This is a genomic window from Halosimplex rarum (assembly GCF_047715405.1).
In the GTDB taxonomy this organism is placed as follows: domain Archaea; phylum Halobacteriota; class Halobacteria; order Halobacteriales; family Haloarculaceae; genus Halosimplex; species Halosimplex rarum.
Window position 1 is genome coordinate 2,452,662 of sequence record NZ_CP180412.1, and the last position, 54,721, is coordinate 2,507,382.

At 68.7% G+C, this 54,721-nt stretch carries 54 protein-coding genes, 1 other RNA gene and 1 pseudogene (2 of these 56 only partly in view); 25 read left to right on the top strand and 31 right to left on the bottom strand.

Annotated elements, in window-relative coordinates; translation table 11 throughout:
* From ACMGFH_RS11800 to ACMGFH_RS11815, 4 genes are all read right to left on the bottom strand, one after another.
* A protein-coding gene (locus ACMGFH_RS11800) for a hypothetical protein (protein ID WP_415378642.1) crosses the window boundary here: on the bottom strand, positions 1 to 94 show its beginning. It extends 554 nt beyond the left edge of the window; only the first 94 of its 648 coding nucleotides appear in the window; it begins with the start codon at positions 92 to 94; the stop codon falls past the left edge of the window.
* A 154-nt stretch (positions 95 to 248) separates the two neighbouring features.
* On the bottom strand, positions 249 to 2,039 hold the full coding sequence (locus ACMGFH_RS11805) for a bacterio-opsin activator domain-containing protein (RefSeq protein ID WP_415378643.1): 1,791 nt from the start codon (positions 2,037 to 2,039) through the stop codon (positions 249 to 251).
* On the bottom strand, positions 2,039 to 2,491 hold the full coding sequence (locus tag ACMGFH_RS11810; RefSeq protein ID WP_415378644.1) for a response regulator: 453 nt from the start codon (positions 2,489 to 2,491) through the stop codon (positions 2,039 to 2,041). The genes ACMGFH_RS11805 and ACMGFH_RS11810 overlap by 1 nt, the downstream gene beginning before the upstream one ends.
* A complete protein-coding gene (locus ACMGFH_RS11815) occupies positions 2,484 to 5,528 on the bottom strand; it encodes a PAS domain S-box protein (RefSeq protein ID WP_415378645.1) in 3,045 nt (1,014 codons plus the stop codon). Before ACMGFH_RS11815 ends, ACMGFH_RS11810 begins: the two co-directional genes overlap by 8 nt.
* Before the next feature lie 275 nt (positions 5,529 to 5,803).
* Here ACMGFH_RS11815 and ACMGFH_RS11820 point away from each other — a divergent pair, with 275 nt between their 5' ends.
* Positions 5,804 to 6,139 (top strand): hypothetical protein, encoded by a 336-nt coding sequence (locus ACMGFH_RS11820; protein ID WP_415378646.1) that lies wholly within the window; start codon positions 5,804 to 5,806, stop codon positions 6,137 to 6,139.
* Positions 6,140 to 6,271: 132 nt separating this feature from the next.
* Here the strand turns inward: ACMGFH_RS11820 and ACMGFH_RS11825 are convergent.
* Together ACMGFH_RS11825 and azf are read right to left on the bottom strand one after the other, a co-directional pair.
* A pseudogene (locus ACMGFH_RS11825) lies at positions 6,272 to 6,394 on the bottom strand (NAD(P)-dependent oxidoreductase); the annotation flags it as partial.
* Between the two features lie 125 nt (positions 6,395 to 6,519).
* Positions 6,520 to 7,290: an NAD-dependent glucose-6-phosphate dehydrogenase Azf gene (gene azf / locus ACMGFH_RS11830; RefSeq protein ID WP_415378647.1), complete on the bottom strand. Its 771-nt coding sequence runs from the start codon at positions 7,288 to 7,290 to the stop codon at positions 6,520 to 6,522.
* A 155-nt stretch (positions 7,291 to 7,445) separates the two neighbouring features.
* Between azf and ACMGFH_RS11835 the strand changes: the two genes are divergently transcribed.
* The 3 genes from ACMGFH_RS11835 to ACMGFH_RS11845 all read left to right on the top strand — a co-directional run bounded on the left by ACMGFH_RS11835 (position 7,446) and on the right by ACMGFH_RS11845 (position 9,765).
* Positions 7,446 to 7,799: a dihydroneopterin aldolase family protein gene (locus tag ACMGFH_RS11835; RefSeq protein ID WP_415378648.1), complete on the top strand. Its 354-nt coding sequence runs from the start codon at positions 7,446 to 7,448 to the stop codon at positions 7,797 to 7,799.
* 86 nt (positions 7,800 to 7,885) lie between these two features.
* Positions 7,886 to 9,139: a hypothetical protein gene (locus ACMGFH_RS11840; RefSeq protein WP_415378649.1), complete on the top strand. Its 1,254-nt coding sequence runs from the start codon at positions 7,886 to 7,888 to the stop codon at positions 9,137 to 9,139.
* Positions 9,140 to 9,282: 143 nt separating this feature from the next.
* A complete protein-coding gene (locus ACMGFH_RS11845; RefSeq protein WP_415378650.1) occupies positions 9,283 to 9,765 on the top strand; it encodes a DUF5790 family protein in 483 nt (160 codons plus the stop codon).
* 52 nt (positions 9,766 to 9,817) lie between these two features.
* Here ACMGFH_RS11845 and ACMGFH_RS11850 read toward each other — a convergent pair whose 3' ends face one another.
* The 3 genes from ACMGFH_RS11850 to ACMGFH_RS11860 all read right to left on the bottom strand — a co-directional run bounded on the left by ACMGFH_RS11850 (position 9,818) and on the right by ACMGFH_RS11860 (position 11,523).
* The gene (locus ACMGFH_RS11850; protein ID WP_415378651.1) at positions 9,818 to 10,600 is read right to left on the bottom strand and encodes a creatininase family protein; all 783 of its coding nucleotides are present in this window, start codon (positions 10,598 to 10,600) and stop codon (positions 9,818 to 9,820) included.
* A gap of 79 nt (positions 10,601 to 10,679) precedes the next feature.
* Entirely contained in the window at positions 10,680 to 10,883 is a 204-nt protein-coding gene (locus tag ACMGFH_RS11855) for a hypothetical protein (RefSeq protein WP_415378652.1), read from the bottom strand.
* Positions 10,884 to 10,989: 106 nt separating this feature from the next.
* Positions 10,990 to 11,523, bottom strand: coding sequence for a DUF6789 family protein (locus ACMGFH_RS11860; protein WP_415378653.1), 534 nt, complete (start codon positions 11,521 to 11,523; stop codon positions 10,990 to 10,992).
* A 135-nt stretch (positions 11,524 to 11,658) separates the two neighbouring features.
* On the opposite strand from ACMGFH_RS11860, the gene coxB reads away from it, so the two are divergent.
* The 4 genes from coxB (at position 11,659) to ACMGFH_RS11880 (ending at position 16,680) form a co-directional block, all read left to right on the top strand.
* On the top strand, positions 11,659 to 12,513 hold the full coding sequence (gene coxB / locus ACMGFH_RS11865) for a cytochrome c oxidase subunit II (protein WP_415378654.1): 855 nt from the start codon (positions 11,659 to 11,661) through the stop codon (positions 12,511 to 12,513).
* A 35-nt stretch (positions 12,514 to 12,548) separates the two neighbouring features.
* Positions 12,549 to 15,101 (top strand): cbb3-type cytochrome c oxidase subunit I, encoded by a 2,553-nt coding sequence (locus tag ACMGFH_RS11870; RefSeq protein WP_415383241.1) that lies wholly within the window; start codon positions 12,549 to 12,551, stop codon positions 15,099 to 15,101.
* Between the two features lie 4 nt (positions 15,102 to 15,105).
* Positions 15,106 to 15,387 (top strand): cytochrome C oxidase subunit IV family protein, encoded by a 282-nt coding sequence (locus ACMGFH_RS11875; RefSeq protein WP_415378655.1) that lies wholly within the window; start codon positions 15,106 to 15,108, stop codon positions 15,385 to 15,387.
* Between the two features lie 108 nt (positions 15,388 to 15,495).
* Positions 15,496 to 16,680 (top strand): LEA type 2 family protein, encoded by a 1,185-nt coding sequence (locus ACMGFH_RS11880; protein ID WP_415378656.1) that lies wholly within the window; start codon positions 15,496 to 15,498, stop codon positions 16,678 to 16,680.
* Positions 16,681 to 16,695: 15 nt separating this feature from the next.
* Here the strand turns inward: ACMGFH_RS11880 and ACMGFH_RS11885 are convergent, their stop codons facing one another.
* A complete protein-coding gene (locus ACMGFH_RS11885; protein WP_415378657.1) occupies positions 16,696 to 17,400 on the bottom strand; it encodes a hypothetical protein in 705 nt (234 codons plus the stop codon).
* A gap of 3 nt (positions 17,401 to 17,403) precedes the next feature.
* A complete protein-coding gene (locus ACMGFH_RS11890; RefSeq protein WP_415378658.1) occupies positions 17,404 to 17,853 on the bottom strand; it encodes a hypothetical protein in 450 nt (149 codons plus the stop codon).
* 119 nt (positions 17,854 to 17,972) lie between these two features.
* Between ACMGFH_RS11890 and ACMGFH_RS11895 the strand changes: the two genes are divergently transcribed.
* The 3 genes from ACMGFH_RS11895 (at position 17,973) to ACMGFH_RS11905 (ending at position 19,756) form a co-directional block, all read left to right on the top strand.
* Entirely contained in the window at positions 17,973 to 18,842 is an 870-nt protein-coding gene (locus tag ACMGFH_RS11895; RefSeq protein ID WP_415378659.1) for a DUF5806 family protein, read from the top strand.
* Between the two features lie 64 nt (positions 18,843 to 18,906).
* Positions 18,907 to 19,299, top strand: coding sequence for a hypothetical protein (locus ACMGFH_RS11900; RefSeq protein WP_415378660.1), 393 nt, complete (start codon positions 18,907 to 18,909; stop codon positions 19,297 to 19,299).
* A gap of 61 nt (positions 19,300 to 19,360) precedes the next feature.
* Entirely contained in the window at positions 19,361 to 19,756 is a 396-nt protein-coding gene (locus tag ACMGFH_RS11905; protein WP_415378661.1) for a hypothetical protein, read from the top strand.
* A 30-nt stretch (positions 19,757 to 19,786) separates the two neighbouring features.
* Here ACMGFH_RS11905 and ACMGFH_RS11910 read toward each other — a convergent pair whose 3' ends face one another.
* From ACMGFH_RS11910 to ACMGFH_RS11920, 3 genes are all read right to left on the bottom strand, one after another.
* On the bottom strand, positions 19,787 to 21,202 hold the full coding sequence (locus tag ACMGFH_RS11910) for a dihydroorotase (RefSeq protein ID WP_415378662.1): 1,416 nt from the start codon (positions 21,200 to 21,202) through the stop codon (positions 19,787 to 19,789).
* Between the two features lie 74 nt (positions 21,203 to 21,276).
* The gene (locus tag ACMGFH_RS11915) at positions 21,277 to 21,849 is read right to left on the bottom strand and encodes an RDD family protein (RefSeq protein ID WP_415378663.1); all 573 of its coding nucleotides are present in this window, start codon (positions 21,847 to 21,849) and stop codon (positions 21,277 to 21,279) included.
* A 78-nt stretch (positions 21,850 to 21,927) separates the two neighbouring features.
* On the bottom strand, positions 21,928 to 22,626 hold the full coding sequence (locus ACMGFH_RS11920) for a biotin/lipoate A/B protein ligase family protein (RefSeq protein ID WP_415378664.1): 699 nt from the start codon (positions 22,624 to 22,626) through the stop codon (positions 21,928 to 21,930).
* 120 nt (positions 22,627 to 22,746) lie between these two features.
* Here ACMGFH_RS11920 and ACMGFH_RS11925 point away from each other — a divergent pair, with 120 nt between their 5' ends.
* Positions 22,747 to 23,649 (top strand): hypothetical protein, encoded by a 903-nt coding sequence (locus ACMGFH_RS11925; protein ID WP_415378665.1) that lies wholly within the window; start codon positions 22,747 to 22,749, stop codon positions 23,647 to 23,649.
* 15 nt (positions 23,650 to 23,664) lie between these two features.
* On the opposite strand, the gene ACMGFH_RS11930 is transcribed toward ACMGFH_RS11925, so the two are convergent.
* The 4 genes from ACMGFH_RS11930 to ACMGFH_RS11945 are packed head-to-tail and all read right to left on the bottom strand — an operon-like array spanning position 23,665 to position 26,641.
* Entirely contained in the window at positions 23,665 to 24,201 is a 537-nt protein-coding gene (locus tag ACMGFH_RS11930) for a DUF4385 family protein (protein ID WP_415378666.1), read from the bottom strand.
* Positions 24,198 to 24,740: a GNAT family N-acetyltransferase gene (locus ACMGFH_RS11935; RefSeq protein ID WP_415378667.1), complete on the bottom strand. Its 543-nt coding sequence runs from the start codon at positions 24,738 to 24,740 to the stop codon at positions 24,198 to 24,200. Before ACMGFH_RS11935 ends, ACMGFH_RS11930 begins: the two co-directional genes overlap by 4 nt.
* The gene (locus ACMGFH_RS11940; RefSeq protein ID WP_415378668.1) at positions 24,741 to 25,313 is read right to left on the bottom strand and encodes a cysteine hydrolase family protein; all 573 of its coding nucleotides are present in this window, start codon (positions 25,311 to 25,313) and stop codon (positions 24,741 to 24,743) included. It abuts the gene before it with no gap.
* Between the two features lie 47 nt (positions 25,314 to 25,360).
* Positions 25,361 to 26,641 carry a hypothetical protein gene (locus tag ACMGFH_RS11945; RefSeq protein ID WP_415378669.1) on the bottom strand — a complete coding sequence of 427 codons (1,281 nt, stop codon included), beginning with the start codon at positions 26,639 to 26,641 and terminating at the stop codon, positions 25,361 to 25,363.
* 167 nt (positions 26,642 to 26,808) lie between these two features.
* Here ACMGFH_RS11945 and ACMGFH_RS11950 point away from each other — a divergent pair, with 167 nt between their 5' ends.
* The gene (locus ACMGFH_RS11950) at positions 26,809 to 27,810 is read left to right on the top strand and encodes an arsenic resistance protein (protein WP_415378670.1); all 1,002 of its coding nucleotides are present in this window, start codon (positions 26,809 to 26,811) and stop codon (positions 27,808 to 27,810) included.
* A 42-nt stretch (positions 27,811 to 27,852) separates the two neighbouring features.
* Here ACMGFH_RS11950 and ACMGFH_RS11955 read toward each other — a convergent pair whose 3' ends face one another.
* From ACMGFH_RS11955 to ACMGFH_RS11970, 4 genes are all read right to left on the bottom strand, one after another.
* Positions 27,853 to 28,095, bottom strand: coding sequence for a SelT/SelW/SelH family protein (locus ACMGFH_RS11955; protein WP_415378671.1), 243 nt, complete (start codon positions 28,093 to 28,095; stop codon positions 27,853 to 27,855).
* Positions 28,096 to 28,167: 72 nt separating this feature from the next.
* Positions 28,168 to 29,361, bottom strand: a complete 1,194-nt coding sequence (locus ACMGFH_RS11960; protein WP_415378672.1) for a nicotinate phosphoribosyltransferase — start codon at positions 29,359 to 29,361, stop codon at positions 28,168 to 28,170.
* 486 nt (positions 29,362 to 29,847) lie between these two features.
* Complete coding sequence (locus ACMGFH_RS11965) at positions 29,848 to 31,206, bottom strand: Hvo_1808 family surface protein (RefSeq protein ID WP_415378673.1); 1,359 nt, start codon at positions 31,204 to 31,206, stop codon at positions 29,848 to 29,850.
* 9 nt (positions 31,207 to 31,215) lie between these two features.
* Positions 31,216 to 33,045: an Hvo_1808 family surface protein gene (locus ACMGFH_RS11970; RefSeq protein WP_415378674.1), complete on the bottom strand. Its 1,830-nt coding sequence runs from the start codon at positions 33,043 to 33,045 to the stop codon at positions 31,216 to 31,218.
* 107 nt (positions 33,046 to 33,152) lie between these two features.
* Between ACMGFH_RS11970 and rnpB the strand changes: the two genes are divergently transcribed.
* Positions 33,153 to 33,500, top strand: an RNA gene (rnpB, locus tag ACMGFH_RS11975) — RNase P RNA component.
* Positions 33,501 to 33,928: 428 nt separating this feature from the next.
* Here the strand turns inward: rnpB and ACMGFH_RS11980 are convergent.
* Positions 33,929 to 34,291, bottom strand: a complete 363-nt coding sequence (locus tag ACMGFH_RS11980; protein WP_415378675.1) for a winged helix-turn-helix transcriptional regulator — start codon at positions 34,289 to 34,291, stop codon at positions 33,929 to 33,931.
* A gap of 58 nt (positions 34,292 to 34,349) precedes the next feature.
* On the opposite strand from ACMGFH_RS11980, the gene merB reads away from it, so the two are divergent.
* On the top strand, positions 34,350 to 35,021 hold the full coding sequence (gene merB, locus ACMGFH_RS11985; RefSeq protein WP_415378676.1) for an organomercurial lyase: 672 nt from the start codon (positions 34,350 to 34,352) through the stop codon (positions 35,019 to 35,021).
* 50 nt (positions 35,022 to 35,071) lie between these two features.
* Here merB and ACMGFH_RS11990 read toward each other — a convergent pair whose 3' ends face one another.
* On the bottom strand, positions 35,072 to 36,049 hold the full coding sequence (locus ACMGFH_RS11990) for a sugar phosphate nucleotidyltransferase (protein WP_415378677.1): 978 nt from the start codon (positions 36,047 to 36,049) through the stop codon (positions 35,072 to 35,074).
* A 137-nt stretch (positions 36,050 to 36,186) separates the two neighbouring features.
* Here ACMGFH_RS11990 and ACMGFH_RS11995 point away from each other — a divergent pair, with 137 nt between their 5' ends.
* A complete protein-coding gene (locus ACMGFH_RS11995; RefSeq protein ID WP_415378678.1) occupies positions 36,187 to 36,477 on the top strand; it encodes a transcriptional regulator in 291 nt (96 codons plus the stop codon).
* Between the two features lie 33 nt (positions 36,478 to 36,510).
* Here the strand turns inward: ACMGFH_RS11995 and ACMGFH_RS12000 are convergent, their stop codons facing one another.
* Positions 36,511 to 37,068 (bottom strand): Rieske (2Fe-2S) protein, encoded by a 558-nt coding sequence (locus ACMGFH_RS12000; protein ID WP_415378679.1) that lies wholly within the window; start codon positions 37,066 to 37,068, stop codon positions 36,511 to 36,513.
* A gap of 158 nt (positions 37,069 to 37,226) precedes the next feature.
* On the opposite strand from ACMGFH_RS12000, the gene ACMGFH_RS12005 reads away from it, so the two are divergent.
* The gene (locus ACMGFH_RS12005; RefSeq protein ID WP_415378680.1) at positions 37,227 to 38,303 is read left to right on the top strand and encodes a saccharopine dehydrogenase family protein; all 1,077 of its coding nucleotides are present in this window, start codon (positions 37,227 to 37,229) and stop codon (positions 38,301 to 38,303) included.
* 9 nt (positions 38,304 to 38,312) lie between these two features.
* Here ACMGFH_RS12005 and ACMGFH_RS12010 read toward each other — a convergent pair whose 3' ends face one another.
* The 5 genes from ACMGFH_RS12010 to ACMGFH_RS12030 form a co-directional block, all read right to left on the bottom strand.
* The gene (locus ACMGFH_RS12010) at positions 38,313 to 39,248 is read right to left on the bottom strand and encodes an aminotransferase class IV (RefSeq protein WP_415378681.1); all 936 of its coding nucleotides are present in this window, start codon (positions 39,246 to 39,248) and stop codon (positions 38,313 to 38,315) included.
* A complete protein-coding gene (locus ACMGFH_RS12015; protein WP_415378682.1) occupies positions 39,245 to 39,970 on the bottom strand; it encodes an anthranilate synthase component II in 726 nt (241 codons plus the stop codon). Before ACMGFH_RS12015 ends, ACMGFH_RS12010 begins: the two co-directional genes overlap by 4 nt.
* Positions 39,963 to 41,474, bottom strand: coding sequence for an aminodeoxychorismate synthase, component I (gene pabB, locus ACMGFH_RS12020; RefSeq protein ID WP_415378683.1), 1,512 nt, complete (start codon positions 41,472 to 41,474; stop codon positions 39,963 to 39,965). The genes ACMGFH_RS12015 and pabB overlap by 8 nt, the downstream gene beginning before the upstream one ends.
* 69 nt (positions 41,475 to 41,543) lie before the next feature.
* Positions 41,544 to 42,038: a helix-hairpin-helix domain-containing protein gene (locus tag ACMGFH_RS12025; protein WP_415378684.1), complete on the bottom strand. Its 495-nt coding sequence runs from the start codon at positions 42,036 to 42,038 to the stop codon at positions 41,544 to 41,546.
* A 208-nt stretch (positions 42,039 to 42,246) separates the two neighbouring features.
* Positions 42,247 to 43,044, bottom strand: a complete 798-nt coding sequence (locus ACMGFH_RS12030) for a shikimate dehydrogenase (protein WP_415378685.1) — start codon at positions 43,042 to 43,044, stop codon at positions 42,247 to 42,249.
* 141 nt (positions 43,045 to 43,185) lie between these two features.
* On the opposite strand from ACMGFH_RS12030, the gene ACMGFH_RS12035 reads away from it, so the two are divergent.
* From ACMGFH_RS12035 to ACMGFH_RS12060, 6 genes are all read left to right on the top strand, one after another.
* On the top strand, positions 43,186 to 44,598 hold the full coding sequence (locus tag ACMGFH_RS12035; protein ID WP_415378686.1) for a sodium:calcium antiporter: 1,413 nt from the start codon (positions 43,186 to 43,188) through the stop codon (positions 44,596 to 44,598).
* Position 44,599: 1 nt separating this feature from the next.
* Positions 44,600 to 46,015 (top strand): D-aminoacyl-tRNA deacylase, encoded by a 1,416-nt coding sequence (locus ACMGFH_RS12040; protein WP_415378687.1) that lies wholly within the window; start codon positions 44,600 to 44,602, stop codon positions 46,013 to 46,015.
* Positions 46,016 to 46,357: 342 nt separating this feature from the next.
* On the top strand, positions 46,358 to 47,530 hold the full coding sequence (ftsZ, locus tag ACMGFH_RS12045; protein WP_415378688.1) for a cell division protein FtsZ: 1,173 nt from the start codon (positions 46,358 to 46,360) through the stop codon (positions 47,528 to 47,530).
* A gap of 151 nt (positions 47,531 to 47,681) precedes the next feature.
* On the top strand, positions 47,682 to 50,159 hold the full coding sequence (locus tag ACMGFH_RS12050) for a BGTF surface domain-containing protein (RefSeq protein WP_415378689.1): 2,478 nt from the start codon (positions 47,682 to 47,684) through the stop codon (positions 50,157 to 50,159).
* Between the two features lie 50 nt (positions 50,160 to 50,209).
* Positions 50,210 to 51,739 carry a BGTF surface domain-containing protein gene (locus ACMGFH_RS12055; RefSeq protein ID WP_415378690.1) on the top strand — a complete coding sequence of 510 codons (1,530 nt, stop codon included), beginning with the start codon at positions 50,210 to 50,212 and terminating at the stop codon, positions 51,737 to 51,739.
* A 114-nt stretch (positions 51,740 to 51,853) separates the two neighbouring features.
* Positions 51,854 to 52,708 (top strand): MBL fold metallo-hydrolase, encoded by an 855-nt coding sequence (locus ACMGFH_RS12060; protein WP_415378691.1) that lies wholly within the window; start codon positions 51,854 to 51,856, stop codon positions 52,706 to 52,708.
* Positions 52,709 to 52,774: 66 nt separating this feature from the next.
* Here the strand turns inward: ACMGFH_RS12060 and ACMGFH_RS12065 are convergent, their stop codons facing one another.
* Positions 52,775 to 54,409 (bottom strand): potassium channel family protein, encoded by a 1,635-nt coding sequence (locus ACMGFH_RS12065; protein ID WP_415378692.1) that lies wholly within the window; start codon positions 54,407 to 54,409, stop codon positions 52,775 to 52,777.
* Positions 54,410 to 54,538: 129 nt separating this feature from the next.
* Between ACMGFH_RS12065 and ACMGFH_RS12070 the strand changes: the two genes are divergently transcribed.
* The gene (locus ACMGFH_RS12070) at positions 54,539 to 54,721 is read left to right on the top strand and encodes a protein translocase SEC61 complex subunit gamma (protein ID WP_415378693.1); all 183 of its coding nucleotides are present in this window, start codon (positions 54,539 to 54,541) and stop codon (positions 54,719 to 54,721) included.
* Position 54,721, top strand: a 1-nt sliver of a protein-coding gene (locus tag ACMGFH_RS12075) for a transcription elongation factor Spt5 (protein ID WP_274325850.1). 437 nt of this gene lie beyond the right edge of the window; a 1-nt sliver of its 438-nt coding sequence is all that appears in the window; only part of the start codon is in view: it crosses the right edge, with 1 base visible at position 54,721; its stop codon lies off the right edge, out of view. The genes ACMGFH_RS12070 and ACMGFH_RS12075 overlap by 1 nt, the downstream gene beginning before the upstream one ends.

The following is a 54,721-nucleotide window of genomic DNA, read 5'->3' on the forward strand; positions in this document are numbered from 1 at the left end:
GCGCGACCAGCACCCGCCGTTGGGTGTCGTTCGCGATGGCGTCCAGCGACTCGGTACCGAGGCGTCGTGTGCGAGTATTCTCCAGGGTGCTCATCGTAAGTCTCCCTTATCCTGCGCGGGGCAAGTACGGTCCGCCTAAGTGTTTTGGAGCAGCCCGATATCCCGTGATTTCCGAAGCACGTGGCCAGAGAACGCGCATTTCTGGTACGTAACTGGGGCGGATTCCGCCCGGTTCGCGGCCGCCGGGGTCACTCCGAGCCCGACTCCGTCTCGAAGTCGGCGTCCGTCGCTGACTCGGAGCCGGGCTCGGACTCCGCGTTCGCCTCCGGTCGGGAGTCGGCCTCCGAATCGGCGTCGAGGGGGGTCCACGGAGCGGACTCCTCGTCGGCCGATTCGTCGCGGAACAGGGCCTCGAAGAGCTTTCGTTCGGCCGCCCGCAGGTGCTGGGTGAACGTCGCCGGCGAGACGCCGAGGCGGTCCGCGACGTCCTCGCCGGTGCTCGTCCGGGGCCAGTCGAAGAAGCCGGCGAAGACGGCCGTCTCGACGGCCGAGCGCTGCTTGTCGGTCAGGCGGTCGTCGATGACCGAGGTCGCGGTGTCGACGTCGGCGTCGTCTCGCTCGACCGTCCGCTGGGCGCGGGGGGAGGCTCCCGGGCAGTGATCCTCGACGAGTTCGACGAGCTGGCGCTTGTCGCGCCCGCGCGGGAAGCCGACGACGAAACGCAGCTCCCCGTCCGCGACCGTCCCCGACGAGATCTGGCCGCCGTGGGTCGCGACCGCCGTGACCAGCGACGTGGCGGCGTCGGTGACAAGTTCGAACCCGAGCTCGTCGCCGTCCGAGGAGAGGAACCGGAACTCGTCGATCGCGTCCGTTCGGTCCACCGCCCCCTCGAACTCCTCGCGCGAGACGCCGTCCGCGCGTCCGTAGGCGACGACGCCGTCGTCGCTGCGGACGACCGTCTCGACGTCGACGACGGCGTCGTCGCTCGTCGTGAGCCCGGTCAGCGGCTCGGCGAACCCCGTCACTGCGAACTCGAGTTCGAGGGCGGCGTCGCTGGCGAGGGCGTCCCTGCGCTCGACGGCGGTGATGGCGTGGCCGATGACGTCCCCGAGCCGTTCCAGGACCTCGACCTCCGGTTCGGAGAAGGCGTTCGGTGACTCGGCGTACACCGCCAGGATCCCGTAGAAGAGGTCCTCGTGGGCGATAGGGATCGCGGCCGCCGACCCGTAGTCGCGTGCACTCGCTCGCTCGCGCCACGGTTCGAACTCCGGATCCGCCCGGACGTTCTGGACGACCTGCACCGACCGGGTCCGGACCGCCTTCGCGCCCGGCCCCTCGGGCTCGGCGCCGTCGGACAGATCGACCGTGACCTCGTCGAGGTACCCCTCTTCGACGCCGGCCGACACGCGCGGCGTCACTTCGTCCGTCGACCGGTTCACCTCGCCGATCCAGGCGAAGCGGTAGGCGTCAGAGGCGACGAGGCGCTCGCAGACCGTCCGTTCGAGGTCCTCGCGCGTGTCCGTCGTGATGACGGCGTGCGTGATGTCCTGGCTGACCCGATTGAGCCTGTTGAGCGCCTCCAGCTGTTCGACCCGTCGGGCCCGCTCGCGCTCCTGGCGGTTGCGCTCGATCGCGTGGTGGATCGATCGCACCAGGAGGTCGCTCGTGACCTCGTCTTTCACGAGGTAGTCCTGGGCGCCGCGCTCGACCGCCTCGATGCCGACGCCCTCGTCACGCAGCCCCGTCAGGACGACGATGGGGACGAATTCGGTCGCGTCCAGCACCCGTTCGAGCGTCTCCAGCCCGGTGCTCTCGGGGAGCCCGAGGTCGAGCAGCAACACGTCGGCGCCGGTCTCGGACAGGCGGTCGAGGCCGTCCGTGAGGCTCGTCTCGTGGTGGATCCGCGAGCCGTCGTCGGTGGCCGCATCGCCCTCGACGCGTCGGCGGAGGTCGCCCGCGTCGCGGAGCATCTCCTCGATGAGGCGCGCGTCGCCGGGGTTGTCCTCGACGAGGAGGACTTCGAGTTCGTCGCCGGACATCACTCCACCTCGTCCGGCGGGAGCCTGACGACTTCCAGCCAGAACATCTGGAAGCGCCGGACCGTCTCGATGAACTCGCTCGGGTCGACCGGCTTCGTCAGGTACGCGTTCGCCTGGAGTTCGTACGACTGCACGACGTCCTCCTCGGCCTCCGAACTCGTCAGGACGATGACCGGGAGACACGAGAGGTCGTCGTCGTCCCGCATCTCCGTGAGGACCTCCTCACCGCTCTTCCGCGGCAGGTTGAGGTCCAGCAAGACGATGTCCGGCCGCGGAGCGTCGGCGTAGTCGCCGCGCTGATTGAGGTAGTCGAGGGCCTCGACGCCGTCGGTCACGACGTGGAGCGTGTTGGAGATGTTCCCCTCCTCGAAGGCTTCCCGCGTGAGTCTGACGTCACCGGGATTGTCCTCGACGAGCAGAATGTCGGCCGAGGCGCCGGGTCGCTCACTCATTGTCGTCCTCCGGTGCCGCGAGCGTGAACGAAAAGGTTGCGCCTTCGTCCGGTTCCGACTCCACCCAGATCTCGCCCTCGTGGCGCTCGACGACCCGCTCCGCCAGGGCGAGCCCGATCCCCGTCCCGTCGTAGTCGGCCCTGTCGTGGAGGCGCTGGAACACCTCGAAGGCCCGGTCGGCGTCGCCGGGGTCGATCCCGATCCCCTCGTCGCTGACCGAGATCGTCCACCGGTCGCCGTCCCGCTCGGCGGCGACGTGGACCCGCGGCGGTTCGTCGCCGCTGTACTCGATCGCGTTGTCCAGCAGGTTCTGGACCACCTGCCGTAGCTGTCCCGGGTCGCCCCGAACGCGCGGCAGCGATTCCGCCGTGATCTCCGCGTCGGTCTCGTCGATCTTCATCCGAAGGTCCTCGCGGACGTCCGCGAGGACGTCTCCCAGGTCGACCGTCTCGAACGGGTCGCCCCGGGTCTCGACGCGAGAGTACGCGAGCAGCCCGTCGATCATGTTCCGCATGCGGTCGGCGCCGTCGACGGCGTACTCGATGAACTCCCGACCGTCGGCGTCGAGTTCGTCCTCGTAGCGCCGCTCGATCAGCTGGAGATAGCTGGAGACCATCCGCAGCGGTTCCTGCAGGTCGTGCGAGGCGGCGTAGGCGAACTGTTCGAGGCGCTCGTTGGACTCCTCGAGCGCTCGCTCGCGCTCTTTGCGCTCGGTGATGTCCTGGGCCATCGTCATGCCCGCGAACACGTCGCCGCGCTCGTCCGTGATCGGGACGCCGTGGACGATCCAGTCCCGGCCCGCGTACTCGACTTCCACCGCCTGCTCCCGGCCGTCGAGCGCCGCCTCGAAGACCGGTTCGAGCGCGTCCGCGGTGTCGTCGGGCCAGGCGTCGGAGAACTGCTCGCCCTCCAGGTCCCCCGGATCGACCGGGATGTCCTCGAAGCTCTGCCCCGCCGCGAGGGTGTACTGCAGGTCGTGGTCGAACAGCGTCACGATGCCGTTGGGGAAGTACTCGGCGAGCGCCCGATAGCGCTGTTCGGACTCCGCGAGGCGCCGCTCGTACTCGCGGCGTTCGGAGACGTCGCGGTCGGAGACGATGATCGACACGACCTCGCCGTCGTCGTCCGTGACGGGCCTGAAGAAGCCTTCGAGCGTGTACCGCTCGCCGTCGGGGCGGGTGAGGTCGGCCTGGAAGTCGACGTACTCGCCGGCCGCGGCGCGCTCGGTCCACTCGCGCACCTCGTCCCCGACGTCGTCGCCCTCCCCCCACCACGGCGTCTCCCAGAACGGTTGGCCCTGCACGTCGGCGAGGTCCGCGTCGATGTACTCCATCGCCGTCTCGTTGATGTCCAGCACCGTCCCGTCCGGTTCGAGCAGCCCTACCAGGATGTTCGGGTCCTCGAACACCGCCTCGAAGCGCCGCTCGGTCTCCCGCAGCTCGCGCTCGCGGTCCTTGCGGTCGCTGACGTCCTGCACGATGCCGTCGAAGTAGACGTCGCCGTCCTCCTCGGTCCGGATCCCGGTCACCGAGACCCAGATGGTCCTGCCGTCGAGCGTCTCCTGTTTCAGCTCCTCGTTCCTGACGACGCCCTCGCGCTCCAGCCGCTCGCTGAACGCCTCGCGGGCCTCGGGATCCGGATACAGGTCGCTGACCGACACCTCCATCAGCTCGGCCGGCGAGTCGGCGTCGAATATCCGGGCCAGCGCCTCGTTCATCTCGACGAACTCGCCGTCCGGTCCGGGCGTGTTGCGATACACGCCGACGGGGAGGTTCTCGACGAGGCGCTCGTACCGGCGGAGTTCGCGCTCGCGCTCTTTCCGGTCGGAGACGTCGCGGACGACCCCGACGCGACGCTGGCCGTCCTCCCCCGTCGGCAGCATCGCGAACGTCGCCTCGGCGGGGATCCGACCGCCGTCAGCCGCCTTCATCTCCGCCTCGATCGCGGCGGCCTCCCCGGTCCCGGCCCGTAACGCCGCCTCCTCGTCTCTGGCCCGTTCACGGACCGCCTCGTCGACGACCAACGAGACGTGTTCGCCGATCAGGTCCTCGCGGTCGTAGCCCAGCATCTCCGCGTACGCCTCGTTGACCATCGTGAACCGCCCCGCCCCGTCGACCACGTAGAGCCCGTCGTTGGCGGCCTCGAAGATGGCCTCGTAGCGCCGCAGCTCTCGCTCGCGCTCCCTGCGTTCGGTGACCTCCCGGAAGTACACCGACAGCCCGCTCTCCGAGGGGTACGCCCGGATCTCGAACCACGCGTCGAGCGGGTCCGGGTAGTACTCCTCGAACGTGACCGTCTCCTGCTCGTACATCGCCCGCTCGTACTTCGGTTTGAACGCCCGACTGACCGCCTCGGGAAACGCGTCCCAGACGTTCTCGCCGACCAGATCCCGCCCATCCGGGTTGATGAGATCGTCCGCGTGCTCGTTGACGTAGGTGAACTGCCACTCCTCGTCCAGCGCGAAGAACCCGTCCGAGATGCGACCGTACACCTCGTCGAGTCGGTTCCGCGTCTCCGCGCGCTCGACCGCCGACGCGACGACGTTCGCGACGTTCTTGACGAACGTGGCGTCGTCGTCGGTGAACCCGCGCCGCTCGGTCGCGTGCGTCCCGAGCACGCCCCACGGGTCCGCCGCCGGCCCGACCAGCACCGTGATCCCGCCGACGACGCCGCTCTCGACGAGGCGGCCCTCGCCGTCGAAGCGCTCGTCGGCCGCCAGATCGTCGGCGACGACGGGTTCCCCCGACCGGAACGTGTACCCCACCTGCGAGTCCGATTCCGCCGGGACCGTCGTCGAACGGAGGGTCGCATCAGACCACCCGACGGCCTCCCTGAGTTCGAACCGCTCGCCGTCCGGGCCGAGTTCGAACACCTCGCAGTACTCGGTGTCGAGCGTCTCCGTGACCTCCGTCACCGCGTCCCGCATCACCCCGTCGAGTTCGTCCGCCTCCAGCGCCCGCTGACCCAGGTCCGCCACGGCCTCCTGCTGGCGGACTCGGCGCTGGAGTTCGGCGTCACTCCGAGAAGAGGGACTCATGTAGCGGATACAGACGTGCGGGCCCCGTAAGAATTCCGCCGCTGTCACTATCCGGCAGGTTCCCGGTAACTACAGTTAGACGTGGTCTGTCGCCGATTTCGACCGACGGCCGAGCCCGGTCCGACCCCCACCTCTCGGCCGCCGCCCCGCCACCCGCTCCCCCGCTTTCCGACCGATCGTCGCGTTTCCCGGTAGTGACCGTCTTCGACCGCTTCGGTGCAGATTTCGTGCGTTAATCGGCGGCTATTCTTTTCCGTGCCGGGAGAACTCCGGCTATGCCTCCCGCTGAATGTGATTCGGAGACGGCGAAGGCGGCTACCGAGGTACTGGACGCGCTGGGTCATCACCTCCGGAGGGTGATAATCGACTACTTCGAGAACGCTATCGACGGGGACACCGCGACCGTCGACGAGATAGCGGCCCACGCCGGCGCGCGGGCGCCGGACAGCGACCCCGACGGCCTCTCGACGGCGCTCGTTCACAAGCACCTCCCGAAACTGGAGTCGGACGGGTGGCTCGAATTCGACCACCGCAGCGCGGAGGTGCGCTACCACGGTCACGAGTCGGCGCCACAGCGGTTGCACGAGGTGCTAGCTATCTTCGCGGCGTAGACGTTCGTGGTCACGAGGGCCCAACGAGACACCGGTCGCGCTCCGGGCGAACCACCGGGGCGCGACTCCCCGGTCGACTGCGCCAACCCGACTGCGAGTGCGGCGCGAGAGGCGGAGTCCGTCGGCAGAGAACTAGCTGCCTTCGGCGACTTTCTCGTCGGCGTCCCATTCGGCGGAGTTGTCCTGCGGGTCGTACATCAGGACTTCCCTGGCGCGCTCCAGCGAGTAGTACTTGCGGTCGTTGTCGGAGACACCGACAGACTCGCTGCGCGGCCTCCCGCTGGTCGGCCGCGCAGCGCTCGTCTGTCGAGCCCTCGCTCGCTACGCTCGCGAGGATGCCGTAGACGACCTCGAAGCGACCGCCCCAAGAACGTTCGAAACTACTCCGCGTCTGCGACCTTCTCGTCGGCGTCCCATTCGGCGGAGTTGTCCTGCGGATCGTAGCCCAGGACCTCACGGGCGCGCTCCAGCGAGTAGTACTTGCGATCGTTGTCGGAGATGCCGTAGACGATCTCGAAGCCGTAGTCGGCCTCCAGGGCGCAGCGGTGGATGCGGGCGCAGTCGGGGTAGGAGAGCCACATGGCCTGTCCGCGCTCGTAGTCGATCGGCGGGTGGCCCTTGGTGAGGTTGCCGATGCGGATGTTGCAGACGGTGATGCCGTGCTCGTCGTGGTAGTACCGCCCGAGGATCTCGCCGGTGGCCTTCGAGACGCCGTAGTGGTTGCCCGGCCGGGGGAACTCGGTCCCGTCGAGGCGGAAGTCGTCGTCGCGGCGGTACATGTCGGGCGTCCGCTCGTCGGTCTCGTAGGCGCCGACGGCGTGGTTCGAGGAGGCGAAGACGAACTTCTCGATCCCCTCGTCGACGGCCGCCTCGTACATCTTCTGGGTGCCGTCGATGTTGTTCGAGAGGACCGAAGGCCACGGCGCGCTCGGCCGCGGATCGCCCGCGAGGTGGATGACCGCGCCCACGCCGTCCATCGCCTCCGCGACGGTCGCTTCGTCGGTCACGTCGCCGATGAGGAACTCGTGGTCGGGCTCCTCGTCCGGGGGACTGTGGAGGAGAAGCTTCCACTCGTACTCGTCTTCGAGCCCCTGTAGCACGGCCCGCCCGACGCGCCCGCCCGCACCAGTGAGTAAGACCGGCTCGTCCATTCAGGTGAACCCTTGCGACCGGCCAGTAAGTAACGTACGATCCCGCGCGGTGGATGTCACACCGTCGACAGTCACCGGGGAATCTGCCTTCGTACCCGACCCACCGGCGCGCCGGGAGGCGACACTGATTACAGCGACGCGCCCCAGCGGCCGGTATGGACCCCACCGACGCCGAGACGGCCTGCTTCGAGGCGGGCATCAAGTTCGGGTCGCTCTACCACCAGTTCGCGGGCACCCCGGTTAGCCCCGAGAGCGCCGACAGCCTCGCCCGCGCCATGGAGGAAGCAATCGAGAACCAGCCCCACTGCGAGTCGGTCTCGGTCGACGTGCTCACCGACGAACTCGACGCCGAACTCGCCGAGTCGGCGGCCGATTACACCGAACTGACCGGCCGCTTCCTCGACGTCGAGATGGTTATCGAGTACGAGGGCGAGGAGGTCCGCACGCGCATGGACATGCAGGACGGCTACCCGCTCATGCGCGTCGAGGACGTGCGCTCGGACGACTGACTGCCGGGGAACTCCCGCGGTTCGGACAGGTCCGGTAGCTGAACAGACCACGAGAGATATGTGTGCGGACGGAGTACGTGGCCGCTATGTCCCTCGCCGCCCTGAGCGACCTCGACGACGCCATCGATGCGACGAAGCGGTTCCTCACCCCGTTCGACCGCGTGCGGTGGTTCCGCCTCGCCGTCGTGATGTTCTTCGTCGGCGGCGCCGGCTTCTCGTTCCCCGGATTTCCCGGATTCGGTGGTGGGTCAGATCCCGGCCAGCCGATGCCGGGCGAGCCCGGACCCGACATCACGCCCCAGGTGACCACCGAACTGCTCGTCCTGATAGCGGGGATCATCCTCGTCGGCCTCCTCGCGTTCCTCCTCTACTCCGTGGCGGCCGCGACGATGGAGTTCGTCTTCGTCGCCTCGCTCCGCGACGAGGAGGTGCGGTTGCGGCGGTACTTCAAGCGGTACTGGCGCAAGGGGCTCCGCCTGTTCGTGTTCCGGTTTCTCGTCTGGACGGTGAGCGGCGGCGGCGCGGTGGCGGCCCTGCTCGGCGTCGGGACCGCGATGAGCGGGTGGCCCCCGACGGCCTGGAGCGACGGGGCCATACTGGCGGTGATCCTGCTCGCGATCCCGGTCTTCCTGCTGATCGCGCTCGTCGTCGGGACGCTGCTCGGCTTCACGACGATGTTCGTGGTCCCGGTGATGCTCCGGGAGGACCGCGGGGTGATCGGCGGATGGCGCCGGTTCTGGTCCACGCTCGTCGGCAACTTGGTCGAATTCGTCGCGTACCTGTTCGTGAGTTTCCTGCTGAGCATCGCCGTCGGGATGGCAGTGGGCTTCCTGCTCGTGCTGGGGGCGATCGCGCTCGCGGTCCCGTTCCTCGTCGTCGGCGTTCCCCTGCTGCTCGTCCTCGGGTTCAGCGGCGCCGGCGGACTGGTCGCCATCGTTCTCGTCCTCGCCTACCTGCTCCTGCTGTTCGTCGTCGCGCTGCTCGTCCAGGTGCCATTCCAGACGTTCCTGCGGTACTACGCGCTGCTGGTCCTCGGAGACGTCGACGACGAACTCGACGTGATCCCCGACGCCCGTGCGGCCGTGCGGGCCGACGGCGGCGAGGGAACCGGCGAAACCGGCGACGACGCGGGCGAAGGTGACGGCGCCGACGCCGGACACGGCGGCGGTCCCGAGGACCCCGGTGTCGGCGGAACGAGCGCCGGTAGAACGAGTGGCGGCGAAACTGACACCGGAGGAACGAGCGTCGGTGACCCGTTCGAACCAACTGACGGCGCGGACGACGACGGGTGGAACGTCGACCCCGACGACGACCGGAACGACCGGAGCGACCGGTCGTGACGACGGGCCCGCCGAGATCGATACTACCGGATCGTAACTGATCGGCCCCCACCACAGCATCGGCTCGTTCAGCCACTCTGCAACCACTTTTCACTTTCAGTTTCAGGCGTGTTTTTAAACCGACAGGGGCCGAAGGGAAACCCATGAGTCAAGCGACGCTCGACGACGACGAGCTCTTCGAGGACGCGGCGAGCGAGATGCGCGAGGACGTGGAGGAGAGCCTCGGGAAGGCCCGCGCGGCGCTCCCGGAGGCCGACGACATCTGGGAGGTCGACGCCGACAACACGCTGGGCGTGCTCAACGCGCTCCGCTCGGCGCTCGATATCGAGGACGCCGAGGACCACCTCGTCGACGCCAAGAAGTGGTACACGATGGGCGAGCGCGCCGACGCCTTCGAGGACGCCGACGACCTCGCCGAGGAGATCGAGACCGTCGAGGAGGTGCTCGACGACGTGAGCGACGCTCACGAGCAGGTCAGCGATCTCGCGAGCACTGTCCCGCAGCTCCGCAGCGCGCTGGAGGAGTTCGCCGACGCGGCCGACGAAGCGGACACCGACGCCGAAGACGAGAGCGAGGCCGAAGCCGACGCCGACGCTGACGCTGACGCGGACGAAGCAGAGGCCTGAGACCGACGCAGACGCGGTCGCCGTTCAATCCCGTTTCGAGTCCGCGAGCGGGTCAGTCATCGTCCGAACGCGACCGATCGCGCGCCGCGACGCTGTCCAGTAGCGTCGCCACCTTCTCCGCCGACCGCTCGCGGAGCCACGCGCCGAGTTCGGCGGACCCGCCCCGCGGGTCGCCCACTGCACCGTTCTCCGAGAACTCGGCCGAGTCGTAGGCGAGGTTCGTGCCCGCGACCCACTCGCCCCAGCCGTCGGCGGCGCCCGCCGCGGCGTCGTCGAGGCGGTCGTCGCGGATGAGGTCTGGCGCCACCGCGCGCACGAGCGCCGTCTCGACGGGACCGCCGTGGCCCATGGCGATCTCCGCGAGGTCGACGGGTGGCGCGTCGGGGTCGCCCGTCCAGTCCCGGTCGAGCGAGACGGCGTCGAACCAGGTGAACGGGACGGCGTAGGCGTCGTCGTGGCGGGTGACGCGGCCGCACACTTCGCGGAGCGGCGCGACGTTGCCGCCGTGGCCGTTGACGACGACGACGCGGTCCCAGCCGTGGTGGGCGAGGCTGTCGACGGTCTCGCGGACGTAGTCGCGGAAGGTGTCCTCACTGACCCAGAGCGTCCCCGCGAAGTGGCGGTGTTCCTCCGCGACGCCCACGGGGATGGCAGGGGCGACGACGACCTCGCCGTCGTAGGCGTCGGCGCCGGCCTCGGCGACGGCTTCGGCGGTGAGCGCGTCCGTCCCGAGCGGCGCGTGGGGGCCGTGCTGCTCCGTGCTCCCGACGGGCAGGAGCGCGAGGTCCGTCTCGACGGCGTCGGCGTCGGTCCACGTCGACTCCGAGAGGTGCATATCGGCCACTCGCGCGGCCGGAGGTTAAGCGGTGCGGCCCGACGGCGACGCGGACGAGCGGTCCGCGACCGGTTCGCTGTCACTCGCTGTGCCACGCGCTGGGCTCCATCCCCAGCGCCTTGACGGCCGGACGGTACACCGCGACGATGACGACGATGACGGCGAGTTCGGCCCAGAATCCGAGGTCGACGACGCTCTGGATGGCGGCCAGCGCGATCGTGACGATGACCAGGATGACGACGTAGTGCGCGGCGAGTTCGAGGAGCTCTCCCTTGTCTACCATGGGGACGCTAGGACCTATCCCCACAAAAACGGTCGTATCGGCCCTGACGGGTGCCGCGAACGGGGCGACCCCGTAGACGCGTCCGGACGGCGTCGCCGGATCGGGGTCAGACGAGCGTGTCGGGGCGCGTCGAGAGGTACTCGAAGACGGCACCGAGGCCGATCCCGTACACCCAGTGTGCGACGAGAGTCACCGCGAGGTAGCCGACGAGGGCGAGACCGGTATAGCCGTCGTAGAACGCGAAGACGAAGCCGGTCCACAGCGCGGTCCCGAAGAAGATCCCGTGGACCGGGTCCTCGGCGCCCGGGAGGTACTCCTTGAGCGAGGCGAACAGCAGCGGCCAGGGGAACATCCCGGCGAGGACGAAGATGACGTAGCCCGCGGTCACTTCGGGGAACACGCCGTCGAGGCCGACCATGCTGGTCACCGTCGCGAACGACGACCGCGAGAACACGCCGAAGGACTCGCCGATGAGCAACACGACCGTCATCAGCGTCGTCCCGACGAGCCCCCCGGCCGCCCCGACGACGCCGTCCGCGATGATCCCGAACAGCCGGTCGAAGTCGTCGTTCCTGACCGCCGGGTCGTCGAACTCCTCCTCGTCGACGGTCCGGTCGTCGATCTCGCGCGTGTCTGGCATGTAATCACGTACCACGGCAGCGGGCAAAAAACCCTCGGCGGATAGGGCGACCGACGAACGTGTTCGATCGCCTGAAAAAGACACGTGCCAACGTCCCCCAAACGATAAGAGCGATTGGATCGTTGGTGATCGAATATGGTAGAATCCGGTGGACCGGTGGTCGGCGACACCGTGCTCGCTGGCACCAGCGGGATCAGGGCGCCGGCGGAGGTGTTCAACAGCATCTTCGTCGTGTTCCTGGGCCTGGGGACCCTGGTCGGAGTCGTCGTCATCTCCTACACGCTGTACAACGCGTACAAGTACCGGTATCGCGAGGACGAGGACCCCGCGCCGGACGTCGAACGGCCGGAACTGGGGGAGCTCCCCGAAGGGGGCGGCAAGGGCAAGAAACTGTTCCTCTCGTTCGGTATCAGCGCGCTCATCGTCCTCTCGCTGGTTATCTGGACGTACGCGTCGCTGCTGTACGTCGAGGGGAAGCCGACGGAGGTCCAGCAGAACGGCGGCGAGGTGATGAACGTCGAGGTCGACGGCTTCCGCTTCGGTTGGCAGTTCACCTACTCGAACGGCGCGCAGACGAGCACGCTCCACGTGCCGACGGACACGGTGATCAACCTCTCTGTGACGTCGCAGGACGTGTTCCATAACTTCGGGATACCAGAGCTCCGGACGAAGGCCGACGCGATCCCGGGCCAGACCACGAACGCCTGGTTCGTCGCCAACGAGACCGGCACGTACCAGGCCAACTGCTACGAGATCTGTGGCGAGGGCCACTCCGGCATGACCGCCGAAGTCGTCGCGATGGAACCCGACGCCTTCGAGGAGTGGTACGCGAACGCCGAGCCGAGCGGGAACGAGACGGCCGGAACGGGCGCGGCGGGCAACGAGACCGCCGGGAACGAGTCGGCGCAGGCCGTGACCGGTCCGGCTTCGCCGGGTGCGCTCGCTGATCCCGGTGCAGTAGTCGCGTCAGTACGGGGTGGTGCGCCGTGAGTCACGGGGAGGCCGGCGGGCACGACTTCCCGCCGATGAGCTCGGTCAGGCGCTGGTTCGTCACGACCAACCACAAGGACATCGGCATCCTCTACACCATCACGGCGCTGTTCTTCCTCGTCCTCGGGGGCGTTCTCGCGATGCTGATGCGCGTCCAGCTGTGGGGGCCCGGCGAGACCATCCTCAGCGCGGGGGCGTACAACCAGGCCGTCTCCGCGCACGGCCTGCTGATGGTCTTCTGGTTCATCTCGCCGTTCGCCTTCGGCTTCGCGAACTACCTCGTCCCCCTGCAGATCGGGGCCGACGACCTCGCGTTCCCGCGACTGAACGCGATGAGCTACTGGGCGTACCTGTTTTCCGGGCTCCTCTTTATCGCCTCGTTCTTCCAGGGCGGCACCTTCGACGGCGGCTGGACGATGTACGCGCCGCTGAACGTGCCTACCTACATGCCGAACATCGGCGGGACCACCGTGGTCCTCGCGCTCATCATGTTCATCGCGGCGGTGACGATGGGGTCGGTCAACTTCCTGACGACCATGTACCGCATGCGCGCCGAGGGACTGCGGATGCGCGACCTGCCGATGTTCTCGATGTCCATCCTGCTGACGGTGTGGATGATGCTGTTCGCCTTCGCCGCGCTGCTGGCGGCGCTGATGATCCTCGGCGCCGAGCACCTGCTGGGCGTGACCTACTTCACCGCCGACGGCGGGACGCTGCTGTGGACGCACCTGTTCTGGTTCTTCGGCCACCCGGAGGTGTACATCGTCTTCTTCCCGGCACTGGGCATCATGGCCGAGTGCTTCCAGACGTTCACCGGCCAACGGCTCGTCGGTCGCAAGTGGTTCGTCCTCGCGATGGTGCTGGTCGCGCTCCAGAGCTTCGTCGTCTGGATGCACCACATGTTCCTCACCGGGATCAACCTGGAGATCAAGACGCTGTTCATGGTCACGACCATCGGCATCTCGCTACCGTTCGACCTGATGGTCTTCTCGCTGATCTACACGATGATCAAGGGTCGCATCAGATTCACGACGCCGTTCCTCTTCTCGCTCGGCGCGCTGATCCTGTTCATCATCGGCGGGATCACCGGCGTCTTCCTCGGCGCGGTCGTCCTCGACTACGAGTTCCGCGGCACGTACTGGGTGGTCGCGCACTTCCACTACGTGATGGTCGGCGGCGCGACCGGGCTGTTCGCGGGCATCTACTACTGGTTCCCGAAGATGACCGGCCGGATGTACGACGAGTTCCTCGGGAAACTCCACTTCGGGCTGTACTTCGTCGGGTTCAACCTGCTGTACTTCCCGATGTTCGGCGCCTGGGAGACCCCGCGGCGCGTGTTCGACTACGCGCCTGGCCTCTCCGGCTGGCACCAGGTCGCCACGATCGGCGGGTTCCTGCTCGGGGCCTCGTTCCTCGTCATGTTCTACAACCTGTTCAAGAGCGTGGCGACCGGCGAGGAGGTCGGCGACAACCCCTGGGAGTACGCCACCACGGCCGAGTGGGCCGTCTCCTCGCCGCCGCCCCTGGAGAACTTCCCCGGCAAACCGAGCTACGCCGGCGGCAAGCTCTCCTTCCGCGAGGAGCCGGAACTGACCGCCGACGGCAGCGGCGACGGGGTCAGTTCGACCCGGTCCGACAGCGGTCTCGCGAGCGACGCGAGCGAGACCTCGTCAGGCCATCGGCCCGACGGCGGCGTCCGCGCGGAGGGCGCGACCGCCGGCAGCGGCGGGGCGCTGGTCACCGGCCCCGACGCCGTCGCCCCGAGCGCGACGAGCGGGGCGACGGCCCACGCCGGGGAGGAACACGCCGACCACGCGAGCATCTGGCCGTTTATCATCGGCCTGGCAGGCTTCCTCACGTTCCTCGGCGTCTCGGGCATCCAGGAAGGTGGCGCCTACTACTGGCTGACCGGGACCGGCGGCGTCCTGAGCGCCGTCGGGTTCGTCGGCATGGCTCAGGAGTCGTTCCACGTGCCCGAGCCCACGGTCGCCGAGCAGTGGCCCTTCGGGGGAGTGGAGAACATGAAGCTGGGGATGTGGACGTTCCTGGCCTCCGACGTGGTGCTGTTCGGCGGCTTCATCGGCTCGTACCTGTTCCTGCGGGTCGCCAACGGCTGGATGCACTGGCACCACGCGTTCGTCCCCGAAGCCCACGTCACGTTCCCCGGGCTGGTCAACACGTACCTGCTGCTGGCGAGCAGTTTCGCGGTCGTGCTCGCGCTGGTCGCGGCGCACAAGAACAGCAGCCGGGGCGTCGTGGCCGCCCTCTCGATGACGTGGCTGCTCGGCGTCGGCTTCCTGATCAACAAGGGCCTGGAGTGGCAGCACCTGTTCCACATCTCGACGGAGGCGTTCCCCGACGGCTGGAACGTGGGGACGAACGTCGCCTCGTCGACGTTCTACCTGACCACCGGGCTCCACGGCGCCCACGTCATCGTCGGCCTGATCATGCTCATGTACATGATCCCGCGGGCGATGAAGGGCGCGTACCTCGGCGACGACGAGACCTCCATCGAGTACTTCGGGCTGTACTGGCACTTCGTGGACATCGTCTGGTTGTTCCTGTTCCCGCTGTTCTACATCCTCTAGAACCATGACACGATTCAAACTCTACACCGGGATATTCGTGGTACTGATGGCGCTGTCGACGACCCAGGCGCTCGTCGAACAGACGGGCCTGGTCGACTTCGACGCGCCGGGGACCTACTGGACGGCCTTCGGGATCATCCTCGTGCTGTCGTTCGTCAAGGCGACGGTCGTCGCGACGTACTACATGCACCTCCGGTGGGAACCCCGGTCGGTCACCTACCTGATGCTCGGCGGCCTGTTCGTCGCGCTCGCACTCACGACCGCCGCGGCCTACTCGATCCTGTAGGCCGCGGGCGATTCTGCCGCTGCCGGCCGCCGTTCCTGTCACCCAGCCGAACCAGTTCGGCCGTGATCGCCAGGGTTTATCCCGTTCACGGTTACTGTGCCGACAGCCATGTCAGAGGCCGGTTCAGCGGATTCGGGATCGAGCGGCACGAACGGGGGGAGCGGCGGGTCGCGCCTGGGGGCACTGGTCGCCACCTGGCCCAGGCGGATCGGCGTCGCGCTGGCGGGACTCGTTGGACTGGTGCTCGTCCTCTACCTGCTGGGGATCGTCGGCGCGCCGTCGGCCGGGCTGGCCGACCGCGGCGACTGGGGGGAGGTCACCGACGAGCGCACGGAGATCGTGACGACCGTCTGGGTCGACAACCCCAACCCCATCGGCGTCTCGCTGGGCAACGCCGTCACGGCCGAGTACGACATCGTCCTCAACGACGTGTTGCTCGCGGAGGGAACGAAGTCGGACATCCAAGTGCCGAAGGGCAACAGCACGACCGAGCTGCGGACCGACCTCATCAACGAGCGGCTGTCCGACTGGTGGGTCGCGTACGTCCGCGCCGACGAGACCGTCGCTCTCGACGTGAACGCGACGGTGAACGTGAACACGCCGGTCGGCACGGTACCCCACGAGGTGCGGCGCCAGCGGACGATGCTCAACGAGTCGACGCCCGTCATCGACGCGCTCTCGGCCTCCGTCAACGAGACCAGCGGCACCTACACGGAGTCGGTGAGCGCGAGCGAAGTGGACGACTCCCTGCTCGGGGACACGCTGGGCGACAGCGACACCGTGACCGTCGGCTACGAGGTCGAACGCGGCTGGGCGACCTGGGGCGAGGTCAGCGAGAACGAGACGACCGTCCGGTTCCACATGCTCGTCCACAACCCCGGCGACGTACCGGTCGCGGCCGCGCCCGACGGGATCGGCGTCAGCGTCGACATGAACGACGTGCGGACCTTCGAGGCCGAGAGCGGCGCGCTCTCGGCGGGGAGCGCGGGCGAGGACGACGTCATCGCGCCCGGCGAGACCGAGGAGGTCACCTACACCGTGACGATGGACAACGACAGAGTCGACGACTGGTTCACCAGCCACGTCCGCGAGGACGCCGGCCCAGGCGCCGAGGCGACCGCGGTGAGCGCCCAGTTCCAGGTCGTCTTCGCGAACCCGGTGACGGGCGGCGAGTTCCGCTTCCCGCGCGACTCGCCGATCACCTACGACTGCGCCTTCCAGACCGCGATCCTCGTCGACGGTCAAAATAGCACGTCGACCTGCGAACCGCCGGCCGTCCCGACCGGGAACTGACCGCCCTCCGTCTTTTCACTCCGCCGCGTCCCCCGTGTCTCGCCGGAACGACGGGAACCCGGGACGCCAGTACAGCAGGGCGACCGACGCCAGGAAGGCCAGCGTCGAGATGTCGACCGAGTAGGCGACGGCCGTCGACATGAGGGTCACCCACCCGCCGAGCAGGCCGGTGACGGCCGAGGCGACGATGGGGAACGAACAGCTGAGACAGGAGACGAAGCCGAGCGCGCCGGAGGCGACGACGCCGCTGGCGTCCACGATAGCCGCGTACACGAGGTACGTCAGGCCGAGGTACCCGATCACGCGGTAGGGGACGAACGAGACGTAGAAGACGCGCGTGATGAGTCGGACGCGTCCCCAACCTGGGGACCCGGCGCCGACACTGAGGCCCAGCACGCCCTCGGGGATCGGGTGGTGCCCGCCGACGGTCAGCCCGACAAGTCCCGCCCAGTTGGCGAGCAGCAGGAAGTAGGCGGCGGCGAGGCCGCCGGCGAGGAGGTGTCGACGGGGCGGGGCCCGCGGGATCGGCGTCCGGTAGGCCGCGACGAGGACGGCGTTGATCCAGACGAACGGGTAGATGACGTAGCGCGGGACGGTCACGTTGCCGGGGGTGGCGAGGAAGTAGCCGACGACGAGGACGCCCTCGAGCGCGACGGCCGCGGCCAGCACGCCGGTCCCGCTCGGCCAGTGCCGGGCACCGTCCCGGGTCGAGTGCGCCATCGCTCAGCTGGTGACGAGCACGACGGTGATCGCGAGGACGAACAGCATGCCCGTCGCGACGGCGCTCCCGGCCGCCGCCTGCGCGCTCGGGCGACCGTGCTCCCGCATGGCGAAGTAGATGCCGACGACGAGGAAGGAGGCGACGAGGGCGACGACCGCGCCGATTACCGCCGGGCCGGTGATGGCACCGCTGGCGTACGCCATCGCGCCGATCATGAACCCGAGCACGAGGACGACGTACAGCGCCGTCCAGGTGCTCGTGCGCCCGGCGATCTGGGCCAGTCCGGACGTCGGACGGCTCCCGTCGGCGCCCACCTCTCGGTACGCGGCCAGGGGCACGTAGTGGTGCCAGCGGCGCGACCGCAGCGCCAGGGCGACCACACCGACCCCCAGGAGCGCCGTTACCACCGTGCTCGCCAGGTACGCCGTGTTGACCATGGTACGTGTCTGCACACCACTTCCCACCGGATCGTTATAATTATTCGTTTACGAAAACCGAGAGGAATTCCGGACACGCTGGGCCGACGAGCGACGCCGACACTCTTTTTCGGGGCGCCGACAGAGTGGAGAGCATGACAGACGAACCGGCGACGGGCGAGGGCGAGGAAGCCACCGAGCGGGCGTCGCCCGACCCCGAGGGTCGAACGGGCGCCGAGGGGACGGACGATGCCGACCGCGACGAGACAGCCGACACGCGGACGGACGAGGCGACGGACGCCACTGCAACCGACGCCGGAGGGGACGCGACCGCCGAACCCGAAGACGACGTGACGACTGAGACCGAGGACGAGACGGCTGACGACGACGCGACCGACGAAGATGCGACCGCCGATCCGCAGTCGGAGGCGTCACCGTCGAACTCGACGGCTGGGGATCAACCCGCTGACGGCCCAGCGGACTCGCCCGCCGCGGACGTCCCCCCGGACGTCCAGAAGTACGACCGCTTCAAGAAGATCGACGGCGGGACCTACGACCGCGCGAACGACTTCCTGCGCGACCGCACATACATCACGGCCCGCGAGTGGGCGATCGCGCGCCTGTGCGCCGACTTCCGAACCGAGACGGGCGTCGAGATGACGAAGATCGGCGAGAACCTGCCCGAACTCGTCCCGTTCATGACCGACACGTACACGCCGCAGGCGGTCAACCAGGCCAGGGCCTCCTTCGAGGAGAAGGTCCGGAAGGCCGGTGCGACCTTCCTCTACGGCGCGATGTGCGACTTCTTCACCGCCGAGGAGCTCGACGACGTGATGTACGAGGCGACCGAGGTCGCGAAGTTCCTCCTCGAAGTCGAGGGCGTCGAACTCACCGTCGAAGAGGAACTGGAAGCCGAGGACGAGATCTCCGAGGTGATGCGCGAAGTGCGCGAGCACTCGACCGCGCTGCGCCACGACGAGATGACATGTCCCGAGTGCGGCCACGACATCGAAGCGGACCAGTGAGCGAGACGCGCGGGCCCGGTCGCGACCGAAAGCCTATCACACGGGCCGTATAACAGTTGTTCAGATGATAGATTCAGGCGGGCGGTCGGTCGTCCTGCAGGACTTCCTCATCGCGGCGATGGCGGCCATCAGCGGCGGCCTGTCCGGGGTCGACACCGAGATCACGGTCGATCAATGGTGGATTGCCGCGCTCGCGGCCGCAGTCACGGCGACGCTGCTCGGCGCGTCGGACCGCAGTCGCACCGGCGTATGGGTGCTGGCCGGCGTCGGCGTGCTCGCCATGGCCGGTATCGTCTGGAGCGCGGCGAGCGACAGTCTTTCGACCGCCGCCCTGTCGCTCGGAATGATCGGCATGGGCGCCGGCATGGCGCTCAACCGGCTCGTCTTCGGCGTCGTCGGACGGGTTCCCGACGCGCGACTCGACCGGGAACGGGACCGCGGCAGGTCGTGGCTCTGATGTGACTCCCGGACCGGAAACCCGCCCACCGATTTATCACCTGAGCGGCGTATCGGCTCGTATGGACGCTGCCCGGCGAGTCGTTCTCTTCGAGGGCGGGATGGGGGTCGCCTGGATACTGCTCGGGCTGTTGAACGTCGGCGTCGCGGGTCTCCGCGAGGGGTGGTGGCTCGGTCTCGCAGCGCTCGCCGCCACGGTCGCGACCGTCTACGCCGACGAACACCGGGTCGTCGACGTGGACGAGTGGTACCGCTACGCACTCGCGATCGTCGGCGTCGTCGCGGCGGTCGCCGTCTGCGGAGCCGTCGTCGTCGTGACGGACATGGTCGTCCTGACCGTCGTCAGCGTCGTCCTCGCCGGCATGGGCGTCGGTTTGTTGGCCTATCGAGTCGTCTTCGGCGTTCTCCGGCCCGTTCCCGAGTCGCGGCTCGATGGCGCGAACAACCGGGCTATCTGAGAACTGCGACCCGGCGGACTCGAAGCGCGATCAAGAACGGTCGTCGTCAGGCGACTCCTCGACGACTTCCGCGGCCAGATCCGCGATAGATTCGGTCTCCCGACTGCCGCGGACGGTGCGGTCAGTGTCATCGCCACCGTCGTCCTCGCCGGCACGGACGTTCTCGCCGACAGGTTCCCCGAAGGACTCGCTCTCGCCGCCCGGTCGGTCGTCGGGGTCGCGCTCGTAGACGACTGTCCCGCGGACGAGCGTCATCGTCGGGAACACGCCCTCGCGGCCCTCGAACGGCGTCCAGTCGCACTTGGTATGCAGGCGGTCGGCGCGGAGAGGATACGTCTTCCCGGGGTCGACGAGCACGAGGTCGGCGTCCATCCCCTCCGCGACGCGGCCCTTCGATGGCAGGTCGAACACGTCGGCGGGGTTGGCGGCGGTCAGATCGCGGACGCGCTCGTAGGTGAGCGCGCCGGTGCGGGCGTCGGCCAGCAGGAGCGGGAGCGCGGTCTCGACGCCGGGGACGCCCGAGGGCGCGTCCCAGATGTCGGCGTCCTTCTCTTCGGCGGTGTGGGGCGCGTGGTCGGTCGCGATCATGTCGACCTGACCCTCGACGACGCGGTCGTAGACGCGCTGGCGGCGCTTCTCGCGTCGGAGCGGCGGGTTCATCCGCCCGTGGGTCCCCAGATCGCGAAGGTCGTTCCGGGAGAGGTACATGTGGTGGGGCGTGACCTCGCAGGTCATCCCCGCCTCGTTCGCGGCGTCGATGCCCTCCGGCGTGGAGGTGTGGGCGATGTGGATCCGCGTCTCGCGCTCGAGAGCGACCTCGCAGGCGCGGCGGACGGCCGCGGCCTCCGCGCGTGCGGTCCGATAGGCGCTCCACGCGTCGGCGTCGTCGCGTTCCTTCGCGGAGACGTTGAAGCGGCTGGCGTCCTCGGCGTGGACGGTGACGGTCACGTCGCGGGCGTCGGCCTCCGCGAGCGCGTCGACGAACAGCGGCTCTTCGATGCCCATGTTCCCCGTCGAGTCGGCGAGAAACACCTCGCCGAGGGCGAAGACGTCGCGGTCGAACAGCGAGTCGGGGTCCCAGTCGGCGGTGACGCCGCCGTTGAGACCGAAATCGACCAGCGAGGCCGCCGCGAGGTCACTCTTCTCGTCGAAGGCGGCGCCGTCGACGGTCGGCGGCGAGGTGTTGGGCTGGTCGACGACGGTCGTCACGCCGCCGGCGGCGGCGCTACGGGAACCCGTTTCCCACGTCTCCTTGTGCGAGCCGCCGGGCTCGCGGAAGTGGACGTGCGCGTCGATCATCCCCGGGAGGAGGCGTTTTCCCGTCGCATCCACGACCCGTTCACCGTCGCGGGCCTCGAACCCCTCACCCACCGCCGCTATCGTCTCGCCCGACACGCGGACGTCCCGGCGGCGTCCGTCCGCGAGCGTCGCGTTCCGGAATAGCATACCCCACCTCTGACGCGCGTGGCCCTAAATCTCCCGGACTGTGGCGCCCCCGACTTCTCGCGAGCGGTCGCCGTTCAGACCGGCGTTCCGTTCGCCGACTCGCTCGGCGCGCTGGTCGGCCGGTCGGCCGCGACGACGACCGTCCCGGCGACGCGGTCGCCGACGCGCTGGCGCCGGTCGCTGATCAGCATCGAGCCGACCCCGAGGACGTACAGCCCCGGCTGAGAGTCGACGATTCGCAGGACCGAACGCACGAACGCGGTCCGGTACCCGATCGGGGAGCCGTCGGTCCCGACGACGACCAACCCGAGGAGGAGCTTCCCGACCGACGCGCCGATTGCGCCCTCCGTGACCGTGAAGTACGCGATGGTCGTGGCCGTCCAGGCAACGCCGAACACCGCAGCCGCGGCGGCGATGGCGAACTCGGCTCCCGTCCCGCCGGTGAGGGACGAAAGTGGCGCCTCGACGATGCCCAGTTCCACGCCGGCACCGAGCGTTGCGCCCGCGACACCGAGAACGAACGACCCGAGGGTGACGAGGAGGCCGACCACGAGGAGCTGGTCGATGGCGAAGGCGGCGACACGGCTGGCGACGACGTCGTCTTCCGTACCGATTCGAGGATCCGGACGGCGGAGTGTGAGTCGCATACTGAAAAGTTGTATCCTGAGATGAATGAATGTGTCGCTGGAATCACAGGCCCCGCTCACTCGGACCGTCCGCGGACGTCACTCCTCGTCGACTCGCTCCACACCGTCCGGCTCCGCGCCCACGAGCGCGCGCTCGACGGCGTCGATCACTGATTCGAGCGCCGAAGGGCCGCCCGCTCGCGCGACGCTCCCGACGGTCTCGGGATCGAAGGGAACGTCCAGCGCCGCGTAGACGGGGTCGAGGACCTCCGCGATCTCGTCGTCGTCGGCGACGAGGAGCACGCCGGCGACGACTGCCGCGTCGGCGCGGACGCGCTGTGCCAGCCCCGCGAGTTTCCGCGCTCGACCGCTGCTGTCCGCCTGGACCGAGTGCGTCCCGGGACAGAACGAATCGAGCGGTTCGCCCTCGCTAGCGTCGACGCCGAGTTCGTCGAGTGCGGCGATCAGATCGGCGGTCGCCGCGTCGTAGCGGTCCTGTAGCCCGGATCGGACGTCCTCGACGGGCGTCACGCGTGCGAACGCGACCGTCGACCCGGTGTAGGCGACCGCGCGCCCGCCGACCTCGCGCTCGACGGGTGGGAACTTCCGCTCCTCCGCGATGTCCCGGGCCTCCTCGTATCCGTCCGCCCGCACGTCCCGGCGGCCGAAGGCGACCTGCCGGTGTGGTCGCCAGACGCGGACCGCCGGCTCGCCGTCGGAGGCGACCCGGTCGACCAACTCATCCGAGACAGCGCGGTCGGCCTCGATAGTGTCGGCCCGACCGCGGTAGACGCGCATAGCGGCGGTTGGGTCCCGAAGCCGAAAACCGCAGCGGTGCTTCGACGGGCACGGAGCCGAACGGACGACGCGACGTGAGCGAACGGGACCGTAATGAGGGTCACGGCCGAACCACCGCCGATGGCCGTCACGCTGTCCGCCGACGTACTGTCGCGCTACCCGCGATTCACCCTCTACAACTCCCCGTTCGCGGCGCACGACCGGGGCTGTGCCGTCGACCTCTACCCCGGCGATAGCGACGGCGAGACGGTCCGCCCGAATCCCGAAGACGGCCCGCCCGTCGACGCGCCCTCACCAGTCGCCGGCGAGATTCTCGAAACGCGGACGGTGACGGCCCCCTCGCGGCCCTACGCCGCCGACGAGGACCACCTGATCCTCGTCGACACCGGCGAACGCGTCGCGCGTCTCTTGCACGTCGACCCCACAGTCGCGGCGGGCGATACCGTGGCAGTCGGCGACTCGCTCGGCAGACTCGTCCGCGCCGGGTTTTTCGCGCCGTGGGTCGCGAACCACCTCCACCTCGGGTTTCGGGAGTACGGGGCCGACTATCACCGCGCCGCGGGGTCGCTCCCGCTCGAACTCGATCCCGCGCTCGGCATCGACGCGATCGACTGGGACGGGACCGGCACCGTCGTCGCCGCGGGCGAGACGTACGCAGTCATCGACTCGCCGACCCATCCCGCGCCCGGCGAGCGGTTCGCCGGTCTCGCCGTCACGGACGGCGACGGCGAGCGAGTGGGCGTCCTCGACGGCGGGCTCCCCCACTACGACGGTGGCGGCCTGCTGTGTCGACGCGCCGACTCGGACGCTGGCGACGTGTTTCTCGCCGGGGAGCGAGTCGGCCGCGCAGACGGTCGCGACGTGGCCTGGAGCGACGTGACCGTCCTCGCCAACGGCGACCCGGTCACGGGCATCGCGCTCGCGATCGGTCGGGACCGGGCGGGCGTGAAACTCGTCGGCGAGTCCGTCGACCTGCCGGTCGGGACGGACGTGACGGTCTCCATCGAAACCCGTGATCCGTAATCAAGCCACCGACGGCTACTCCCCGTAGCGCTCGCGATGCTCGCGTTTCGCCCGCTCGTACGCTTCGTCGCCGCGCACCCCATCGAGATATTCTTTGTAGACGAGCGCTATCTCCCGTTTCTCCGGGTCGTACCATTCCTGTGGCTCGCGTTCGACGCGGTTGCCGCTCGCGGTTTCACCGCTCGCTTTCGAGGCGCTTCGCGCCTCGCTGTCGTCGTCGGTCCGATACTTGTTCCCGCCGGGGTACTTCGCGTAGCGCATCGCCCGCGTCCACCCCATCTGGAGGTACTTCCGGGCCACGTCCATCCCGACGAAGTCGTCGGCCGCCCGGTACCGGCAGTAGCGTTCGTAGATCGCTTCGGCGCCGTCCTCGGCGTCTGCCAGCGTCGCGATACCCCACTCGGGCAAGAGTTCGCTCTTGTACGGCTCGATCTTGAACGCGCCGCGCTCGTCGGGCGTGTGCCGGTAGCGCTCGGGGTGCTCGCGGAAATTCAGGTCCCATTCGGGGCCGTCCTCGACTTCCGTGATCTCGCCGCGGACGGGGTCGCTCATCCGTCGGCCTGTCCCGGCGTCTCTGGTCCGCCGGCGTCGAGCGATTTCTCGAACCGGAGCAGCTCGTACTCCCCCTCCGTCCGGTGGTCGGTTCCCTCGTAGCCCCGGGACCGATAGAACGCCACCGCGGACCGCTGGCGTTGTGCCGTCCACAGGAATATCCGGTCGAGGCCGCGTTCCCGGGCCGCGTCTTCCAGTCCGGCGACGATAGCACGCCCGTACCCCGCTCGCTGGTGGTCGGGGCGGACTGCGATCCGCAAGAGTTCCCCCGCGCCGGCTGAAATCTCCGCGTCTTCGACGGCGAGGCCGCCCATCGCGACTATCTCGCCCGCTGCATTCTCGGGCACCTGGCGCTCGACCACGAGGAACTCGCCACCGGCGTCGATGTAGTTCCCCTCGACGTTCCGGATATCGTCGCTGTTCGGCACGTCCTCGGGGTTCGATCCCGCCTCGCGTAGCGCCGTCCGGTGGAGGTGCCAGACCGCGTCGCGGTCGCGCGGTTCGTACCGCCGGAGCGTTTCGGAGGGGTCCCGGACCATTCAGGTGAACTCGATGTCGTCGAGCGGCGTCACTTCGCCGAAGAGGAAGTCGGCGTGCTCCAGCGCGTACTCGCGGTGGCCCTCCTCGATGCAGCCGACGGCGTCCTCGACGAGGACGGGGCGGAAGTCGCGCAGACCGGCGCTGGAGGCCGTGTGCAGGACACACACGTTGGCGAGCGTCCCGCAGATCACCAGGTCGTCGATATCGTGGGCGTCGAGCCACCCCTCCAGTTGCGTCTCGTAGAAGGCGTCGTAGGTGTGTTTCACGACGACCAGGTCGTCGTCCGCGGGTTCGAGTTCCGCGACGACCTCGGCTTCCCAGGAGCCTTCGAGGACGTGCTCGCCCCAGCGGTCGAACTCGTCGTAGTAGTGGGCGTTCTCGAACTGCTCGGGCGGGTGAACGTCGCGGGTCCAGACGACCTCGGCGCCCGCGTCGCGCGCACGGTCGACCACCTGCCCGACCGGTTCGATGGCCTCCTCGCTGCCCGGTGCGTAGAGGCTGCCGTCGGGGTGGCAGAAGCCGTTCTGCATGTCCACCACGACGACCGCCGCGGAATCGGCGTCGAGTTGCATGACTACCCGGGTGTAGGACCGCTCTCGCAAAAAGCGGTTTCGTCCGGCTACACGTCGTGGAGTGGTCCGTCCGGTCGCTCGCCGCCGGGATACAGCGTCGAGTTGGCCAGCCGTTTCGGCTGGGGTAGCGGGCCGTCGCCGGGCGCGTCGAGGCTGACTTCCTCGTCGCCGAAGACGTGGGCGGTGCCGTCGTCGAGGACGATCACCTGTTCGGTGCCGCGACCGAGCAGGTCGCCGTGGATCAGGTAGCCGTCCTCGGGGAAGGTGACGACGGGGTCGAGGTGGCCGTCGTACAGCGTCGGGTTCGTCCCGCCGCCGCGGCGCCAGGCCAGGATGTAGTCCAGATCCGCGTCGTCCCAGGCGGTCATCGGTTCGACGATGGTGAGCCAGCCGCCGGGATCCCGATCCTCGGTGCAGACCATATCGCCCTCGCTGTCGACGACGAAGATGCCGTCTTGCCCCGTCTGGTCGGGGCCGCCGCGGACGATGCGGTCCAGGCCAGCGACCTGCAACCCGTCGACGTCCTCGCGGAAGTTGCCCGGCGCGATGTGCTGGACCTCTCTGGGCTCACGGTTTCGCCAGCGCTCGCTTCCGTCGGGCGCGTAGGCGTACACGCCGCCCTCGCCGACGACGATATCGGGGTCGCCGTCCTCGTCGAGGTCGGCCACCCAGATGCAGTCGGCGTGTTCGTCGGGGATGTCCGCCGTCCACAGCGTCTCGCCGTCCGAATCGAGGAACGAGTAGCCGACCATCACTTCGTCGCTGCCGTCGCCGTCGACGTCGTGCGGCCAGGGGTAGTGGCCCGTGTTACCCTCGTGCGTCCACAGCGTCTCGAATTCCGAGTCGAGCGCCCAGACCTGCCGGTAGCGGTCTTTCACGATCAGGTCGTGGCGTCCATCGCCGCCGGTCAGGTTCGCGGGGACGATGCAGTCGTGGGCCTGCGGGGCCGGCAGTTCGGCCGTCCGCTGGATCTCGCCCGTCGCCCCGTCGATCACGCGGAACTCGTCGGCCATCACGCAGACGACCTCGTTCGCGCCGTCGCCGTCGAAATCCCAGATCTGCGCGGGGAAGTCGGCGCCGTGGCTGCCGCCCTCGGGGTCCGGCTCGCCGACCTGCCAGCGGACCTCGCCGTCGAGGTCGATGGCGGTGAGCGAGGTCACCTGATGGGGGTCGTAGGTGGCGTCGATGTCGTCGCCCTGGACGAACAGCAGTTCCATGCGGCCGTCGCCGGTCAGGTCGCCGAGCAGTACCTTCGGCCGCCCGCCCGCAGCGCTGACGTCCAACGTGGCCAGGCGGGCCGGCTCTCGAGCGTCCGTCTCGCCGGTCATCGGTCCGTTCGCCCCGTCCGTTCGACGGCCGTTCGACTGTCGAAACGCGGTCGATCCGAGGCTCTCGTGGGGTCGTTCACGGTACGGTACAGGCCACAGTCCCTCATTAATTCGATCCAATCCGCGTCGACCGACAGTCCCTTGCTCGTCGCCCCCGCAGCGAACCCATGAGCGGACGGGACTGGCTCGCGCGCAACCAGGTCGCCGTCTACGCGGTCGCCGTGCTGGCGGCGGTCGCGCTCGGACTCGGCCGGCCCGCGCAGGACTCGACGTTCGAGGCGCTGATCGAGCCGGTGCTGGTCGTCTTGCTGTACGTCACCTTCCTCGAAGTCCCGTTCGTCAGGCTCCGCGAGGCGTTCGCGGACCGCCGGTTCCTGGCCGCCGCGCTGGGGATGAATTTCCTCGTCGTCCCCGCGGTCGTGTGGACGCTGACCCGGTTTCTCGCGGCCGACCCGGTCGTGCTCGTCGGCGTCTACATGGTGTTGCTGACGCCGTGTATCGACTACGTCATCGCGTTCACTGAACTCGCGGGCGGCGACAGCGGGCAGGTCACCGCGGTCACGCCCGCGCTGATGGTCGTCCAGTTGCTGCTGCTCCCCGCGTACCTCTGGCTGTTCATGGGCCGGCAGGTCGCCGCCGCCATCGAGCCCGGCCCGTTCGTCGAGGCGTTTCTCACTCTCATCGCGCTGCCGCTCGCGCTGGCCTGGGTCACGGAGGCGTGGGCAGAACGCTCCGAACGCGGTCGCCGGTTCCAGGATACCGCGGGGTGGCTCCCGGTTCCGATGATGGCCGCGACGCTGCTGGTCGTCGTCGCCTCGCAGCTCCCGCGAGTCCGCGACTCGTTCGACCAGATCGCGGCGGTCGTGCCGATATACGTCGCCTTCCTCGTCGCCATGCCGTTGCTGGCCCGCGTGGTCGCGGGTCGGCTCCGGCTGGACGTCGGCTCCGGGCGCGCGCTCGTGTTCACGTCGGTGACGCGGAACTCGCTGGTCGTGTTGCCGCTCGCGCTGGCGCTCCCGGCGGGCTACGAACTCGCGCCCGCCGTCGTCGTGACCCAGACGCTGGTCGAACTCTGCGGGATGGTCGTCCTCACGCGGGTCGTCCCCGCGTGGCTCGTCCCCGACGCCTCGGGCCGGCTCTCGCTGCCGGCCGCCGCTCGCGGTGACTGAGGAGCGCCGGAAAGAGTGGGTTCGACTGCCGGGCTGTCGCGCTCAGGCGGCCGTGCTCACGCGGTCGCCGACCGCGTCAACGATAGCTTCGACGTCGTACTCGTCGGATTCCTTGTCGAAGACGACCTCGCCGTCCGCTCGGACCTCGAAGACGCCGTCGTCGCCGGTCACCAGCGAGACGGCCTCGACGCCCTGACCGAACTCCTCCAGGAGCGCGGTCTGCAGGTCGACAGCGCGGTCGCGCATGCCACACGGAACGCAGTATTCGATTTCGACTGTCGTCATGTTCGTACGGCCGTTCGGCCCCGCTACTGGTAAACGCTGACGTGGCGGACGGACGTGCCGGTACGTCCGAGATCAGTCCCCGGATCCCGGCTCCGAGACGTCGTCGCCGACGGACGCCTCGAACCCGACCGCCTCCGCGTCCGCCGCCGCGCGGTCGACGGCCGCGTCGAGGTCGAACTCCCGGACGACCTCGCCGTCGCGGACGAGCGGTTCGAGGAGCGCCTCGGCGTCGTCCGGCGCTTCGTCCGCGGCCAGCGCGACGTGATGACCGCCGTCGTCGGTCCGAAAGACTTCCTTCTTCCCCGTGAGCTTCCCGCGCTTGGCCGCGAGTTCGCCGTCGACCTCGACGATGTCCAGCGCGAAGTCCGTCGGGTTCGCGTTGCTGACGTGGCTGCCGACGCCGAAGCCCTCGACGTACTCGCGGAGTTCGACCAGCTCTCCTGGGCCGAGCCCGCCGCTGACGAAGATCCCCACGTCCTCGAACCCCTCGGCGTCGAGCGTCCAGCGCACCTCTCGGATGATGTGCTCGAAGTCGCCGCGGCGCGAGGACGTGGTGTCGATGCGCACCGAGTCGAGCGCGTCGACCGCCTCGGCGGCGCGGACGGACTCGTCGACCTCGTCGCTGTAGGTGTCGACGAGTGCGATCCGCGGCACGTCCTCGCCGACGGCCTCGTCGAACGCCTGCCACGCCGCCTCCTGTTCGCCGCGGCCGAAGCAGATGACGAGCGCGTGGGGCATCGTCCCGCCGGCTTCGCGGCCGATCACCTCGCCCGCGGCGACGTTCGAGAACCCGTCGAGCCCGCCCAGCAGGGCCGACCGCTCGACCATCGCGCCGATGGAGGGGTGGACGTGGCGCGAGCCGAAGCTCAGCACCGTGGAGTCGGGCGCGGCGCGGCGGACTTCGAGCGCCGCGGTCGCGGCCCCCGTCGGGTGGGAGAGAAAGCCCAGCAGCGCGGTCTCCAGGCGGCAGAACTCCAGGTACGGTCCCTCGATGCGCATCACGGGCCCGCCGTCGAACAGCCGCCCTTCCCGCACGGCGTCGACGTCCACGTCGCGGCCCTCCAGGAGCCGCGCGGCGTCTTTCACGCCCGCCAGCAGTTCCCACTCGCCGGTGGGGAACTGGTCGGCAGTCACTTCCGCGACGACGTGGGGGTTGCGGTCGGCGTGTTCCAGCGTCTCGACCGTCCGGTCGAAGTAGGCGTCGGTGGCTCGCCCGTCGGCGATGGCCTCCGGGGGCACGATGTCGAAGCCCGACTCGTCGGTCATGCCGTGGTGTACCGAGGCGACCGTGAAAAACTGTCCGCGTTCGATGTGGATCTGGAACCTCCAGTAGTATTGAGAACGCCGGCACCGCCGCGAACAGCGTGAAAGCCCCGACTGGTTCGACTCGGGCGCCTCGCTGCGCTCCTCACTCGCTCCGCTCGTTGCGGTGCTTGCTTCGTCGTCCTTCGTCGAACCAGTCGCCCCTTTCAGTCCCACCCGTTTCTGCTGGCCGACCAGTCTACGCGGGAGGGACTGAAAGGGGCCGGGCGCTGCGGGAACCCCGCCGTAGCAAGCACTGAAGCGAACGCAGTGAGCGAAGTCGTTCGAAAGACGGCGCAGCCGTCTTTCGTGATGACGAGAGAGCGAAGCTCTCTCGGACCACGCGCACCAAGGCGCGGGACCGCAGCGTCCGGGGGCTTTCACGCTGTTCTGATTGCTGGCACCGGGAGCGGTCACCGCGACAGCGCCGATTTCCGCCGTGGTTCGAACTCAACCGGATCGCGAGTGGACCTCGGAGAGCTGGTCGGTGGTGGGAGCGTTGACGATCCGGACGGTATCGCCGTTCCGGACGACTCGGAAGGCGTCCCCGAACTGGCTGTCCTCGGGGACGACGTAGACGTTTCCGCGCGGATTCCGGGCGTCGTGTTCGTCCAGTACGTCGAGATAGGCCTCGTGGAACTGCCTGGCGTCCTTCTCGGAGTCCCAGACGGACTTCCAGACGTAGCCGCCGGCCGAGCCGTTGGTGTAGGGGACGACGCTGTCGCCGCCCCAGCCGGCCGAGGGCGCGGACTGGTAGCCGTAGCGGTTTTCGGGGTTCACGGCGCCGTTGTGGACGAGCATGGCGTAGATGGACGCCTCGCCGACGGTGTCGGCGACGGGGTCGCGGTCGAAGCGGCGCCACTCGCCGCCGGAGCGGTCGGCGACGCTCACGTTGACGGGTTCCTCGTCGGGGTACAACTCGGGGTGGATGAGCTGTTCCGTGCTGTCGGGGCGGTCGTCGTAGAGGTCGTCGACGGCGTCCCAGCCGCCGTCGGAGCGGACGTCGTCGACGAACTGCGACCCCGCGGCGTAGGGCGTGTAGATGGTCAGGAACAGCCCGCGGTTGTAGTCGCTGCCGCTCGACCCGCCACCGCCGCCGTCGCTGGACGGCTCGGGGATGCACGACCACCGAGTGTCACAGCGGTTCCGGTAGATCGCGTCGACGTAGCGCGCGTCGCCCTCGGTGACGCCGCGGTTGGCGAGCTGCTGGTCCTGCGTCTCGCCCTCGGCGCCGAAGCCGAAGTGCTGGTCCTGCAGCGCGTGGACGAGTTCGTGCGCGAGCGTCACTCGGTCGATCGTGGGGGTCTCGGAGTCGCTGACGAGGACGATGGTGTCCTTGCCGGGTGAGTAGTAGCCCTGGATACTCTGGCTCAGCGTCTCGTCGGAGCTGTTCGAGTACGACGAGCGCTCGCCGACGATGAACAGCGACTCCCAGACCTGGTCGTTCCAGCGCTCGTACGTGCTCGATCCGTTCCCGCCGCCGGTCCGGTTTTCGAGGTACTGCTCGCGGGAGATGACCTCGACGGGGACGGTCTCGTTGAACTCCAGTTCGCGGATCTGTTCGACGCGGGCCATCGTCCTGGCGACGACCGCCTCGCGCTCGCTGGCGTTGTAGCCGTCGGCGGGCGTGACGTTCACCTCGTCGTCGTACCAGTAGCCGTTCTCCCAGCCCAGCCGGTCGTCATCGGGGTCGCCCGGCGGATGGCCGCCGAGCGACTCCAGCCCCGTGCAGCCGGCGAGGAGCGCGACGACGACGACCGCCGCGAGCGCGGCCTGCGCGCGAGTCGATTCAGGTGCTCGGAGTCCCATCGAGGCGACTCACTCCCGTCGGCGCAGCGTCAGCCCGGCGAGGGCGAGTGCCGCGATGGCGAGCACAGCACCGAAACCGGGGCCGTCGCCGGCGGTGGTCTCCGGGGCGTCGGTCGAGTCGCCGTCACCGCCGTCCATGCCGCCGTCGGCGGGGATGGGCGTCGCGGTCGACGTGTCGGTGCCTCCGTCGGTCGGTCCGTCCGTCGCCGTCTCTTCGCCGCCCGCTTCGGTCGTCGTCACGTCGGTCCCTTCGTCTGTCTCGGTATCGGTGTCGGTGGGCGTCTCCTCCCCGCCGCCGCTGTCCTCCGGCGCGGCGCCGGCGCGGACCTCGCTCAGTTCCTCGACCGAGGGCGCGTTGACGAGCGTCACCGTCGTCCCGGTGTGGTTGACGGAGAAGGCGTCGGCGTACTCGCCGTCGGGGATCCGGTAGGTGTTCGCGCGGTCGTCCACCGCTTCGGCGCCGTAGTAGTCGAGCAGCATCGAGTAGCCCTCGACGAAGTCGGCGGCGTCCTTCTCGGAGTCCCAGACGGTCTTCCAGACGTAGCCCGTCTCGTTGGTCTCGGCCGAGTCGTCGGTCACGTACGGGTAGAGCCGGTCACCGTCCCAGCCGTCGGTGTACCGGGTCGTGTAGTTGAGCGGGTCGTAGGAACTGACCTCCGGATAGTTAGTGTAGTTGATAAACGAACGGGCGCTGACGACCGGCGATGCCTGTCCGCCCGAGGCAATGGTCGGGTAGAACAGCATCGTCGCGAGCCCGGCCTCGCCGAACTGGGCGTAGTCGACGGTCCCGTTCTCCAGGTTCGGAACCGACCACTCCTCGTTCGATCGGTCGGTGAACGTCACGTCCGTCGGTTCGTCCTCACCGTACTTTTCGGGGTTGATGGTCTGTTCCGTGCTCGCTGGCGGGTTCTCGTAGACGGCGTTGACGCCCTCCCAGCCCTCGGCTTTGTAGATCTGGTCGACGAACTTCGGGCCGTCGCTGTAGGGCTGGAAGGTGAGGTAATACATTCCGTAGTGGATGTCAGGCTGACCACCCTCGTTTCCGCTTTCGGTCTGGGGCATGAGGCAGTTCCACTCGGCCTCGCATCGCTCCTGGTAGAGGGAGTCGACGAGGTTCCCGTCGCCCTCGATGATGCCGTCGCGCGCGTTGTGGAGTTCGCGCGTCGTCTGGTTGAACGAGGAGAGGTTGAACCGCTGGTCCTGCAGCGCGTGGAACAGCTCCTGCGAGAGGGTCACCTCGTTCATCTTCGGAGAGGTGGCGTTCTCGGAGACGATGACGATCCGCTCCTGGCGCGGGCTGTAGTAGCCGAGGACGGACGACCCCGTGTTGGACTGCTGGACGGAGATGGCGTCGGTGTCCTCGCCGACCATCAGCATTGCCTCCCACTTGACGTTCTGGTGGAGGCTGTTGTTGACCGAGTAGTTCCCGCCGGTCGCGTTACTCTGGCGGAACTCCTCGCGAGAGATGACCTCGACGGGGACGGTCTCGTTGAACTCAAGGTCGCGGACCTGCTCGACGCGGGCCATCGCGCGGGAGACCACGGCGTCGAGCTCGGTGTCGTTGAGCCCGTCCGACCGGGTCACCTCGATCGACTCGTTGTACCAGCAGCCGTTCTCCCAGCCGAGGGTGTCGTTTTCGGGGTCCTCGGGGGCGCTCCCGTTGGCCACCGGCGCGCAGTCGTCGCCGGCCTGGCTCGCGGCTTCGCCGTCGATACCACTCGCGTCGGAGGGTCGGTCGGTCGTCGCGTCTGGTGCCGATTGGGCGCTGGCGACGGGGACGGCGGCCAGCGTCGAGAACAGCACGAGCCCGACGACGACTACGGAGAGGGCGGAACGCATGTCTACCGGAGCTATCGGGTGGCTCCCATAAAAATCGCCGCACTGTCGGACGGCGAGGGGGCGAGCGGACCGACGGCCTTAATCGTCGGAGCCGTCTACGCTCGGGTGGCAGAGGGAGCCCGGCCTCCGTGCTCCGGCACCCGATTCGGGCAAGGTGCACGAGGAAAGTCCCCCCACCGTCCGGGCAGGTGACCGGGTGCAAACCCGGAGCGGGAGACCGCTGGCGCTGGAACAGAAACGAGACCGCTCCGCCCGACCGATGAGGTGTGCGAACCCGAAGCGACCGGCCTCGCCGGGAAGCGACGGGGAGCTAACCCACCGAGGGTAGAAAGCGGAGAACGGATGGAACGGCGAATCCTCACCGGTGCAAGTCCACGCCGCTAGGTAGCCCGGACAGGGCGCGGACGCTCAGCCGAATGCCGGGCCGAACAGAAGGGGGCTTACTCCCCTCAGCCGTCTCACACCGCCGAGCGACCGCTCCGCTCAGCGCCCGCATTCAGTAAGTTTTCAGAACCCCCCGAAACGACCGCTCGGGACAGCTCACGGGAGTGAACGATCGCGGTGGCGCGCGCTGTCGCGGCCTCCGTGCCGCGACGTACTCGTGCGAGGGATGAGCGACCGCAGGGAGCGAATCGGCTGGGGAGGTACGAGGCGCAGTGCTGTGCGGTTGCTGTCTTCCTGGCGGACTGAAAGGGCGAGGCGTGCTCGCGGCGAACGGAGTGAGCGGAGTCGTCTGAGCGGGCACTATCCGAACGGAGTGAGGATATCTCGCTCAGCGGCCGCGAGCGCGCTGAGGGCTTTCAACTCACAGTGTATCCTGCGGTCGCGCTCAGGCGACTCCCTTCCACAACTCACTCGACAGAAACCGGGCGATCGACGACTCCTAACAGCACTCCTCGCCGCGCTCGATCGCCCACTCCACAAGCGGTTGCAGTCGCTCGCCCAGTTCCTCGCCCTCGTCGCTGAGTTCGTACTCGACTCGCGGCGGGATCTCCGCGTAGCGCTCGCGCTCGACCAGCCCCGCCTCGACGAGCTCGTCCAGGCGCGTCGACAGCGTCGACGTGCTCGCGTCCGGGAGATGGCCCTCGATATCGCCGAATCGCACCGTCCCGTGGTTCGCCACGACGCAGACGATATCCATCACGTACTTGCGGCCGAGCAGCGCCATCGGCTCCGACAGCAGACAGTGACACGCCGGATCCGTGCACTCACAGTCCGTCTCCGCCATCGCTTCGGATTCGCGCATCTGATTCGATACTTTGGACTTGACAGTTTAATAACTTTGCTCTCCGAAGTATAGACGCATGTGGATTGATACAGGCGATCCGAACAGAACCGGCACGCAACTATCGCTCGCGGACGTGGAGCTACCCCCGGCCGTCGGGGACGGGTTCGCGCGGCTGTACGGGAGCGACGACCGACCGGAGACGGCTGCCGAGTGGGTCGCGGACGTGCGGGCGACCATCGAGCGGACGCGCGACCGGAGCCCGAGCGTCGACGACCTCTGTACGGTCGACGACGGCGACCACGCGTTCGTCGGCCCGGACGGGGAACAGACGTACATCTGCGTCCTCGATCCGCTGGTCTACCCGTTCCTGACCGGCGAGTCCGGGACCGTCCGATCGACGACGCCGGTGCGCGGGACCGAGGTCACCTTCGAGATGGACCCGGACGAGCCGACCGTCTCGCACGGCGACGCCCTCGTCTCCATCGGCGTCTCCGACGACGTCGACGACCACGACGAGATGTCCGTCGAGGCGGTGTACCAGGAGGTCTGTGGATACATCCAGACCTTCGAGGACGGCGAGGAGTACGAGGCGTGGGCCGACGAGGTCGAGGCGTCGACGACGGCGGTCCCGGCCGACGAGGGCGTCGCGATCGCTCGGGGGTTAGCTGACGCGCTTTTCGACGCGAACCCAGCGGCAGGGGGCGGCGGCGAGACCGGCGACTGCTGTCCCGACAGCAGCTGCTGTTGAAACAGGCGGTCGGCCAACAGGGAGAGAGAACAGGGGACGCGGCGCGGCGGTCAGTGCTCGCCGTCGCCGTTCGTGATGGTCGTGTGGGCGCCGATGAGCGCGCCGGCGAGGTCGAGGTTCTCGACGTGGGTCTCGCGGTCGATGATCGTCTCGCGGATGTCGCAGTCGCGCAGTTCCGCCTCGGGGAAGACGATGGAGTTGTCCAGGTGCGAGTCGACGACCGTCGCGTCGTCGAGGACGTGGACGTTCTCGCCGAGTTCCGTGTTCTCGACGGTCGCGTTCTCGTCGATCTGGTTCTCGCCGTCGAGGTACCACGCGACGGCGGTCAGGTAGCTATCGGGGGTCCCGATGTCGAACCACGCCTCGTCGAAGGGGAAGGCGTAGACGGAGTCGCGCTCGACGAGCCACTGGACGAACCAGCCGGGTTCGTCGGGGTTGTTGCCGTCGTCGAGGTACTCCGCGAAGCGGACCTGATCCGACGGGAACACGTAGCAGGCGATGGAGACGAGCGTGCTGTTGGGGTCCTCGGGCTTCTCCTGGAAGTCGACGACCTCGTCGCCCTCGAGGGTGACCAGCCCGTAGGACTTGGCCTTCTCGCGCGTGCCGACGTCGTAGGCGGCGAGCGTCGTCCCGCCCGTCTCCTCGTAGAAGTCGATGAAGTCGCTCACGTCGAAGCTGATGAGGTTGTCGCCGGCGATGACGAGCAGGTCCTCGTCGTCGACGCCCTCGCGGTCGACCAGCTGGGCGAGCGCGCCGATGACGCCGAACTTCTCGTCCTCGTCGGTCGTGTCCTCGATCGACAGCTGGGGTTTCTCGTAGTCGCGCTCCGCCAGGTGCGCCTCGAAGTCGGGGGCGAACCGCTCGTTCGTGCTCACGTAGACATCCTCGATCCGCTCGTCCGATTCGAGTTCGGAGAGCACGCGATCGATGACGGTCGTCTCGCCCACCGGTAGCATCATCTTCGGCCGATGGCGCGTGATCGGCCAGAGGCGGGTGGCGTACCCACCCGCGAGTACGACAGCGTCCATACGTCTCCCTCCTCGGCCGCCAGTCAAGGTCTTTTTCATTGGTATACATTCACACAGCCGTGCCGGGTGGCGAAACCGAACGGGTTCGTGCGGCGGACGGGCAGAAAGGATTTGTGAGCGCTTCCCCAACCCCCGGTATGCGCGAGGCCACCCGGACGACGCGCCAGCGAATCGCCGACCGTCTGCGGGACGAACCGATGGCCGCCGGCGCGCTCGCCCGCGAGTTCGAGGTCCGGACCGACGCCGCGCTCGACCACGTCGAACACATCTCTCAGTCCCTCGACTCCACCGACGAGACGCTCCTCGTCGCACCGCCGACCTGCGACGACTGCGGGTTCGAGGAGTTCGACGACCTCGTCAACCGCCCGGCGCGCTGCCCGGAATGCAAGTGCGAGTCCGTCACCGAACCGACGTTCGTCATCGAGTAGGGAAGTCGACCTCCCGGAGTTCGGGCGACCCGCTCAGAGAATCACGTTCGAGGACGACGAGAGGTCGTCGTCGTCGCTCTCGACCGGCCCCTCGCCGACGTATTCGTAGTCGTCGTCGGCGAGGTAGACCCCGCCGTCGGCCACGACCACGTCGATTTCGTTCAGGAAGGCGCCCTCGCAGGGCCCGTAGGTACATTCCCCGGAGTCGGCGGCGAACAGCGCGCCGTGGTTGACGCAGATCACCTCGCCGTCACGGACCGGCGCGCCCGAGCCCTTGTCGAGTTTGATGTGTGTCATGTGTTGACAGTAGTTCAGCCAGCAGACGACGTCGTCTGCCGGGTCGCCGTTCTCGGTCGCGAGTCGCAACAGGATCGCCTCCCGGACGTCGTCGTCCTGTTGCATGTCGTCCGGCATCGCGATGCCGTCGTCGGCGTCGCCGGAGTCGCCGTTCTCGGCGTTCGCCGCGGTGCTCTCGTCGGATCTGAGGGCGGCGTCCCCGCTCGCGACGGCGTTGTCCTCCGAGCGCACGCGGAAGAGAAGGGTATCGTCGGTCGAGAGGTCGCCGAGATCGGCGATCCGCGTCCCGTCCATACCTCCGGGTGGACCCGTCCCCGTTTGAACGGATCGGTTCGCGCAATTCGCGTCGCGCTCGATCTGGGCGTGGCAGTCTCCGCCCGTCTGTCTGCTGCGGCGTCGACAGGGTACCGCCACACCACACGCTTTTCCACGCACCCGGCGAACGCGGGGGCATGGCGGATCTCCTCGTCTACGGGTCCTACGGGTTCACCGGGTCCCTGATAGTCGACGAAGCGCTCGACCGCGGACTGGACGTCGTCGTCGCCGGCCGCGACCGCAACGCCGTCGAAAACCAGGCGATCAGACAGAAGTGCGACGAACGGGTGTTCTCGCTGGACGAGCCGCGGCTACTGGACCACGCGCTGGAGGAGGTCGAGGCGGTGCTCCACTGCGCGGGCCCGTTCGCGGACACCGCCGAACCGATGGTCGAGGGCTGTCTCCGCACCGGCACGCACTACCTCGACATCACGGGGGAGATCGAGGTGTTCGAGCGGTTAGCGGGGTACGACGAGGAGGCGGAGGAAGCGGACACGATGGTCCTTCCCGGCGTCGGCTTCGACGTGGTTCCCACCGACTGTCTGGGCGCCCATCTCGCCGACCGACTACCCGACGCAGACCGCCTCGCGCTGGGGTTCGAGGCCTCCGGTGGGATCTCCCCGGGCACCGCGAAGACGGCCGTCCGCGGCCTCGGCGAGGGCGGCGCCGTCCGCCGGAACGGTCGCATCGAGACGGTCCCCATCGGAGCCGACAGCCGCCGGATCGACTTCGGCCGGGGCGAGCGCACTGCGATGGCGATCCCGTGGGGCGACGTGTCGACCGCATACCACACGACCGGAATCGAAACCGTCGCCGTCTACACCGCCGTCCCCTCGTGGGTTCCGCGTCTGGCTCGTCTCGGCGGACTGTTCGGTCCGATCGCCGGTTCCGGCCCGGTGCAGTCGCTGCTCGAATCGCTGGTCGACGCCCGGGTCGACGGGCCGGACGAACAGACGCGAAAAGAGGGCCGGAGCTACGTGTGGGGCGAGGCCGAGACTGCCGACGGCGAGCGGGCGGTCTCGCGACTCGTCGCGCCCGAGACGTACCGATTGACGAAGCTCACCGCCGTGGAAATCGCCGAACGGGCCGTCGACGGGGACGCGCCCGAAGGGTTCCAGACGCCCGCGGGAGCGTACGGACCGGACCTGATCCTCGATATCGACGGCGTCGAGCGGACCGACGATCCGACCGAGACAGTCCAGCGGTCGGCCTGATCGGCAGCGCTACTCGTCGCGCGCCTCGTCTTCACCGGTCTCGTCGCCGTAGTGCTCGCGTTCGACGCGCTCGTCGTAGAGCCGCGCGAGGAGCTTCGTCATCGGACCGGCGCCCAGATCGATGCCGTCGACGCTCTCGATCGGGCGGATCTCCCACGTCGAGTTGGTGAGGAACGCCTCGTCGGCGCCCCGAAGGTCGTCGACCGTGTACCGACTCGTCCGGACGGAGAACCCTTCCTCCTCTGCGAGGTCGATCACGACCGAGCGGGTGACGCCGGGCAGGATCGGCAGGTCGGCGCTCGGCGTCTTCAGGGCGCCCTCGTCGACGAAGAAGAGGTTGCTCGTCGCGCCCTCGGCGAGAAAGCCGTCGGTGGTCCGCATCACGGCCTCGTCGGCGGCGAACTCGTCGGTGGCCGCCCGCCTGAGTTCGATGCGGGCGAGGATTCCGGGCAGGTAGTTGTGCGTCTTGGCGTCGGCCGGGAACGACTCGTCCGGCGGTCGGCGGGTCCGGACGGTCTGGACCGTCGCCGGGCCGTCCCAGACGGGGGCCCCGTCGGCGCCGCCGCGGCCGAGCGGCGAGACGTAGACGACGACCGTCGGATCCACTTTGGGATCTGGCGTCAATTTCCCGGGCTGGACGCCCCGTGTGACCGAGACCTTCAGGTACGCGTCCGTCAGGCCGTTCGCGGCGAGCGTCTCGTCGACCCGCTCGCGCAGGTCGTCGGGGACGGCGTCGGCGAACCCGAGGGTCTCGGCCGTCCGCTGGAGGCGGTCGCGGTGTGCGTCCCACTCGAAGGGCGTCCCGCCGTAGACCCGCAGGGTCTCGAAGGCGCCGTCGCCGTACATGAACCCGCGGTCCCGGACCGAGACGGTCGCCTCGCTCGCAGGGACGAGGTCGCCGGTGACGTGGAAGAGTAGTTCCTCGCCGTCGCGGTCGCCGCTCACAGCGACCCCTCCAGCGCCGCGCGGCAGAAGCTCTCGATCATCTGTTTGCCGTGTTCGGTGAGGATGCTCTCGGGGTGGAACTGGACGCCGACGTGGGGCCGGTCGTCGTGGCGGACGCCCATCACGACCCCCGCTTCGTCCTCCGTGCGAGCGGTCTCGGTCAGGCAGTCGGGCAGGTCCGCCCGCTCGACGGCCAGCGAGTGGTAGCGGCCGACCTCGAAGCGGTCGGGGAGGCCGGCGAACACGCCGCTGCCGTCGTGGCTGACCGTCGAGGGTTTGCCGTGGACGACGGCCTCGGCGTGGCCCACCGGCGCGCCGTTGGCCGCGCAGAGCGCCTGGTGGCCCAGGCACACACCGAGCGTCGGGTAGCCGAGGTCGCGGAAGATCGGCATCGAGACGCCGGCCTCCTCGGGCGTGCCCGGCCCCGGCGAGACGACGATCGCGTCGGGGTCCAGCTCGCGGATCCCGGCCACGTCGACGGCGTCGTTGCGCCGGACGACGACCTCGCCGTCGGTGACTTCGGGGAGCCAGTCGGAGGTCGTGAGGACTTCACCGACGTACTGCACGAGGTTGTACGCGAACGAGTCGTAGTTGTCGACGACGAGAACGGTCATCTCGTCGACCGCGTCGACAGCCGTCGCGTCGGCGGCCACTTCGGTCTCGTCCCGGAACGACTCGCCGGAGGCTCCGGCCGCGGCGTCGGGCGCGGACGGGTCAGTCATGGTCCTCCACCGTGAACGCGGCGCGGTCGCCGAGCGCCTCGTCGACGGCGGTGACGAGCGCGCGGCCCTTGTCGAGCGTCTCCTCGTACTCGCGGTCGGGGACCGAATCGTGGACGATGCCGGCCCCGACGCGGAGGTGGTACTCCTCGTCGTAGCGGGCGAGCGTCCGGATCACGATGTTGAGCGTCGCCCGGCCGTCGAACCCGAAGATGCCGATGCTCCCGGTGTAGGGCCCCCTGCGAGTGGATTCGACCTCGTCGATAATCTCCATGGTCCGGGGCTTCGGCGCGCCGGTGATGGTACCGCCGGGGAACACGGCCGCGACGGCGTCGCCCAGGCCGTGTTCGGGGCGCAGGCGCCCCTCGACGAGCGAGACGAGGTGCATCACCTCGGAGTAGCGGTCGACACGGCGGTACTCACTGACCTCGACGGTCCCGTACTCGCTGACCTTCCCGAGGTCGTTGCGTTCGAGGTCGACCAGCATCGCGTGCTCGGCCCGTTCCTTCTCGTCGGCCGTGAGGTCCTCCGCGAGGAACTCGTCCTCCTCTGGCGTGTCACCGCGGGGGCGCGTCCCGGCAATGGGCTCGGTCAGGAGTCGCTCGCCGTCGCGCTCCAGGAGCAACTCTGGACTTGCGCTCACCAGGTCGACGCCGGGGAACTCCAGGAGCGCGGAATACGGCGCGGGATTCACGCTCCGGAGGGCGTCGAAGGCCGCGACGGGGTGGACGGCTGCGGGCGCGGTCAGGCGCTGGGAGACGTTCGCCTGGAACGTGTCGCCGTCGCGGATGTACCGCTTGACGCGGCGGACGCGGTCGGCGAACGCCTCCCGGCCGCAGTCGCTCTCGAAACGTGCCTCGTCGGTCGCAACTGGCGGATCGCCGACCGCGGGGTCGCCCTCGACGGCCGACCGGGCGAGCGCGAGCGCCCGGTCGCGGCCGTACTCGTAGGCCTGTCCGACTTCGAGCGCGTGCGGCGCGTCGCCGCCGACGGGCGGACAGGCCGTGATCCGGAGCGTCGTCTCGCCGTCCCTCGGTTCTTCCCACGCGGCGAGGCAGTCGTACACGCCGATCTGGAGCCGCGGCAGCTCCCGGTCGGGATCGGCGCTCTCGGGTAAGTCTTCGAGTTCGCGAGCGACGTCGTAGGAGAGCCAGCCGACGGCGCCGCAGGGGTAGGGCACGTCGCAGTCGCCGCGGGCGAGCGACTCCCGGTCGAGTCGATCGACGAGCGCGGCGATGCTCGGGGACTCGCCGCTGGGGGCGTCCGGGAGGTCGTCGGGCTCGACCGTGAGACGGTCGACGGGGTCGACGCCGAAGTAGCCCCAGCCGGACTGCCCGCCGGTGGTTTCGAGGTGGAAGCCGCCGGCGCCGTCGCGGGCGCGGCGGTAGGCGTCGAACGGGTCGGCCACGGGGACGCGGACTTCGACGGGGACGCGGGCGCCCGCCGGACCCGCGGCTGCGGCGCGCTCGAAGGCCTCCCCGTCGGTCACGGTCCGTGGCTCGGTCATCGGGTGGACAGAACAGGGGGGAGAGTAACCGTTTTGCGGTCGCCGCAAGCGACAGACCGCTCGACCGCGTCAGTAGAGCTTCGCCTGCTCGACCCAGTTCTCGACGCGCGACTCGGCGATGTCGGTCGCCTCCGCGATCTCGGCGGGGTCCGCGGCAGCGAGCCCCCCGACCCCGTCCACGCCCGCCGTGCGCAGCCGCTCCGCGTACGTCGGACCGATCCCCTTGATGTCCTCGAGTTCGGCGTCCGGCGCCGGCTCCTCGGGGGCGGGCTCCGCTCCGTCGTCGTCGGTCGCCTCTGTGTCGTCGGTCGACTCTCCCGACTCGGCTTCCCCGGTGGACTCGGCCTCCTCGACGAGTTCGTCGGTCTCTTCGTCGGCCGCTTCGGTCGCGTCCCCCTCGGCCGACGCGTCGGCGCCGGTCTCCGCGTCAGCTTCCGTCTCGGCAACTGTCGACTCGGTATCGGTCGTCGATTCGGCCTCGGCGGTCGAGTCCGCGTCGCCGGCGGTGTCGGTCCCCTTGACGGCGTCTTCGCTGGCGGTCGCGGGTTCGTGTTCCACGGTCACGTCGACGCCGTCGCCCGGAGACGGCCCATCTGTGGAGGACGGTGCAGACTGAGAACTCGACGCAGAGGTGCCCAGCCCGAGTGCAGATTTGATACGCTCGATAAGCCCCATAGCTGGCAATAGCGGACCCCATCACTTAACCTCTTTCTGCGTTCCCGAGGAGGACGGGACCCGCCGGCGACTCCCTCACCGAGAGTGACCGGCTCGATCAGAGCCGCGAGCGGAGCGCCTCGTTCATCTCGTCGACCGGCGCTTCCCGGCCGGTCCAGCGCTCGAAGGCCTCGACGCCCTGATAGAGGAGCATCCAGGCGCCGTCGACCGTGGTCGCGCCCGCCTCGTCGGCGTCGCGGAGGAGCCGCGTCTCCAGCGGCCGGTACACCGCGTCGAGGACACCGAGGTCACCGTGGAGCGCGTCCGCGGGGACGGGCGTCGCGTCTTCCTCCATGCCGACGCTCGTCGCGTTGACCAGCACGTCGGCGTCCGCGAGCAGGTCCCCGAGCCCGTCGAGGCCGTGGCCGGTCGCGTCGGGCACGTCCGCCGCCAGGTCGTGGGCTTTCGACTCGGTTCGGTTGGCGATCCGGACCTCCATTCCCTCGTCAGCGAGGCCGAAGGCGACCGCGCGCCCGGCGCCGCCCGCACCGACGACGACGGCCGTGCCGGAGAGCGACACGTCGTGGGCGCGGAGCGCGCGCGTGGCGCCGACCGCGTCGGTGTTGTGGCCGGTCGGCGTCTCGCCGGAGAAGTCGACGGTGTTGACCGCGCCGATGCGGCGCGCGAGCCGGTCGGGTTCGACCGCGTCGAGCGCGTCCTGTTTGAACGGGATGGTGACGTTGAGGCCCGCGACGCCGAGGTCGGCGGCGCCCTCGATGGCGGCCGCGGCGCCGTCCTGGGGTGGTTCGAACGTGACGTACCGGGCGTCGACACCGAGCGCCTCGTAGCCCGCCTCGTGCATCGGCGGCGACAGCGAGTGGCCCACCGGGTTGCCGATGAGTCCATAGACGTCCATACCGGTCCCTGTGGAGCAGCCGACATAATCGATGCGTTCCGGCTGCGACGTCGTCTCTCGGTCTCGGTTGCCGGCTCCCCGGCTCGTCCAATCCTCGATCTTTCGCAACTATTTCATAGGGACACGGCGTGACACTCGGTAGTGAGCCGTCTCAGCCACCCACTGGTTCAGGTCGCCGGCGCACTGGCGCTCACCGCGGGCTGGGTCGCCGTCTTCTTCGGCGGCGCCGCCCTCCCGGTGATACCGACCCACGAGGAACTGGGCGTCGTCCTGACCGTCGCGGTCAGCGGCGTCGCCGTCCTCGGCGCCTCGTTCCTGCTCGCGTGGGGCGCTGAGACGGCAGAGAAAGACGTGCCGCGGGCGTTCGCCATCGCCGTCCTCGCGGTGCTGGCGGTCGCCCCGGAGTACGCGGTCGACGCGCTGTACGCCTGGAACGCCGGCGCGGGCGGCGCGACGACCGCCGCGTGTGCCGAGCTCTCGACGGAGGCCGTCGAGACCGGCCGGACGGGGCTCGCCCGCGCCTGTCACGACGCCAACCTCGCGGTCGCGAACATGACCGGCGCCAACCGAATCCTCATCGGCATCGGCTGGGCCGGCATCGCCGTGTTCACCGTCTGGCGCGCCGCGAAGACCCGCGACTCGGCCGTCCGTACCCGCGAGGGGTGGCTCTCCGACGCCGTCACCCTCGACCGCGGCATCGCCACCGAGGTCGCCTTCCTCTTCGCCGCCACGGTCTGGGCCTTCTTCGTCCCGCTCGGGGGCGGCATCGACGCGCTGGACACGTTCCTGCTGGTCGGCCTCTACGTCACCTACATCGGGATCATCATCCGCGGCGACGTGGACGCCGAGGAGGAACACGTCGGCGTCCCGAACTACTTCCAGCAGTGGTCGCTGCCCTGGCGCCCGCTGATCGTGCTCACCTTGTTCGCCTACTCCGGCGCGATGATCTTCACCGCCGTCGAGCCGTTCGCCCACGGCCTGGAGACCATCGGGGTCGAGAACGGCATCCCCGAGTTCTTCATGATCCAGTGGATCGCACCGCTGGCCAGCGAGTCGCCCGAGCTGATCGTCGTCGTCGTGCTGGTCAACAAGGCCCGGTCGACCGCGGGGTTCAACGCGCTCATCTCCTCGAAGCTCAACCAGTGGACGCTGCTCATCGGGACGCTCTCGGTCGTGTTTTCGCTGGCCTACGGGCAGTACGGCGTGCTCCCGTTCGACCAGAAGCAGGCCGCCGAGATCTGGATCACGGCCGCCCAGTCGTACTTCGCGCTCGCGATCCTCGTCAACTTCGAGATCAGCGTCCGCGAGGCGCTGACCATCTTCGTCCTGTTCATCTCGCAGGTGCTGCTGGAGTTCGTCATCATCCGCGACATCGTGGCGTTCCCGCTGTCGAGCTACGAACTGCTGCTCGTCTACGCGGCGGCGTACGTCCTCATCGGGACGGCGCTGTTCGCCATTCGCCGCGAGGCGCTGAAAGAGATGCTCGGTCTGGCGGCCGACGCCGGCCGGACCGCGCTCGGCCGCGAGCCGGCTCACCCGGAGTACGCCGACTGAGATGCTCGCCGTCGTCGTCTCTCGCGCCGATTCGGCGTCCGTCCACGTCGGCGAGCGCCTGCGCGACGTCGCCGACTGGACCGAACACACAGACGGAAGCCGGCCCGACGCCCACGGCGGCGGGACCGTTTATCGAACCGACGCGGTCGAACTCCGCGAGTTCGACGACCTGCACCTGAACCTGGAGGACGCGGGCGACGCCTTCGGACGGGTCGACGATGAGGGTGCGGTCCGCGACCCCGACCTGCTCGTCTTCGCCTCCCGTCACGCCGGCGAGACGGACGAGCTCCTGACCGCCCATCCGACCGGCAACTTCGGTCCCGCCGAGTACGGGGGGGAGACCGGCCACTTCTCGCGGGCGTGTCCGAAGGCCCACAGCCGCGTGGTCGAAGCGCTCGAAGCGCACGCGCCGCCGGGCTACGAGGTCGGCGTCGAATGCACACATCACGGCCCGACCGCGGTCGGCGTCCCCTCGATGTTCGTCGAGGTGGGAAGCGACGAACCGCAGTGGGAAGACTCCGACGCGGCGGAGGCCGTCGCGCGCGCCATCCTCGAACTCCGCGACGTCGCTCCAGACGCGCCCCCGGAGAACGGCCGGCGGCGCCACCTCGTCGGCTTCGGCGGCGGCCACTACGCGCCGCGGTTCGAACGGATCGTCCGCGAGACCGACTGGGGGGTCGGCCACGTCGCCGCCGACTGGTGTCTCGACGCGATGGGCGACCCCGACGCCAACCGCGACGTGATCCGGCGCGCGTTCGAGGCGAGCGCCGCCGACTACGGCGTCGTCGAGGGCGACCGGCCGGACCTGAAGCGAGTCGTCGCCGACCTGGGCTATCGCGTCGTGAGCGAGACGTGGGTCCGGGAGACCGCGGGCGTCCCGCTCGCGCTGGTCGACGCCGTCGAGGACCGACTGACCGGCGTCGACGAGGGCGTTCGATTCGGTGACCGGGCGACCGAGTACGATCGGGGCGTCGACCCCGGAGAACTGGGTCCGGACCTGTCCGTGGCCGACCTCCCGGAGGAACTCGTCGACGCCGCCCAGGGCGTCGACCACGAGGCGACGCTCGCCGCGGTCGAGGCGGCGACGGTGGCCTACGAGACGACCGAGGGCGGAACTCGCCTCGGCAGTCGGGCCGTCGTCGACGCAGACCACGACGCCGACGCGCTCGTCGACGAACTGGCGGCCGTTCTCGAAGCGAGATACGAGACGGTCGAGCGCGAGGGCGACGACCTCGTCGCTCGCGAGACGGCGTTCGACCCCGACCGGGCCCGTACGCTCGGCATACCGGACGGCCCGAAGTTCGGGAAACTCTCCCAGGGCGAAGCCGTCACCGTGGACGGCGACCGGATCGACCCCTCGGTCGTCCACGTCGACCGCGAACACCGCTTCTCCGTCGCCGACCTCGTCTCGGAGTGACGCACGCGCGGCCCGATTCGCTTCACCCACTGCGTCGCGCCTGCGTCGTTCCAACCGTGCCCGTTTCGCCCTCTCGGAGCGACTGCGCTCGCCGCTCGGACCGCGCGCCGTCAGTATCTGGGACCCATTCGGTACGTACGTGATCTGCACCTGAAACGCACCCGGTCGCGGACCCGCGTTTCCGACGTTTCGGGTGGAGATCGGGCGAGGCCGGCGTTTCCGCCGGTAACGCTGGCTTACGGGCGTGAGCCCGTCGGTACGCCTGTGCTACCAAGCGTCAGTCAGGCGTCTGACGCACGGGAGAAGCTTAATAAATGTTGGCCATCAACGGAAACTTAAATTATGGACTCTATAATCGACGACGCGATCGACGAGGCGGAGGAAGAGCGCGAAGAGGCGGCCCAAAAACAGGGCGGGCACGCCCAGGAGAGCGCCGGAACGACTGGGACAGACGAGATGTCCACGTCGGGACAGATGTCCGACGAGGAGCTCGCGGACGTCGTCAAAGATCTGGAGACGAAGATCACCGTCGTCGGCTGTGGGGGCGCCGGCGGCAACACGGTCACCCGGATGATGGAAGAGGGGATCCACGGGGCGAAACTCGTCGCGGCCAACACAGACGCCCAGCACCTCGCCGACGAGGTGGCGGCGGACACGAAGATCCTCATCGGCCGCAAGCGCACCGGCGGTCGGGGGGCCGGTTCGGTCCCGAAGATCGGCGAGGAAGCAGCCCAGGAGAACATCGAGGACATCCAGCAGTCCATCGATGGCTCGGACATGGTGTTCGTCACCGCTGGCCTCGGCGGGGGCACAGGGACCGGTTCCGCGCCGGTCGTGGCTCAGGCCGCCCAGGACAACGGCGCGCTCACCATCTCCATCGTCACGATCCCCTTCACCGCGGAGGGTGAGCGCCGCCGCGCCAACGCCGACGCCGGCCTGGAGCGACTCCGCGCCGTCTCCGACACCGTCATCGTCGTGCCGAACGACCGCCTGCTCGACTACGCGCCGAGCATGCCGCTGCAGGACGCGTTCAAGATCTGCGACCGCGTCCTCATGCGCTCGGTCAAGGGCATGACCGAACTGATCACCAAGCCCGGCCTCGTCAACGTCGACTTCGCCGACGTTCGCACGATCATGGAGAACGGCGGCGTCGCCATGATCGGTCTCGGCGAGTCCGACTCCGAGAACAAGGCCCAGGACTCCATCCGTTCTGCGCTCCGGTCGCCCCTGCTCGACGTGGAGTTCGACGGCGCGAACTCCGCGCTCGTCAACGTCGTCGGCGGCCCCGACATGAGCATCGAGGAGGCCGAGGGCGTCGTCGAGGAGATCTACGACCGCATCGACCCCGACGCCCGCATCATCTGGGGCGCCTCGGTCAACAACGAGTTCGAAGGCAAGATGGAGACGATGATCGTCGTCACCGGCGTCGAGAGCCCGCAGATCTACGGCAAGAGCGAGGCCGAGAAGGAGCGCGCCGCGAAGGAACTCGGTGACGACATCGACTACGTCGAGTAATCGCGCTCGGTAGTCTCAGTTCTCCGCCCGTTCTCTCCTTGTAGCGCCGCTTTGGCCGATTTTTCTCCCCGTAGCTTCCGCCAGTGGCCCCCCGATCGTTTCGTTGTTGATAGCCACAAGACACTTCCGGGGGAGCAGTGAACGTGGGCCTATGGTTGCCGCTCGCTTGCCCTCCGCTCGCGGTGTAGTTGCGACGCTCTTTGCCGTCACTCTCGCGGCGACGGCCGTCACCGCCGGAGGCGCCGTCATTTCCGATCCAGACGTCGTCGATGAGGCGGTCGACCGGGCACACGCCGACGTGACCGTGACCGACACCGCTCCGAACGGCACGAACGCGACGGTCATGGTCGCGCCCCGTGGGACTGGCGACCGCCTCACGACCGTGGAAGCCATCGAACGGGCTCGCGAGAACGGGCGACTGACGCGGTCGTCCATCGTCGCCATGGGCGACACGGTCGTGTTTCGGTTGACACTGCCCGGGGTCGCCGGCTCGGTCGCGAACGCCTCCGGGGACGCCGACGACTCGCGATTCCGATCGTTCCTCGGTCGCGAGAACGTGTCGCTCCGGCTCGTCCAGCAGAACGTGAGCCCGATGCGGCCGCGCCACTACTTCTATCTCAACGGCTCGGCCGGACAGACGGTCGTCGCTGACTCCGCCAACGACACCTACTACGTCGCCGCCGACCTCACGGACGTCCCGTCCGCTGGAAGGGAGTCGGGGATCGACAGCCACCTTCCCCCAGCCGACTTCGTCCCGCGCCTCGTCGTCGACGGCGAACACCGGCTGAATCCCGGTGACCTCGACGGGGAGAACCAAACGGGCGAGTTTGAGCTCCTGTCCCGCGACGCCATGCCGGTCGCTGTCGAGAGCGACGCGCGACTCGACCCCGGGTTCGCTGCCGCGCCGAACCAGACCATTACCGGGTACACCACGCTCGCTCCGGGATCGACCGTCACAGTCAGGGTAACGGACGCCGCGGGTATCGAGACGCCACAGACAGCGACGGCCCGGGTGACACGGAAAACGGTCGAGCCCGACGAATACGATCCGCCGAAGTTCGTCTTCCAGACCGCCTTGAACCTCAGCGGCGTCGAACCCGGGACCGATATCGGTCTCCGTCTCGCGTCGAACGGGACGACGTTCGACGTGTACGAGCACGACCGGTACCGGGCACCGGTCGTCTCCGCGGACGCCGAAGTCGAACTGCCGACGACCAGTCCGATCCGAAACGACGCCGTCCGAGTTGAGCGAGCGGTCCTCCCCGACGGCGGGTTCGTCACAGTGGAGCAAGTGACCGACGGCACGGTCGTGGGTAGTAGCGACTATCTCGACCCCGGTACCCACAAGGAGCTACGCGTGAGCGTTAGCGGGCACGTCACCGACAACTCGACCCTTCGGGTTTCCCTCGCTCACGACTCCGACGGTGACGAAAGTTACTTCGTGGGCACCGACCGGTCCTACGCCGACTCGATGCGACCGGTCGGTGTGACCGTCTCGTGGAACGCCACCGCAGCGGCGATCGACGACCGAACCACGACACCGAACGCCACGGTCATGGTCGCGCCGGACGGGAAGCGGGAGGCGCTGTCGTCGCGGGCGGCCATCCGTCGAGCGCAACGAGAGGGGTGGCTCACGCGCTCGGATCAACTGGCGGTCGGGGACACGTTCGTCCTCAGACTCACCGCGCCGGGTATCGCCGGCGCGGTGGCGGACCAGACTGGTTCCACCGACGAAGCCCGGTTCGAGTCCTTGCTAGCTCGTTCGAACACGTCGTTGCTGGTGAGCGAGAAATATCCCACTCCGCATCGTCCTCGGGAGCACCTCTACCTCGATGCGACGAACGCGACGACGGTCGTCGCCGAGCCCGACAACGACACCTACTACGTCGCGGCCGACCTGACGGCACTCCCGCAGTCCTTCGGTGACGACGAACGGTCGTCCTCCGAACCACATCTGGTCGACGGCGACGAGTACGTTCCGCGCTTCGTCGTCGACGGCGACCACCGGTTGAACCCCGGCGACATCGGAGAGCCGAACCAAACCGCGCAGTTCGCGGTCTACGACCCTGACGCGGCAGTGGTAGTCTCGAATGAGACAACGGACACGGTTCGGGTCGGACCGGCACCGAATCAGACGATAACCGGTCTCGCGAACGTCGCACCGGGAACGGCGGTGACCGTCCGGCTGTTCAACGGGTCGGGCGAGCCGTTCCCCGTCACCGAGACGGTGCGCGCGAAGCGGATGTCCGAGGACTTCGGAGGGTCACAGTTCAACGCGACGTACGACCTCAGTAGCGCGGATCCGGGAACCGAGTTCGACATCGAAATCCGGGCGAACGGCATGCGGGTCGATGATATAGACAGCGGCTACGTCGATCCCGAACTCGTGCCGACTGCGACGCCGACGCCGACTCCGACCCAGACACCGGCACCGACGCCGACTGCAACGGAGACGCCGACCGAGACACCGCACCGGGACCCGGGAATAACACCAACCGAGACGCAGACGCCGACCGCGACGACCGAGACGACCGCCGGTGACGGTCCCGGGTTCGGCGTGCTTCCGGCGCTCGCCGGCCTCGCCCTCGCCGGACTGGGTACGGGCGCACGCCGACGGAGGGACGACTGATGACTGTGCGTCGTCCGTTTCCACGTGCCCCCGCGGCAATCGTTCTCGCTGTGCTATGTCTCTCTGCTATCGCCTTCGCCGGCGGTATACCCGCCGCGGCCGACTCCCACGTCGCGATCGAAGAAGGTGCGGTCGAACAGGCCCGCGGTGACGTGGCGACGTTCACGCTATCCATCCCGCGGGGTGAATCGGTCGCGTTCGTCCTCGACGGGTCCGGATCGCACCGACACCGCCTGAATCTGACGGATGTTGACCCGAACGGTCGAATCACCCTGTCGCTCAACACGCACCTCGCCGGACCGAACGCGTCAGCGCACGATATCTACAGCGTGGCCGGGCAAGATGCGCTCTCAGTCGTAGGGAACGAAACGGACGGGCAACTCGAATCGGCCACCTACCGAGCCGAGGTCTACGCGAACGCCACCGCAGACGAACCGGCGGACACCGCCGGCCTCTCGCTCACCGATCCCGGACTTGCAAACGCGACGGTCATGGTCGCGCCGGACGGGAAACGGGAGGCGCTGTCGTCGCGGGCGGCCATCCGTCGGGCGCAGCGCGAGGGCTGGCTCACGCGCTCGGACAGGTATGCGGTCGGTGACACGTTCGTACTCAGACTAACCGCACCGGGAATCGCGGGCGCCGTGGCGAACGAGAGCGGCCCCAGCGACGTCGCACGGTTCCGATCCTTCCTCGCCCGTCAGAACACGTCTCTGATGCTGATCGACAAACGCCCCGGTCCATCTCTTGGTCGGGTATCCCTCTACCTCGACGCGGCGAACGTGACGACGGTCGTCGCCGACCCCGACAACGACACGTATTACGTCGCGACCGACCTGACGACGCTCCCATGGTCCTCTGATTACGACGAGAAACGGTCGTTCTCCGACCCGTATCTGATCGACGGCGACGCGTACGTCCCGCGGTTCGTCGTCGAGGGCAAACACCGGTTGAATCCCGGCGACATCGCGGAGGCGAACCGGACCGGATATTTCACTGTCTCCATCTCCGACGCGACAGTGGCCTTCTCGAATGAGACGGCGATGACTGTGCAGGTCGGACCGGCGCCGAACCAGACGATCACGGGCTACGCGAACGTCGCACCGGGAACGGCGGTGACCGTCCGACTGTTCAACGGGTCGGGCGAACCGTTCCCGATAACTGAGACCGCCCGCGTCACGCGGGCGTCGTCGCCGACTGCGGATTCCGAAGAGAACCTGTTTCGGGCGACTGTCGACCTCAGCGGTGCCGATCCCGGGACCGAATTCCTGATCGAAATCGGAACGAACGGCACGCTGATCGACGGACCGTACCGGGGCTTCGTCGATCCAGAACTCGCGCCGACTGCGACGCCGACTCCCACTCCGACCGAGACACCGACACCGACGCCGACTGCAACCGTGACTCCCACCGAACCACCGCACCGAAACCCGGGAATGACACCAACTGAGACGCAGACGCCGACCGCAACGACCGAGACGACGGCCGGTGACGGTCCGGGATTCGGTGCGCTCGCGGCACTTCTCGGACTAACGGCCCTCGCCGCCATCGGTGTCTGTCGCACTGGCGGTCGGAGTCAGTGACCGGAACCGAGCGCCGTCCCGCGGCCAGTCCCTCGGAAGATTTACCCGCGCTCCGCGGGACCGGTGGTGCATGCACGTTCACAGCGAAACCGACACCAACCGACGGGTGAGCCGATGACGATCAACAGCGACTGGGGCGAGTGGTGGGCTCGCGAGGAGTTCAACGGCCCCGACGTGGAGGGCGTGTCGCTGTGGTTCCTCGGCGTGACTGGCTGGGCGATCCGGACGCCCGAGACCACGCTGTTCATCGACCCGTACTTCAGCACCGAGCGCGACCGCGAGTACATCGCACGGATGCCGCCCGTGCCGATGGAACCGCAGTGGGCGGACGCCTGCGACGCCGTGTTCTGCACGCACGACCACCGCGACCACTTCTGGCCGCCCTCGTTCGGCCCGCTCCTCGACATCGACGGCGCCTCGATCCACGCGCCTGCCGAGTGCTACGAGAACTTCGACGTGAGCGAGATCGCCGAGGACCAGCGAGCGGCCGTCGAGCCCGGCGACAGCTACGAGGTCGGCGACCTGACGGTCCACGTCCGCGGCGGTCGCGACCCCGACGCCGACGGCAGCGTCACCTACGTGCTCGAACACGAGGAGGGGGTCATCTTCCACGGCGGCGACAACCGGCCGTGCGACGCGTTCGAGGCGGTCGGCGAGGAGTTCGACGTCGACATGGGGATGCTCTCGTACGGGACGAGCGCACGCCTCTACCAGGACGGCGAGGTCGTCCGCCGGAAGCTGTACAACGACGCCCAGGACGTGATCGACGCCGCGAACATGGTGGGGATCGACCGGCTCGTCCCCACGCACTGGCGGCGCTGGCGAGCGATCCAGGCCGATCCGGGCGCCCTCTCGAAGGCCGCGACCACGTTCGAGTACCCCCGGATCATCGAGGAGATCGAGGTCGGGGATCGGCTCCGCCTCGGACAGCCGGGGATCGTGACGCCGACTCGCCTCGGCGGCGACTGAGAGTGGCGTATCGGACGGGTCGGGCAGACTCGACAGGCGGAGCGACGCAGTGGCGGGCCAGGATTTTCAGCCGAAGACTTCGGTGAATCGGTTCGTGGCCTCGTCCGGGCCGGCGACGACGAGTTCGTCGTCGGTTTGGGGCCGGAAATCGGGGCCCAGATCGGTGAGAACGGTGCCGTTGCGCTCGACGGCGACGACGGTGACTCCGGTTCGCTGGCGCACGTCGGCGTCGCCCAGCGAGTACCCGACGAGGCCGGGCGCGCGCGTCCGGAGGACCTCGACCTGCGTGTCGAGCGAGATCACGTCCTCGTCTTCGAGGACGGCCGAGGCGACCATGCGGCCGGTGACGGTCCCGAGCGAGAGGACGTAGTCGGCGCCGGCGCGGTACATCTTCTGGACGGATTCGGCCTCTTCGGCGCGGGCGATGATCTCGACGGCGTCGCTCTCGTCGCGGACGACCAGCGTCGCGAACTCCGCGGCGGTGTCGTCGGGGATCGCGAGGATGACCGACCGGGCCGACGCGAGCCCGGCGCGGTCAAGGACGTCGGGGTCGGTAGCGTCGCCCACCACGTCGACGCCGGGCTCGTCGTTCCGGTCGACGACCGTGTAGGGCAGGTCCACCGCTTCCAGAACCTCCGTGATCGTCCGGCCGACCTCGCCGTGGCCGACGACGATGGTCTCGCCGGAGGCGTGGCGGCGCACCTCCGACCGGGTGCGGTCGGCGAGGCGTTCGAGTTGCTCCTCCTCGCCGGTCAGCAACAGGACGGTTCCCGGCTCGATGACGGAGTCTGGCGCGGGCGGGCTCTCGAACTCGCCGTCGAACCACGCGCCGATGACGTTGACGCCGGCTCGTTCGCGCAGCCCGCTCTCGGCGAGCGTTCGGCCCGCCAGGTCTGCGCCGCGGTGGACGGGGAGTTCGACGATGTCGAAGTCCTCGCCGAGTTCGACCATGCCGCCCAGGTCCGTGGAGACGCTGGCCGTGACCTTGCGCGCGAGGCTCTCGCCGAGCAGCGGTCGCGGCGAGAGCACCGCGTCGGCGCCGGCGAGTTCGTGGTAGCGCGCCCGGTCGGGTTCCTCGACGACGCTGACGACCCGGACGGACTCGTCGAGTTCCTTCGCGGTCAGGACGATGCTCGCGTCGACCTGGTCGGAGACGTCGGCCACGAGCGCGCGGGCGTCGGCGAAGTTGGCGGCGTCGAGGCCGTCCACGGAGTCGGGGTCGGTGTGGATGACGTCGTAGCCTTCCTCGTAGAGGTCGGTCGCCGTGTCGCGGTCGGGTTCGACGATGACCCACGACACGTCCCGGGAGTCGAGTTCCGCGATGAGCGTCTCGACCCTGGACGTGTAGGTCGCGACGATGACGTGGTCGTCGAGGCCGTTCTCGACCGCGGTCGGCACCGTCGTCGACAGCGCCTCCTCGAAGGCGGGAAACGCCACGACCGGCAGCGCGAGGAATATCATGACCGTCCCGGCGATGTCCATGACGACGACCAGCACGAGCATGGCCGACGACTCCCAGCCGGCCTGCGCGCCGTAGCCCGTCGTCGTGAACGTCTCGACGACGAACTGGAACGCTTCGAGAAACGTGAGCGCCGTCCTCTCGTAGGCGCCCATCCCGTACTGGTAGAGGAGAGTGAAGACGACCATGGAGAGAACGAGAACACCGGTGTACCACACCGACCGGCGCTGCCACGTATTCATATCCACTTGGTTGCCGTTCGGCCGTATAACGGTTCTGGGCGAGGAAGGCACGGGGTTCGCGAACGCCGGGCGCGGTCGTCGTCGGACAGCATCAATAGATAGAAAAGCCCGCGGGAGCAACCGGTCGACATGAACGTTCCCTACGACCTGAGCTCCTACGTCCGCGTGCTGAAGCTGGCGAGCACGCCGTCGTGGGAAGAGTTCTCGCAAGTCGCGAAGATCGCCGGCGCCGGCATCGTCCTCGTCGGCATCCTCGGCTTCCTGATCTTCGTGATCATGAACTTCGTCCCGGGCGGCCCGGGTGGTTTCTGA

Excerpts from the sequence above, each read along its gene's own strand:
- ACMGFH_RS11870 (WP_415383241.1), top strand. The coding sequence starts at position 12,549 with ATGAGCTCGGTCAGGCGCTGGTTCGTCACGACCAACCACAAGGACATC.
- ACMGFH_RS11850 (WP_415378651.1), bottom strand. The coding sequence starts at position 10,600 with ATGCACCTCTCGGAGTCGACGTGGACCGACGCCGACGCCGTCGAGACG.
- ACMGFH_RS11915 (WP_415378663.1), bottom strand. The coding sequence starts at position 21,849 with ATGCGACTCACACTCCGCCGTCCGGATCCTCGAATCGGTACGGAAGAC.
- ACMGFH_RS11980 (WP_415378675.1), bottom strand. The coding sequence starts at position 34,291 with ATGCGCGAATCCGAAGCGATGGCGGAGACGGACTGTGAGTGCACGGAT.
- ACMGFH_RS11995 (WP_415378678.1), top strand. The coding sequence starts at position 36,187 with ATGCGCGAGGCCACCCGGACGACGCGCCAGCGAATCGCCGACCGTCTG.
- ACMGFH_RS11960 (WP_415378672.1), bottom strand. The coding sequence starts at position 29,361 with ATGACCGACGAGTCGGGCTTCGACATCGTGCCCCCGGAGGCCATCGCC.
- ACMGFH_RS11895 (WP_415378659.1), top strand. The coding sequence starts at position 17,973 with ATGACAGACGAACCGGCGACGGGCGAGGGCGAGGAAGCCACCGAGCGG.
- pabB (WP_415378683.1), bottom strand. The coding sequence starts at position 41,474 with ATGACCGAGCCACGGACCGTGACCGACGGGGAGGCCTTCGAGCGCGCC.
- ACMGFH_RS11805 (WP_415378643.1), bottom strand. The coding sequence starts at position 2,039 with ATGTCCGGCGACGAACTCGAAGTCCTCCTCGTCGAGGACAACCCCGGC.
- ACMGFH_RS12030 (WP_415378685.1), bottom strand. The coding sequence starts at position 43,044 with ATGGACGTCTATGGACTCATCGGCAACCCGGTGGGCCACTCGCTGTCG.
- ACMGFH_RS11965 (WP_415378673.1), bottom strand. The coding sequence starts at position 31,206 with ATGGGACTCCGAGCACCTGAATCGACTCGCGCGCAGGCCGCGCTCGCG.
- ACMGFH_RS11820 (WP_415378646.1), top strand. The coding sequence starts at position 5,804 with ATGCCTCCCGCTGAATGTGATTCGGAGACGGCGAAGGCGGCTACCGAG.
- ACMGFH_RS12065 (WP_415378692.1), bottom strand. The coding sequence starts at position 54,409 with ATGAATACGTGGCAGCGCCGGTCGGTGTGGTACACCGGTGTTCTCGTT.
- ACMGFH_RS11855 (WP_415378652.1), bottom strand. The coding sequence starts at position 10,883 with ATGGTAGACAAGGGAGAGCTCCTCGAACTCGCCGCGCACTACGTCGTC.
- ACMGFH_RS11990 (WP_415378677.1), bottom strand. The coding sequence starts at position 36,049 with ATGGACGCTGTCGTACTCGCGGGTGGGTACGCCACCCGCCTCTGGCCG.
- ftsZ (WP_415378688.1), top strand. The coding sequence starts at position 46,358 with ATGGACTCTATAATCGACGACGCGATCGACGAGGCGGAGGAAGAGCGC.
- ACMGFH_RS12050 (WP_415378689.1), top strand. The coding sequence starts at position 47,682 with ATGGTTGCCGCTCGCTTGCCCTCCGCTCGCGGTGTAGTTGCGACGCTC.
- ACMGFH_RS11875 (WP_415378655.1), top strand. The coding sequence starts at position 15,106 with ATGACACGATTCAAACTCTACACCGGGATATTCGTGGTACTGATGGCG.
- ACMGFH_RS11925 (WP_415378665.1), top strand. The coding sequence starts at position 22,747 with ATGGCCGTCACGCTGTCCGCCGACGTACTGTCGCGCTACCCGCGATTC.
- ACMGFH_RS11880 (WP_415378656.1), top strand. The coding sequence starts at position 15,496 with ATGTCAGAGGCCGGTTCAGCGGATTCGGGATCGAGCGGCACGAACGGG.
- ACMGFH_RS12005 (WP_415378680.1), top strand. The coding sequence starts at position 37,227 with ATGGCGGATCTCCTCGTCTACGGGTCCTACGGGTTCACCGGGTCCCTG.
- ACMGFH_RS11815 (WP_415378645.1), bottom strand. The coding sequence starts at position 5,528 with ATGAGTCCCTCTTCTCGGAGTGACGCCGAACTCCAGCGCCGAGTCCGC.
- ACMGFH_RS11900 (WP_415378660.1), top strand. The coding sequence starts at position 18,907 with ATGATAGATTCAGGCGGGCGGTCGGTCGTCCTGCAGGACTTCCTCATC.
- ACMGFH_RS11810 (WP_415378644.1), bottom strand. The coding sequence starts at position 2,491 with ATGAGTGAGCGACCCGGCGCCTCGGCCGACATTCTGCTCGTCGAGGAC.
- ACMGFH_RS11910 (WP_415378662.1), bottom strand. The coding sequence starts at position 21,202 with ATGCTATTCCGGAACGCGACGCTCGCGGACGGACGCCGCCGGGACGTC.
- ACMGFH_RS12040 (WP_415378687.1), top strand. The coding sequence starts at position 44,600 with ATGCTCGCCGTCGTCGTCTCTCGCGCCGATTCGGCGTCCGTCCACGTC.
- ACMGFH_RS12000 (WP_415378679.1), bottom strand. The coding sequence starts at position 37,068 with ATGGACGGGACGCGGATCGCCGATCTCGGCGACCTCTCGACCGACGAT.
- ACMGFH_RS11920 (WP_415378664.1), bottom strand. The coding sequence starts at position 22,626 with ATGCGCGTCTACCGCGGTCGGGCCGACACTATCGAGGCCGACCGCGCT.
- ACMGFH_RS11940 (WP_415378668.1), bottom strand. The coding sequence starts at position 25,313 with ATGCAACTCGACGCCGATTCCGCGGCGGTCGTCGTGGTGGACATGCAG.
- ACMGFH_RS12060 (WP_415378691.1), top strand. The coding sequence starts at position 51,854 with ATGACGATCAACAGCGACTGGGGCGAGTGGTGGGCTCGCGAGGAGTTC.
- ACMGFH_RS11950 (WP_415378670.1), top strand. The coding sequence starts at position 26,809 with ATGAGCGGACGGGACTGGCTCGCGCGCAACCAGGTCGCCGTCTACGCG.
- ACMGFH_RS11930 (WP_415378666.1), bottom strand. The coding sequence starts at position 24,201 with ATGAGCGACCCCGTCCGCGGCGAGATCACGGAAGTCGAGGACGGCCCC.
- ACMGFH_RS11905 (WP_415378661.1), top strand. The coding sequence starts at position 19,361 with ATGGACGCTGCCCGGCGAGTCGTTCTCTTCGAGGGCGGGATGGGGGTC.
- ACMGFH_RS11845 (WP_415378650.1), top strand. The coding sequence starts at position 9,283 with ATGAGTCAAGCGACGCTCGACGACGACGAGCTCTTCGAGGACGCGGCG.
- ACMGFH_RS11860 (WP_415378653.1), bottom strand. The coding sequence starts at position 11,523 with ATGCCAGACACGCGCGAGATCGACGACCGGACCGTCGACGAGGAGGAG.
- ACMGFH_RS11945 (WP_415378669.1), bottom strand. The coding sequence starts at position 26,641 with ATGACCGGCGAGACGGACGCTCGAGAGCCGGCCCGCCTGGCCACGTTG.
- ACMGFH_RS11835 (WP_415378648.1), top strand. The coding sequence starts at position 7,446 with ATGGACCCCACCGACGCCGAGACGGCCTGCTTCGAGGCGGGCATCAAG.
- ACMGFH_RS11955 (WP_415378671.1), bottom strand. The coding sequence starts at position 28,095 with ATGACGACAGTCGAAATCGAATACTGCGTTCCGTGTGGCATGCGCGAC.
- ACMGFH_RS12015 (WP_415378682.1), bottom strand. The coding sequence starts at position 39,970 with ATGACTGACCCGTCCGCGCCCGACGCCGCGGCCGGAGCCTCCGGCGAG.
- ACMGFH_RS11885 (WP_415378657.1), bottom strand. The coding sequence starts at position 17,400 with ATGGCGCACTCGACCCGGGACGGTGCCCGGCACTGGCCGAGCGGGACC.
- merB (WP_415378676.1), top strand. The coding sequence starts at position 34,350 with ATGTGGATTGATACAGGCGATCCGAACAGAACCGGCACGCAACTATCG.
- azf (WP_415378647.1), bottom strand. The coding sequence starts at position 7,290 with ATGGACGAGCCGGTCTTACTCACTGGTGCGGGCGGGCGCGTCGGGCGG.
- ACMGFH_RS11970 (WP_415378674.1), bottom strand. The coding sequence starts at position 33,045 with ATGCGTTCCGCCCTCTCCGTAGTCGTCGTCGGGCTCGTGCTGTTCTCG.
- coxB (WP_415378654.1), top strand. The coding sequence starts at position 11,659 with ATGGTAGAATCCGGTGGACCGGTGGTCGGCGACACCGTGCTCGCTGGC.
- ACMGFH_RS11840 (WP_415378649.1), top strand. The coding sequence starts at position 7,886 with ATGTCCCTCGCCGCCCTGAGCGACCTCGACGACGCCATCGATGCGACG.
- ACMGFH_RS12070 (WP_415378693.1), top strand. The coding sequence starts at position 54,539 with ATGAACGTTCCCTACGACCTGAGCTCCTACGTCCGCGTGCTGAAGCTG.
- ACMGFH_RS11935 (WP_415378667.1), bottom strand. The coding sequence starts at position 24,740 with ATGGTCCGGGACCCCTCCGAAACGCTCCGGCGGTACGAACCGCGCGAC.